This window comes from Microbacterium oxydans, assembly GCF_900095745.1.
Taxonomy (GTDB): domain Bacteria; phylum Actinomycetota; class Actinomycetes; order Actinomycetales; family Microbacteriaceae; genus Microbacterium; species Microbacterium oxydans_B.
In genome coordinates, this window is record NZ_FMIR01000015.1 from 114,782 (window position 1) to 171,158 (window position 56,377).

53 protein-coding genes and 1 pseudogene (2 of these 54 cut by a window edge) are annotated in these 56,377 nt (G+C 69.0%); 18 read left to right on the forward strand and 36 right to left on the reverse strand.

All coding sequences use genetic code 11. The features are described from left to right. Nucleotides 1–242 carry the end of a zinc-binding alcohol dehydrogenase gene (locus BQ2383_RS08630; RefSeq protein WP_091032562.1) on the forward strand. It extends 364 nt beyond the left edge of the window, so 242 of the gene's 606 nt are visible here — the last part of the coding sequence; its start codon lies beyond the left edge, outside the window; it ends in the stop codon at nt 240–242. 3 nt (nt 243–245) lie between these two features. On the opposite strand, the gene BQ2383_RS08635 is transcribed toward BQ2383_RS08630, so the two are convergent. Next, nucleotides 246–557: a hypothetical protein gene (locus BQ2383_RS08635; protein WP_091032565.1), complete on the reverse strand. Its 312-nt coding sequence runs from the start codon at nt 555–557 to the stop codon at nt 246–248. 110 nt (nt 558–667) lie between these two features. Then, on the reverse strand, nt 668–4,894 hold the full coding sequence (locus tag BQ2383_RS08640; protein WP_140403323.1) for an HtaA domain-containing protein: 4,227 nt from the start codon (nt 4,892–4,894) through the stop codon (nt 668–670). A 164-nt stretch (nt 4,895–5,058) separates the two neighbouring features. On the opposite strand from BQ2383_RS08640, the gene BQ2383_RS08645 reads away from it, so the two are divergent. From BQ2383_RS08645 to BQ2383_RS08655, 3 genes are read left to right on the forward strand one after another with little or no spacing between them, the layout of a single operon-like run. Beyond that, on the forward strand, nt 5,059–6,165 hold the full coding sequence (locus tag BQ2383_RS08645; protein ID WP_091032571.1) for a heme/hemin ABC transporter substrate-binding protein: 1,107 nt from the start codon (nt 5,059–5,061) through the stop codon (nt 6,163–6,165). Next, on the forward strand, nt 6,162–7,235 hold the full coding sequence (locus BQ2383_RS08650) for a FecCD family ABC transporter permease (protein ID WP_091032574.1): 1,074 nt from the start codon (nt 6,162–6,164) through the stop codon (nt 7,233–7,235). Before BQ2383_RS08645 ends, BQ2383_RS08650 begins: the two co-directional genes overlap by 4 nt. Beyond that, nucleotides 7,232–8,005: a heme ABC transporter ATP-binding protein gene (locus BQ2383_RS08655; protein WP_091032576.1), complete on the forward strand. Its 774-nt coding sequence runs from the start codon at nt 7,232–7,234 to the stop codon at nt 8,003–8,005. Before BQ2383_RS08650 ends, BQ2383_RS08655 begins: the two co-directional genes overlap by 4 nt. Before the next feature lie 26 nt (nt 8,006–8,031). On the opposite strand, the gene BQ2383_RS08660 is transcribed toward BQ2383_RS08655, so the two are convergent. Beyond that, nucleotides 8,032–8,481: a MarR family winged helix-turn-helix transcriptional regulator gene (locus BQ2383_RS08660; RefSeq protein ID WP_029263090.1), complete on the reverse strand. Its 450-nt coding sequence runs from the start codon at nt 8,479–8,481 to the stop codon at nt 8,032–8,034. Between the two features lie 63 nt (nt 8,482–8,544). Here BQ2383_RS08660 and BQ2383_RS08665 point away from each other — a divergent pair. Then, nucleotides 8,545–8,914 (forward strand): annotated as a pseudogene (locus tag BQ2383_RS08665) (VOC family protein). Nucleotides 8,915–8,961: 47 nt separating this feature from the next. Here the strand turns inward: BQ2383_RS08665 and BQ2383_RS08670 are convergent. Together BQ2383_RS08670 and BQ2383_RS08675 are read right to left on the reverse strand one after the other, a co-directional pair. Further along, nucleotides 8,962–9,330, reverse strand: a complete 369-nt coding sequence (locus tag BQ2383_RS08670) for a sterol carrier family protein (RefSeq protein WP_091032579.1) — start codon at nt 9,328–9,330, stop codon at nt 8,962–8,964. Between the two features lie 3 nt (nt 9,331–9,333). Continuing rightward, entirely contained in the window at nt 9,334–9,798 is a 465-nt protein-coding gene (locus BQ2383_RS08675) for a hypothetical protein (protein WP_091032581.1), read from the reverse strand. A gap of 70 nt (nt 9,799–9,868) precedes the next feature. Here BQ2383_RS08675 and BQ2383_RS08680 point away from each other — a divergent pair, with 70 nt between their 5' ends. The 5 genes from BQ2383_RS08680 to BQ2383_RS08700 all read left to right on the forward strand — a co-directional run bounded on the left by BQ2383_RS08680 (nt 9,869) and on the right by BQ2383_RS08700 (nt 14,558). Next, nucleotides 9,869–10,408 (forward strand): GNAT family N-acetyltransferase, encoded by a 540-nt coding sequence (locus BQ2383_RS08680; protein ID WP_091032584.1) that lies wholly within the window; start codon nt 9,869–9,871, stop codon nt 10,406–10,408. An 88-nt stretch (nt 10,409–10,496) separates the two neighbouring features. Further along, on the forward strand, nt 10,497–11,171 hold the full coding sequence (locus tag BQ2383_RS08685) for an NUDIX hydrolase (RefSeq protein ID WP_091032587.1): 675 nt from the start codon (nt 10,497–10,499) through the stop codon (nt 11,169–11,171). 41 nt (nt 11,172–11,212) lie between these two features. Continuing rightward, complete coding sequence (purD, locus tag BQ2383_RS08690; protein ID WP_091032590.1) at nt 11,213–12,490, forward strand: phosphoribosylamine--glycine ligase; 1,278 nt, start codon at nt 11,213–11,215, stop codon at nt 12,488–12,490. A 269-nt stretch (nt 12,491–12,759) separates the two neighbouring features. Continuing rightward, the gene (locus BQ2383_RS08695; RefSeq protein WP_091032593.1) at nt 12,760–13,239 is read left to right on the forward strand and encodes a winged helix-turn-helix transcriptional regulator; all 480 of its coding nucleotides are present in this window, start codon (nt 12,760–12,762) and stop codon (nt 13,237–13,239) included. Beyond that, the gene (locus BQ2383_RS08700; RefSeq protein WP_091032596.1) at nt 13,236–14,558 is read left to right on the forward strand and encodes an MFS transporter; all 1,323 of its coding nucleotides are present in this window, start codon (nt 13,236–13,238) and stop codon (nt 14,556–14,558) included. The genes BQ2383_RS08695 and BQ2383_RS08700 overlap by 4 nt, the downstream gene beginning before the upstream one ends. Before the next feature lie 146 nt (nt 14,559–14,704). On the opposite strand, the gene BQ2383_RS08705 is transcribed toward BQ2383_RS08700, so the two are convergent. The 6 genes from BQ2383_RS08705 to BQ2383_RS08730 form a co-directional block, all read right to left on the reverse strand. Continuing rightward, nucleotides 14,705–15,433, reverse strand: coding sequence for an amino acid ABC transporter ATP-binding protein (locus tag BQ2383_RS08705; RefSeq protein WP_091032599.1), 729 nt, complete (start codon nt 15,431–15,433; stop codon nt 14,705–14,707). Beyond that, nucleotides 15,430–16,908 carry an amino acid ABC transporter substrate-binding protein/permease gene (locus tag BQ2383_RS08710; RefSeq protein ID WP_091032601.1) on the reverse strand — a complete coding sequence of 493 codons (1,479 nt, stop codon included), beginning with the start codon at nt 16,906–16,908 and terminating at the stop codon, nt 15,430–15,432. Before BQ2383_RS08710 ends, BQ2383_RS08705 begins: the two co-directional genes overlap by 4 nt. 125 nt (nt 16,909–17,033) lie before the next feature. Continuing rightward, nucleotides 17,034–17,573 carry a GNAT family N-acetyltransferase gene (locus tag BQ2383_RS08715; RefSeq protein ID WP_091032605.1) on the reverse strand — a complete coding sequence of 180 codons (540 nt, stop codon included), beginning with the start codon at nt 17,571–17,573 and terminating at the stop codon, nt 17,034–17,036. Between the two features lie 66 nt (nt 17,574–17,639). Further along, nucleotides 17,640–19,208, reverse strand: coding sequence for an MFS transporter (locus BQ2383_RS08720; RefSeq protein ID WP_279627349.1), 1,569 nt, complete (start codon nt 19,206–19,208; stop codon nt 17,640–17,642). Continuing rightward, on the reverse strand, nt 19,205–19,816 hold the full coding sequence (locus BQ2383_RS08725) for a PadR family transcriptional regulator (protein ID WP_091032608.1): 612 nt from the start codon (nt 19,814–19,816) through the stop codon (nt 19,205–19,207). Before BQ2383_RS08725 ends, BQ2383_RS08720 begins: the two co-directional genes overlap by 4 nt. A gap of 97 nt (nt 19,817–19,913) precedes the next feature. Continuing rightward, the gene (locus BQ2383_RS08730; protein ID WP_091032611.1) at nt 19,914–20,462 is read right to left on the reverse strand and encodes a GNAT family N-acetyltransferase; all 549 of its coding nucleotides are present in this window, start codon (nt 20,460–20,462) and stop codon (nt 19,914–19,916) included. Nucleotides 20,463–20,539: 77 nt separating this feature from the next. Here BQ2383_RS08730 and BQ2383_RS08735 point away from each other — a divergent pair, with 77 nt between their 5' ends. Next, nucleotides 20,540–21,418 carry a phosphoribosylaminoimidazolesuccinocarboxamide synthase gene (locus BQ2383_RS08735; protein ID WP_091032614.1) on the forward strand — a complete coding sequence of 293 codons (879 nt, stop codon included), beginning with the start codon at nt 20,540–20,542 and terminating at the stop codon, nt 21,416–21,418. Between the two features lie 49 nt (nt 21,419–21,467). Here BQ2383_RS08735 and BQ2383_RS08740 read toward each other — a convergent pair whose 3' ends face one another. Beyond that, entirely contained in the window at nt 21,468–21,857 is a 390-nt protein-coding gene (locus BQ2383_RS08740) for a type II toxin-antitoxin system VapC family toxin (protein WP_091032617.1), read from the reverse strand. Next, on the reverse strand, nt 21,854–22,117 hold the full coding sequence (locus BQ2383_RS08745) for a type II toxin-antitoxin system VapB family antitoxin (protein WP_167381574.1): 264 nt from the start codon (nt 22,115–22,117) through the stop codon (nt 21,854–21,856). Before BQ2383_RS08745 ends, BQ2383_RS08740 begins: the two co-directional genes overlap by 4 nt. Nucleotides 22,118–22,228: 111 nt before the next feature. Here BQ2383_RS08745 and BQ2383_RS08750 point away from each other — a divergent pair, with 111 nt between their 5' ends. Continuing rightward, nucleotides 22,229–23,557, forward strand: coding sequence for a uracil-xanthine permease family protein (locus BQ2383_RS08750; RefSeq protein ID WP_091032623.1), 1,329 nt, complete (start codon nt 22,229–22,231; stop codon nt 23,555–23,557). A gap of 116 nt (nt 23,558–23,673) precedes the next feature. On the opposite strand, the gene BQ2383_RS08755 is transcribed toward BQ2383_RS08750, so the two are convergent. The 8 genes from BQ2383_RS08755 to BQ2383_RS08790 form a co-directional block, all read right to left on the reverse strand. Then, nucleotides 23,674–25,269 carry an urea amidolyase family protein gene (locus tag BQ2383_RS08755; RefSeq protein WP_091032626.1) on the reverse strand — a complete coding sequence of 532 codons (1,596 nt, stop codon included), beginning with the start codon at nt 25,267–25,269 and terminating at the stop codon, nt 23,674–23,676. A 22-nt stretch (nt 25,270–25,291) separates the two neighbouring features. Further along, nucleotides 25,292–26,059, reverse strand: coding sequence for a LamB/YcsF family protein (locus BQ2383_RS08760; protein ID WP_091032629.1), 768 nt, complete (start codon nt 26,057–26,059; stop codon nt 25,292–25,294). Between the two features lie 4 nt (nt 26,060–26,063). Then, a complete protein-coding gene (locus BQ2383_RS08765; RefSeq protein WP_244175952.1) occupies nt 26,064–26,735 on the reverse strand; it encodes a TetR/AcrR family transcriptional regulator in 672 nt (223 codons plus the stop codon). 291 nt (nt 26,736–27,026) lie between these two features. After that, entirely contained in the window at nt 27,027–28,022 is a 996-nt protein-coding gene (locus BQ2383_RS08770) for a LacI family DNA-binding transcriptional regulator (protein WP_091032631.1), read from the reverse strand. A 114-nt stretch (nt 28,023–28,136) separates the two neighbouring features. Further along, nucleotides 28,137–29,567, reverse strand: coding sequence for a GH1 family beta-glucosidase (locus tag BQ2383_RS08775; RefSeq protein ID WP_208617642.1), 1,431 nt, complete (start codon nt 29,565–29,567; stop codon nt 28,137–28,139). Between the two features lie 5 nt (nt 29,568–29,572). Continuing rightward, nucleotides 29,573–30,460, reverse strand: a complete 888-nt coding sequence (locus BQ2383_RS08780; RefSeq protein ID WP_091032633.1) for a carbohydrate ABC transporter permease — start codon at nt 30,458–30,460, stop codon at nt 29,573–29,575. Further along, a complete protein-coding gene (locus BQ2383_RS08785) occupies nt 30,457–31,548 on the reverse strand; it encodes a carbohydrate ABC transporter permease (protein WP_091032638.1) in 1,092 nt (363 codons plus the stop codon). Before BQ2383_RS08785 ends, BQ2383_RS08780 begins: the two co-directional genes overlap by 4 nt. A gap of 120 nt (nt 31,549–31,668) precedes the next feature. Beyond that, nucleotides 31,669–32,979: an ABC transporter substrate-binding protein gene (locus BQ2383_RS08790; protein ID WP_029263068.1), complete on the reverse strand. Its 1,311-nt coding sequence runs from the start codon at nt 32,977–32,979 to the stop codon at nt 31,669–31,671. A 257-nt stretch (nt 32,980–33,236) separates the two neighbouring features. On the opposite strand from BQ2383_RS08790, the gene BQ2383_RS08795 reads away from it, so the two are divergent. The 3 genes from BQ2383_RS08795 to purQ all read left to right on the forward strand — a co-directional run bounded on the left by BQ2383_RS08795 (nt 33,237) and on the right by purQ (nt 34,784). Then, complete coding sequence (locus BQ2383_RS08795; protein ID WP_029263067.1) at nt 33,237–33,770, forward strand: adenine phosphoribosyltransferase; 534 nt, start codon at nt 33,237–33,239, stop codon at nt 33,768–33,770. Nucleotides 33,771–33,831: 61 nt separating this feature from the next. After that, entirely contained in the window at nt 33,832–34,080 is a 249-nt protein-coding gene (purS, locus tag BQ2383_RS08800; protein WP_017204254.1) for a phosphoribosylformylglycinamidine synthase subunit PurS, read from the forward strand. Then, nucleotides 34,077–34,784, forward strand: coding sequence for a phosphoribosylformylglycinamidine synthase subunit PurQ (purQ, locus tag BQ2383_RS08805; RefSeq protein WP_091032641.1), 708 nt, complete (start codon nt 34,077–34,079; stop codon nt 34,782–34,784). Before purS ends, purQ begins: the two co-directional genes overlap by 4 nt. A gap of 64 nt (nt 34,785–34,848) precedes the next feature. Here purQ and BQ2383_RS08810 read toward each other — a convergent pair whose 3' ends face one another. The 7 genes from BQ2383_RS08810 to BQ2383_RS08840 all read right to left on the reverse strand — a co-directional run bounded on the left by BQ2383_RS08810 (nt 34,849) and on the right by BQ2383_RS08840 (nt 43,382). Then, complete coding sequence (locus tag BQ2383_RS08810) at nt 34,849–36,096, reverse strand: hypothetical protein (protein ID WP_244175982.1); 1,248 nt, start codon at nt 36,094–36,096, stop codon at nt 34,849–34,851. 178 nt (nt 36,097–36,274) lie between these two features. Further along, nucleotides 36,275–37,411: an ROK family transcriptional regulator gene (locus BQ2383_RS08815; protein ID WP_091032646.1), complete on the reverse strand. Its 1,137-nt coding sequence runs from the start codon at nt 37,409–37,411 to the stop codon at nt 36,275–36,277. Between the two features lie 40 nt (nt 37,412–37,451). Continuing rightward, nucleotides 37,452–38,570, reverse strand: a complete 1,119-nt coding sequence (locus BQ2383_RS08820) for an ROK family transcriptional regulator (RefSeq protein ID WP_167381575.1) — start codon at nt 38,568–38,570, stop codon at nt 37,452–37,454. 49 nt (nt 38,571–38,619) lie between these two features. Beyond that, complete coding sequence (locus BQ2383_RS08825; protein ID WP_208617643.1) at nt 38,620–40,077, reverse strand: hypothetical protein; 1,458 nt, start codon at nt 40,075–40,077, stop codon at nt 38,620–38,622. Nucleotides 40,078–40,108: 31 nt separating this feature from the next. Next, nucleotides 40,109–40,975, reverse strand: a complete 867-nt coding sequence (locus BQ2383_RS08830; RefSeq protein ID WP_208617644.1) for a carbohydrate ABC transporter permease — start codon at nt 40,973–40,975, stop codon at nt 40,109–40,111. Further along, a complete protein-coding gene (locus BQ2383_RS08835) occupies nt 40,972–41,946 on the reverse strand; it encodes a carbohydrate ABC transporter permease (RefSeq protein WP_208617645.1) in 975 nt (324 codons plus the stop codon). The genes BQ2383_RS08830 and BQ2383_RS08835 overlap by 4 nt, the downstream gene beginning before the upstream one ends. A 113-nt stretch (nt 41,947–42,059) precedes the next feature. Further along, nucleotides 42,060–43,382 carry an extracellular solute-binding protein gene (locus BQ2383_RS08840; protein ID WP_091032652.1) on the reverse strand — a complete coding sequence of 441 codons (1,323 nt, stop codon included), beginning with the start codon at nt 43,380–43,382 and terminating at the stop codon, nt 42,060–42,062. Nucleotides 43,383–43,636: 254 nt separating this feature from the next. On the opposite strand from BQ2383_RS08840, the gene BQ2383_RS08845 reads away from it, so the two are divergent. Beyond that, entirely contained in the window at nt 43,637–45,289 is a 1,653-nt protein-coding gene (locus tag BQ2383_RS08845; protein ID WP_091032655.1) for a beta-N-acetylhexosaminidase, read from the forward strand. Between the two features lie 30 nt (nt 45,290–45,319). Here BQ2383_RS08845 and BQ2383_RS08850 read toward each other — a convergent pair whose 3' ends face one another. The 8 genes from BQ2383_RS08850 to BQ2383_RS08880 form a co-directional block, all read right to left on the reverse strand. Continuing rightward, nucleotides 45,320–45,748: a DUF1761 domain-containing protein gene (locus BQ2383_RS08850; RefSeq protein WP_091032657.1), complete on the reverse strand. Its 429-nt coding sequence runs from the start codon at nt 45,746–45,748 to the stop codon at nt 45,320–45,322. A gap of 81 nt (nt 45,749–45,829) precedes the next feature. Continuing rightward, complete coding sequence (locus BQ2383_RS19345) at nt 45,830–45,982, reverse strand: hypothetical protein (protein ID WP_167381576.1); 153 nt, start codon at nt 45,980–45,982, stop codon at nt 45,830–45,832. 56 nt (nt 45,983–46,038) lie between these two features. Next, nucleotides 46,039–47,220, reverse strand: a complete 1,182-nt coding sequence (locus BQ2383_RS08855; RefSeq protein ID WP_091032660.1) for a Gfo/Idh/MocA family protein — start codon at nt 47,218–47,220, stop codon at nt 46,039–46,041. After that, complete coding sequence (locus BQ2383_RS08860; protein WP_167381577.1) at nt 47,211–48,206, reverse strand: nucleoside hydrolase; 996 nt, start codon at nt 48,204–48,206, stop codon at nt 47,211–47,213. Before BQ2383_RS08860 ends, BQ2383_RS08855 begins: the two co-directional genes overlap by 10 nt. Next, complete coding sequence (locus BQ2383_RS08865; protein WP_091032665.1) at nt 48,199–51,405, reverse strand: hypothetical protein; 3,207 nt, start codon at nt 51,403–51,405, stop codon at nt 48,199–48,201. The genes BQ2383_RS08860 and BQ2383_RS08865 overlap by 8 nt, the downstream gene beginning before the upstream one ends. A 26-nt stretch (nt 51,406–51,431) precedes the next feature. Further along, nucleotides 51,432–52,283 (reverse strand): carbohydrate ABC transporter permease, encoded by an 852-nt coding sequence (locus BQ2383_RS08870; RefSeq protein WP_091032668.1) that lies wholly within the window; start codon nt 52,281–52,283, stop codon nt 51,432–51,434. Then, nucleotides 52,276–53,214: a carbohydrate ABC transporter permease gene (locus tag BQ2383_RS08875; protein WP_091032672.1), complete on the reverse strand. Its 939-nt coding sequence runs from the start codon at nt 53,212–53,214 to the stop codon at nt 52,276–52,278. Before BQ2383_RS08875 ends, BQ2383_RS08870 begins: the two co-directional genes overlap by 8 nt. Further along, nucleotides 53,214–54,485 (reverse strand): ABC transporter substrate-binding protein, encoded by a 1,272-nt coding sequence (locus BQ2383_RS08880; protein ID WP_167381578.1) that lies wholly within the window; start codon nt 54,483–54,485, stop codon nt 53,214–53,216. The genes BQ2383_RS08875 and BQ2383_RS08880 overlap by 1 nt, the downstream gene beginning before the upstream one ends. A 249-nt stretch (nt 54,486–54,734) precedes the next feature. On the opposite strand from BQ2383_RS08880, the gene BQ2383_RS08885 reads away from it, so the two are divergent. Both BQ2383_RS08885 and BQ2383_RS08890 read left to right on the forward strand, forming a co-directional pair. Then, on the forward strand, nt 54,735–55,910 hold the full coding sequence (locus BQ2383_RS08885; RefSeq protein ID WP_091032677.1) for an ROK family transcriptional regulator: 1,176 nt from the start codon (nt 54,735–54,737) through the stop codon (nt 55,908–55,910). A gap of 80 nt (nt 55,911–55,990) precedes the next feature. Continuing rightward, nucleotides 55,991–56,377 carry the beginning of a glycoside hydrolase family 13 protein gene (locus tag BQ2383_RS08890; RefSeq protein WP_091032679.1) on the forward strand. The gene runs 1,275 nt beyond the window's last position, so 387 of the gene's 1,662 nt are visible here — the first part of the coding sequence; it begins with the start codon at nt 55,991–55,993; the stop codon falls past the right edge of the window.

A 56,377-nucleotide genomic window follows, 5' to 3' on the forward strand; every position in this document is an offset into this window, starting at 1 on the left:
GCTCGATGAAGAGCCACACCGGGGGCGATGCCTACCGCGCCTATGCGAGTGCGATCGCGGAGTTCGAGCGCGAGGTCGGCCGTCGCGCGCACTCGTTCGAGCTGAACGTGCAGGTTCTGCCGCTGTCGCAGCGCGGCATCTGGTGGATCGGAGACCTCTCGGTCGCCGTGACCGACGGTCTGCGCCGCGACGTCGTGGCGTTCGACACCGCCATCCGCCCGGTGATCGCCGAGCTGGCGTAGGGGTCAGTCCTCGACGACGGTCTCGCGGTCGACCTGCACGACGCGGTCGTGACGGCGGGCGATGCGCTCCATGACGAGGCCTGCGATTCCGCCCAGGGCGAGGCCGATCGGCGCGGTCCACAGCAGCAGGAACCCGAAGACCTGACCAGGCGGGTAGACGACATCGAGGGCCTGCGACTCGTCGAAGCTGCCGGTCCAGGTGAGGATGCCGGCGGCGATGATGCCGAGCACGACGCCGATGCCCATGAGCACGCCGTACCGCGGCACACGGCGCACGGTCGCTTCGACGGTCTGGTGGGAGTCGGTGGGGGCCATAACTCCATTGTCCCACCGTCGGCGGATGGCGGGAACCGGGTCGGCGGACGGCAGAGAACGGCCCTCCCCGCGTCCGCCGCGGGGAGGGCCGTTCCGTCTTCTGCCTCGACTCAGACCTCGGTCGTCGTCTCGGCCGTCTCGTCCTTGCGGTTGCGCCGGGCGATCAGCACACCGCCGGTCGCGGCGAGCGCCACGACCACCAGGCCGCCGACGATCCACGGCCATACCGGGGCGCCGTCTTCGTCTGCCGGCTCGGTCACCGCGGTGACGGCGGTGGTGGCTTCGGAGTCGACCTCGGCCTCTTCCTCCACCGCGACGCCGCACTCGGCGTCGACTGGGATGACCGCCGTCACCGGGTCGAGCGCCTCGCCGGCGGCGTAGGTGCCGAACGCGGCAGCCCCCGCCTCGGTCAGAGTGGCCGGGAGGGCGTCGAGCGAGAGCTTGCCGTCGACGACCGCAGCATCACCGAGAGCGAACTCTGCGAGGCGGACGGCCTTCTGGTCGACGCTCTCGCCACCCTGCGTGGTGCCGCTCACGTCGAAGACGAGGTAGCCCTTGTCTCCGGCGAGTTCGAGCCGCGCGTTCGCGAGCGTCGTGTTCAGCGCACCGTCGTGGCCCGTGAACGTGATGCTGCCGCCATAGGTGATGACTCCGGTGAGGGTCTCGTCATCGAAGGATCCGGCGCCGTTCTCCCACACGTAGTCCGGGTAACGGTACTCGACGTCGGTCAGCGTCCAGCCACCCTTCGCGATGCCCTCGATGTACGTGCGGAACGACTCCTTGTAGCCCCACTGCAGCGAGGCCCCGTCGACCGTGCACGCACCGATCACGGTCTTCGCGCGGGTGAGCGTGAACGCCAGACCGCGGTCGACCGAGCCCTGCAGGGTGAGCGTGTGCGCACCGTCTTCGAGGCTGGCGGGCAGCGTGCCCGACCAGGTCGCGAGGCCCGCGGCATCCGCGGTCACCGTGTCGAGAAGCACGGGGGTCGAATACACGACCACCTTGATGCCCTCTTCGTTCGGCTGGAAACCGGATGCGGTGATGGTGGCCGACTGCCCGGACTCGAGCGCAGCGAGGTTCTCCGCGTCGACGTCGATGCCGTCCGATGCCGGCGGTGCCGCGGGCAGGGTCGTCTTCGCCTTCACGGCGGCCGCAGCCACGGTGCCCGTGTTCCCGGCAGGCGCTGCCGCGACCGAGCCGATCGTGAACGTGACCGGGTTCAGGTCGGTCGAGTAGCCCGACAGCACCCGGTCACGACCGGCCGCCGTCAGCGACGCCGGAGCGGCGGTGTACGTGACGGCACCGTTTGCCGAGACGCGCGCGGCCCGCGAGAGGTCGAGCGTCGCGAACGGCACCTGGGCACCGCCACTCGTCACGAAGAGCGTCGCCGCTCCCGCCGAGGTGATGCGGATCTGCGGGTTCGACACGGTCACGTCGAGCACCCCGTGGTGTCCCGTGAAGCGCACCGATCCGCGGTAGACGACGCTGCCGAGCCCGGTCTTCACGTCGAAGTCTCCCCCGACGGTCTGCCCGAACTGGAACTGGCTACCCGAGCGCGTCGCGCCGTCGGAGACCGAGATCGCGCCCTGCGCGATGCCGCCCGTGATGTAGCTCGCGAACTTCGACGAGATCGCCCAGCGGAGCGATCCGCCAGGAACGCTCGCCGGCGGAGTCGTCGGCGTCGTCGGCGGCTTCGGGTCGGTGGGCTTCTCGCCGAACAGCGTGCGCCACTGGGCGTCCGTGATCGTCACGTCACCTCGCACGTAGATCGTGTCGGCGGTCGGCATCGTGTGCTGCTTCCACACGATCACCTCGTACGACTTCGTGCGATCGAGGTTCTTCGCCGCCGTCGTGAGATCGACCGCGAACGAGCCGAACGTGATCTTCGTCACGTACTGCATCGCGAGGAAGCCACCGCCAGCCGTCACATCCGCCTCGGTGCCCTTCTCGATCAGAGCGGCGTACGCGCCGGAGATGTCACCGAGCTTCGAGGCCGCGGCCGTCACGGTCAGACCGTCCTTCGCCGTTGCCGTCTTGACGGTCGCGCCGAGGGCGGGGCCCTCCGGGAAGATCGCGTTCCACTGCTCATCGCTGACCGGCACGGTCGCACGGGCGTAGATGGTGCCGGCATCCGGCATCGTGTGCTGCTTCCAGACGATGACCTCGTAGGACTTCGTGCGGTCGAGGGTGTCGGCGGCCGCCGTCAGGTCGACGCTGAACGCGCCGCCGGTGATCTTCTGCACGTACTGCATCGCGAGGAAGCCACCGCCGGCCGTGACATCCGCCTCGGTGCCCTTCTCGATCACCGCGGCGTACGCCCCGGTGATCGCGCCCAGCTTCGATGCCTCCGCCGTGACGGTCAGACCGTCCTTCGCCGTCGCCGCCTTCACCGTGGCGGTGAGGCCCGCAGTGTCGCCGTAGTTGAGGGCGACGCTCTGCTCCTGGTCGGCGTTGACCACGCCACCCGCTGCGTACGTGTAGATGCCGTACGCACCCGGGGTCGCTGCCGCGTCCTTCAGAGTCAGGGTCGCCTCGAAGGTCCCGTCGGCGGCGATGTCCACCCACTGCGAACGGATCGCCCCCTGGTACTGCGCGGGAACCTGATTCAGGACACCCTCGGAGAGCGCCCAGACCTGCGCTCCGACCGAGCGGGTCGACGACGCGGCGCCGGTGGACGGCTGCCACGTCGAGGCGAAGTTGCCGAACACCACGTACGTGCCCTGCGGCAGATCCTTCGGGATCGGAACACCGCGCCCGCCGACGTTGGCCGCCGGGTCGTAACCGGACCCCTTCACGACGACCTTGTCGCCGGCCTTGAGGGCAGAGGCGCCGGCCGGCGTCGTGCCGTCGGCCAGGAACACCTCGATCGCCGGAGTGAGCGGCGCGGGCTGCAGGCTCTCCCACTGCGCGTCGGTGATGGCGATTGTTGCGCGGGCGTAAATCGTGCTCGCGTCGGGGTTCGAGTGCTGCTTCCAGACGATGACCTCGTAGGACGTCGTGCGGTCCAGCGTGTCGGCGGCCGCCGTCAGGTCGACGGTTAACGCGCCACCGGTGATCGAGCGCACGTACTGCATCGCGAGGAACCCGCCGCTGCCGGTCACGTTCGCCTCGGTGCCCGTCTCGATCACCGCGGCGTACGCCCCGGTGATCGCGCCCAGCTTCGAGCCGGATGCGGTGACGGTCAGCCCGTCCTTCGCGGTCGCGGTCTTCACAGACGCGGAGGCGAGAGCGGTCTCGGAGTAGGTCAGGGCGACGCTCTGCTCCTGGTCGGCGTTGGATACTCCGCCGGCGCCGTAGGTGTAGACGCCGTAGGAGCCCGGGGTCGCTGCCGCATCCTTCAGCGTCAGGGTTGCCTGGAACGTGCCGTCATCCGCGATGTCGACCCACTGTGAGCGGATCGCACCCTGATACTGCGAAGGAACCTGGTTCAGGACACCCTCGGAGAGCGCCCAGACCTGTGCTCCGACCGAGCGGGTCGACGACGCGGCACCGGTGGACGGCTGCCACGTCGAGGCGAAGTTGCCGAACACCACGTAGGTGCCCTGCGGCAGGTCCTTCGGGATCGGAACACCGCGCCCGCCGACGTTGGCCGCCGGGTCGTAACCCGAGCCCTTCACGACGATCTTGTCGCCGGCCTTGAGAGCAGTGCCGGTCGCCGGGGTCGTGCCGTCAGCCAGGAACACGTCGATCGCCGGGGAGAACGGCGTCTCACCCGGGTCGGTACCGGGGTCCGTGCCCGGGTCCGTCCCGGGGTCGGTGCCCGGGTCCGTTCCGGGGTCGGTTCCGGGATCGGTTCCAGGATCGGTGCCCGGGTCAGTGCCCGGGTCGGTTCCGGGGTCCGTCCCCGGGTCGGTGCCGGGGTCGGTGGGCACGGGACCGAACACGGCGTCCCACTGCCCCGCGGAGATCGCGACGTCGCCGCGTCCGTAGATCGTCGTCTCGTTCGGGTTCGAGTGCTTCTGCCACACGAGCACCTCGTAGGACTTCGTCCGATCGAGCGAGCCGGCAGGAGCGTCGAGCGTGAACGTGCTCGCCCCTCCGGCGACGGTCGGCATCACGAACGCCGCGTATCCGCCACCGCCGCTGAGGCCGGATTCCGTGCCCTTGACGATGAGGGCCGCGTAGGCGCCTTCGACCTCGGGCAGGCCGCTCGCCTGCACTTGCACGCTCACGCCGGACGTGGCCGCGGAGGCGACCGTCGCCGTGACCGTGGCACCGGCGGCATGCGCGGGCGGAACGATCACCGCACCGGCGGCGACGAGGAGGAAGGACACGAAAGCAGCGAGCAGCACGCGTATGCGGGTGCTCCCTGAGGATGCTGTGGCTGTGGCGTTCACGTTTCTCCACGGCTCCGGGCACGCAGAAGAGCACGCGCGCCGCCGGTGCCGCAATGCAGTCGGGCGAAGGGTCGGATGTTGGTTAGGCTTGGCTAAGCAAGCCGCCATTCCTGAGCGTAGAGGTGCGAATCAGCGCGCGTCAAGTTTTAGGATAGCCTTGCCTAATGCGTCGCGTCTTTGCCGTCTTCCTCGTCGCCGCTCTCGCCACAGGTCTCACTGCGTGCGCCGAGCCGGGAGCGAACGCCGCACCACCCACGGCCGCAGAAGACACCTGCCCGCAGGCGTCCGCTCCCCTCGCCTCGCTCGATCTGATCGACGACGTGCGCGGGCATGAGGGCCCTTCCACCGCGTGCCTCTCCAGCCGCGCGATCGAGGCCGTCGACGACGACACCGCGCCGAAGCTCCCGGTCACGGTGACCGACAGCGAGGGCCGCGAGATCGAGATCACCGACGTCGACCGCATCCTCCCGATCGACATCTCGGGCACGATCGCGTCGACCGTGTTCGCCCTCGGACTCGGCGATCAGGTCGTCGGCCGCGACGCATCCACCGTCTTCGCCGGAACGGAAGACCTCCCGGTCGTCACCAAGACCGGACACACGCTCAACGCCGAGGCGATCCTCGAGCTCGCGCCGACCGTCGTCCTCACCGACACCACGATCGGTCCGAAAGAGGTCCGTCAGCAGCTGCGCGACGCCGGCATCGCGGTCGTGGTGATCTCCAGCGATCGGCGACTCGACACCACCGACGAGCTGGTCACCGAGATCGCCACAGCCCTCGGGGTGCCCAGCCGGGGCGAGGCGCTCATCGCGCGGCTCGACGCCTCGGTCGACGAGACACTCGCCGAGATCGCCGAGGTCGTGCCCGCCGACGAGTCCGATCGCGCACGCATGCTCTTCCTCTACGTGCGCGGTAGCGCCAACGTCTACTACATCTTCGGCGAGGACTCCGGCGCCGACTCCCTCATCGACGCGGTCGGCGGGGTCGACGTCGCGGCCGAGATCGGCTGGGAGGGCATGAAGCCGATGACCGCCGAGGCCCTCGTCGCCGCGCAGCCCGATGTGCTGGTGATGATGACCGATGGACTCGAGTCGGTCGGGGGCATCGACGGCTTGATCGAGCGGATCCCGGCCGTCGCCGAGACACCAGCCGGAGCGCACCGTCGGGTGATCGACATGGCCGACAGCGAGATCCTCAGCTTCGGCCCGCGCACCGCCGATGTGATCGGCGCCCTGGCCCGCGCCCTGTACGCCCCCGAGCCCGCGAAGTGACCGGCGAGGTCGTCACTCCGACGCCGACCAGGCACCGGAGACTCCGGTTCGCCCTGGTGACGGTGGGCCTGGTCGTCGCACTCGCGATCACCTGCGTCGTCTCGATCACGAGCGGGCAGTACGACCTGTCCCCCACCGCGCTGGTCGGTGTGCTGCTGCGCGGCGTCGGGATCGACACCGCCTGGGCGCCCGCGGCGTCCACCGACTACGGCGTGATCTTCAACCTGCGGATGCCGCGCATCGTGCTCGGCCTCCTCGTCGGCGCGGCCCTCGCCGTCTCGGGCGTGCTCATGCAGGCGATCTTCGGCAACCCACTCGCGGATGCCGGCGTCGTCGGCGTCTCGTCGGGTGCGGCGCTCGGAGCGGCAGCGAGCATCACGTTCGGACTCGCGACCTTCGGGATGTGGACCACGCCCGCATTCGCGTTCGCCGGCGGCCTGATCGCCGTGTTCTCGGTGTACTTCATCAGCCGATCCGGCGGCCGCACCGAGGTCGTGACGCTGCTGCTCACGGGCATCGCGATCAACGCCATCGCCGGCGCGGGCTTGGCCTTCCTCACGTTCCTCGGCACGACGTCGACGCGCGAGCAGATCGTGTTCTGGCAGCTCGGGTCGCTGAACGGCGCCCTGTGGTCGAACATCCAGCTGGTCGCGCCGCTCGTCCTGATCGGCGTCGTGGTCGCCCTGATCGTGGCCCCCAGCCTCGACCTCTTCGCCCTCGGCGAGCGCACCGCGCGACACCTCGGCGTCAATGTCGAGCTGCTGCGGATCGTGGTCATCGTGACGGTCGCGCTGCTGGTGTGCGCGGCGGTCGCTTTCGCCGGGATCATCGGCTTCGCCGGACTCATCGTGCCGCACCTGATGCGCATGCTGATCGGCCCGGCGCACCTGCCGCTGGTGATCGCCTCGGCGCTCGGCGGCGCACTGCTCATCGCCGTCGCCGACCTCGTCGCGCGCACCGCCGTTCCGCTCGCCGACCTGCCGATCGGCATGATCACCTCGCTCGTGGGCGGCCCGTTCTTCCTGTGGCTGCTCGTGCGCACGCGCCGCCGTTCGGGAGGCTGGGCATGACCGTGCGGCTCCGCGGCGCGGGGCTCACGGTGCGCGTCGGTGAGGGGCGGACGATCCTCGACGACGCCTCCATCGAGATCCACGGCGGCGAGATCCACGCCCTGGTCGGTCCGAACGGGGCGGGCAAGTCCACCCTGTTCGGGGTGCTCGCCGGCGATGTGACCGCGCAGGCGGGAACGGTCGAGATCGACGATCAGCCGATCGCGCAGGTGAAGCCGCGCCTCCTCGCCCGGGAGCGCGCCGTGCTGCTGCAGGAGAACTCGGTCACCTTCCCCTTCAGCGCCGAGCAGGTGGTGCGCATGGGTCGGACGCCCTGGGCGCGCACGCCGGCGGCGGACGATGATGACGAGCTGGTGGCTGCGGCCATGGCGCAGACCGAGGTGACGGCGCTCAAGGCCCGCGCGGTGCCCTCGCTCTCCGGCGGCGAGCGCGCCCGCGTCGCGCTCGCCCGCGTGATCGCCCAGAGCACCGGCATCCTGCTGCTCGACGAGCCGACCGCCGCACTCGACCTCAAGCATCATGAAGACGTCATGCGGCTGATCCGTGGGCGGGCGGATGCCGGCATCGCCGTGGCGATCGTGCTGCACGACCTCAATGCCGCACTCGCCCACGCCGACCGTGTCACGCTGCTCTCCGACGGCCGGGTCGCGGCGACGGGCACGGCGGCCGAGGTGCTGACGGCCGCGCGGATCGAGCAGGTCTACGGCCAGGCGGTCGACGTGTTCCCTCATCCCGCGACCGGGGTTCCGCTGGTGGTCGCTCAGCGCTGAGTCGCGTCCCGGCCACGCGCGCCGGACTACTCCTCGTCGCGCAGGGAGCGGATCATGCCCCGCAGGATCTTCCGCGCGCCCGCCTGCTCGGCCTCGGTCATGCCCGACAGCATCCGGACCTCGACCGAACGGACGGCGGCCGTCGCCTTCGCGAGACTCTGCCGGCCACGGTCGGTGAGGCGGGCGGGGAGGGCCTTCCCGACCGGCGGCTCGGCGGGCCTGGTCACGAAGCCGTCCCGCTCGAGGGCCTGGAGCAGCACGTTCATCGACTGGCGGGTGACGAACGCGCCGCGCGCGAGCTCGGAGTTCGAGAGGCCGGGGCGCTGGGAGAGCAGCTCGAGGCAGGAGTAGTGCGTGATGGTCATGCCGAGCGGGCGCAGCACCTCCTCCATCGAGGTGCGGAGAGCGCTGGACGCCTCCTTCAGCAGGTAGCCCAGCGACGTGTCGAGCTCGATGCCGGCGCGATCTTGACTCATGTCAGTAGTCTGACATACGCTTACTCATGTCAGAAAACTGACATAAAACGAAGGACTCTCCTCATGCCCGTCACCGGCCCCGATTTCCTCTCCCTCCAGGCGCGCGACCTCGCCGCCTCGCAGGCGTTCTATGAGAGCTACCTCGGACTCGTCCGCTCGCCGGCGGCCCCCCCCGCACGCCGTCGTGTTCCAGACGACGCCGATCGCGTTCGCGCTCCGGGACATCGCGCCCGGCACCGACCTGACCGACGTCGCGCAACCGGGAATCGGTGCCGCGATCTGGCTGCACGCCACCGACGTCCAGGCGATCCACGATCGACTCGTCGCCGACGGCCACACCATCGTGGCCGACCCGATCGACGGCCCCTTCGGTCGCACCTTCACCTTCTCCGACCCCGACGGCTACCGGATCACCCTCCACGACCGGGCATGACCCTACCCCTCCGGGGCGGGGATGGTCGCCTCTGCGCTGAGGTCGCGCTACGGACGAACCGGGAGCACGTCGCTGAGATCCGCGCGCGTGCCGGACGCGTGGATGCGGCCGCCGGCCGCGGCATCCGCCCACGCCTCCGCGCCCGTGGCCACCGCGATCCAGGTCGCGGCATCCATCTCGACGACGTTCGGCGGTGTGCCGCGCGTGTGGCGAGGGCCCTGGATCACCTGCACCGCGCCGAACGGAGGCACTCGGACCTCGACGCTGTTGCCCGGCGCCTTCTCGTCGAGCAGCTGCAGCAGGTAGCGCACGGCGGTGGCGAGGTCGGTCCGCTGCGGCTTCGTGCCGGCGGCATCCGCATCGCGAACGGCATCCAGTGCCGAACGTCCGTCGATGATGTCGATCTTCCTGGCCATCGCTCAGCTCTCCCCCACGACGAGGACCGACCAGGCCCCGACCGCGTCCCGACCCAGCCCGTTGGCCGTGACCTCGGTCGCGGCATCCAAGCCCATATCGATCCGCTGCGGCTCGCCGTCGCAGACCAGATCGTCGGTGCGGATCGTCTGCGACGTCACGGAGCCGCCGGCATCCGATCCGCTCAGGGCGATGTCGGCACTCATCGTCTCGGGGCCGAAGCACGCGAACAGCACCGAGACGATCGCCGTCGGCTCATCGAACGCGGCCGTGACCCCGCCTTCGCCGACGACATCCGAGAGCGGCGACGCCAATCCGGCGAGCGTCGCGAGAGACCCGGCGACCTCACGGGAGTCCTGCGTCGCCATCCAATCCTGCACGGCGTCGGGGTCGACCTCAGGCGTCGCGGAACACCCGGTGAGCACCGCCATCAGCACCGCGCCCAGCGCGAATCCCCGCCATCGCCTCATCCCGCGAGCCTACCTTCGGCGCGCGTCCGCATCGGAGACGCGGTCCCCACGAAACGGGGATCATGGAGGCATGAGCATCGCCCTTCGCCCCTGGACGCCCGCCGACGCGGAAGCTCTGCAACGGGCGTGGCAGACGGCACCCGACCTCGCCACCCAGTTCGGATCCGCCGAGCTCACCTCGCCCGCGGCGGCGCGCGCCTACATCGACGAATCGCTGCTGTTCGAGGAGCGGGCGAGGAACTGGGCGATCGTGGAAGACGGCGTCGCCATCGGCAACGTGGCAGCGACCGCGATCGAGCTCCGCCACGAGACGGCCTGGATCTCGTACTGGCTCGCACCCGCCGCCCGCGGCCGCGGGTATGCGAACGGCGCTGTGCTCGCGGTGTCCGACTGGGCGTTCCGGCACGGGCTTCATCGACTCGAACTCGGCCACCGCGTGAACAACCCCGCCTCGTGCCGCGTGGCGACGGCATCCGGCTTCCGGGCGGAGGGGGTCGAACGCGAGAAGCTCCGGTACGGCGCCGAGCGGTTCGACGTCGAACTGCACGCGCGACTGCGCAGCGACCCCGCCCCCGCTTCGTCGTTGTCGCTGCCGTTGTCGATGGCGTGACCCACACCTTTCGGCGGCGTCGCTCGCCGCGCTCGGCGGGCCGGGAAACGCGGGCCACGAACGCCCGACGCGTCCTAAGCTCGGACGCATGAGCATGCATCCGCAGGGCGCCCGCGCCGAGCTGCTCGCCGCTGTCGCCGACCACTCGTGGGGCGTACGGATCCCGCCGCTCGCCGACCCGCACAACGCGCACGACGCCGCGGTGCTCATCCTGTTCGGGGTGCTGGACCGCGTCCCCGCCCCGACGGCCGATGCCGCTGTCGCCCGCGACCTCGACGTGCTGCTGCAGCGGCGAGCGCCCACCCTCTCGTCCCATCCCGGACAGGTCTCCTTCCCCGGCGGCCGAGTGGAGCCCGATGACGCCGATCTGGTCGCCACCGCGCTGCGCGAGGCCGAGGAGGAAACCGGGCTCGATCCGGCCGGCGTCGAGATCCTGGCCACGCTGCCCGTGATCCCTCTCGCCGCGAGCAACCACCTCGTCACACCGGTGCTCGCCTGGTGGCAGTCGCCGTCGAGGGTCGTGGCCGTCGACCACGCCGAGACGGTCGAGGTGTTCCGAGTGCCCGTCGCGCAGCTGCTCGACCCCGCGACCCGGTTCACCTCGACGCTCACGCGGATGGGCCGCACCTTCCGCGGACCGGCGTTCGACGTCGACGGGACGATCGTGTGGGGTTTCACCGCGATGGTGCTCGACGCCCTCTTCGACGCCACCGGCTGGACGGTGCCCTGGGACGCCACGGTGGAGCGGACCGTCGAGGTCTGAGGCGGTCTGCGTCGTCGGTTCCCCCTCGGTAGTCTGGACGGGTGAAGATTCTCGTCCTCGGTTCCGGTGCCCGTGAGCACGCGATCATCCTCGCCCTGCGGGCCGAGCAGACGGAGCACGAGATCTTCGTCGCTCCCGGCAACGCCGGCATCGCGCAGGACGCGACCCCCGTCTCGGTCGATCCTCTCGACGGCGGAGCGGTCACCGCATTCGCCCACGAGCACGCGATCGACCTCGTCGTCGTCGGCCCGGAGGCCCCGCTCGTCGCCGGAGTCGCCGACGCCCTGCGCGTCCGCGGCATCCCGGTGTTCGGACCGGGCAAGGCCGCCGCCCAGCTCGAGGGCTCGAAGTCGTTCGCCAAGCGGGTGATGGATGCCGCCGGCGTGCCGACCGGACGCGCTGTCCGTGCCGCCAGCACCACCGAGGTCGAGGCCGCGTTCGACGATCTCGGCGCCCCGTACGTGGTCAAGGCCGATGGCCTCGCGGCCGGCAAGGGCGTCATCGTCACGTCCGACCGCGCCGAGGCTCTCGCCCACGCCCAGCAGTACCTCCCCGCGGGCCCGGTGCTCATCGAGGAGTTCCTCTCCGGCCCCGAGGTCTCCCTGTTCTTCCTGAGCGACGGCGACACCGTGCGGGCGCTCAGCCCCGCGCAGGACTTCAAGCGCGCGCTCGACGGCGACGCCGGACCCAACACCGGCGGCATGGGCGCATATTCGCCACTGCCGTGGCTCGCCGAGCAGTTCGGCAGCGAGCAGGCCTTCGTCGAAGAGGTCACGCGCGACGTGGCTCTCCCCGTGGTGCGGCAGCTCGACGCCGAGGGCACGCCATTCATCGGGCTCCTCTACGCGGGGCTGATCCTGACCCCGGCGGGTGTGCGCGTGATCGAGTTCAACGCGCGCTTCGGCGACCCCGAGACGCAGATCGTGCTGCCCCGCCTGGTCACCCCGCTGTCGCAGCTGCTGTTCGCCGCGGCATCCGGCACCCTCGAAGACCAGCCGGAGCCCGAGTTCAGCGACGACGTCGCGATCACGGTCGTGTTGGCCAGCGAGGGCTACCCCGAGTCGCCGCAGACCGGACGCCCGATCGAGGGCCTCGCGGATGCCGCGGCTGTCGAGGGCGTCCGCCTCGTGCACGCCGCGACCGCGAGCCCGGATGCTCCCGGCGGATCGCTCATCGCCACGGGCGGCCGTGTGCTGAACGTGGTGGCCGTGGCCTCCGACTTCCGCACCGCGCGCGACCGTGCGTATGACGCGATCGCCCGCATCCGCCTCGACGGCTCGCACTACCGCACCGACATCGCCGCGCGCGTCGCGGACTAGCTTCCGCGCGCCCGCCTCCCGCCTCTGCGCGCGAGTGCACGGCTTCGCGACCCTGCGACCTCGCCGAGTGCACGGCTTCGCGACGAGTGCACGGCTTCGCGACGCAAACACCCCGTGCACTCGGCAGCATCCCGTGCACTCGGCACCGGCCAGCGCGGCCAGCGCGGCCAGCGCGGCGAGCGCGCGATTTCGGCCGAGTCCCAGCGCGAATCCTGCCAACGTGCGGGCCCCTGGTTGACGCGGCGAGCTTTCTTCAAGAAAGTAGGCGGATGCCGCTTCGCTCCGACTGGTCGTCCTCGACCTGCCCGATCGCCCGCTCCGCCGACGTGCTCGCCGACCCGTGGGTGCTCCTCATCCTGCGCGAGCTCTTCTCGGGTCGCACCCGCTTCGACCAGCTGCGCGATGCCACCGGCGCGGCCGACTCGGTGCTCTCCCGGCGACTGACCTCGATGGGCGAGGCCGACCTCGTCGTGCGCGAAGACCCCGACGACGCTCGCAGCGGCTACCGACTGACGGATGCCGGTCGCGAGACGCTCCCGATCCTGCACGCCTACGCGCGGTTCGCCCGCATCACCGACCCCGATGGCGCCTGGGGTCTGACGGTCAGCTGCGGCCGGTGCGGCGACGTCTCGGAGTCGGTCGACTGGTGTGCGACCTGCGCGGCGCCGCTCGACGCCGACAGCACCCGCTGGGCACGACGCAGCATGGGCGGGGAGCCCTTCGCGCTTCTCGCCGGGCACGCGGCATGACCTCCGAATCGGTCGACGAGCCGACCGCCGAGCCCCTCGAGTCCCGGCAGCGCCGCTTCCACCCCGCGTGGACGGTGGCGCTCGTCGCCCTCATCGCCCTCATCGGTGCCGCGGGTTTCCGCGCCGCCCCCGGCGTGCTCATGGTGCCGCTCGAAGAGGAGTTCGGCTGGAGCACCGCCGAACTCTCGCTCGCGGTCTCGATCAACCTCCTGCTCTACGGCCTCATCGCCCCGTTCGCCGCCGCGCTCATGCAGCGCTTCGGCATCCGCGCGGTCACTGTCGTCGCACTCTTCGTGATCGGCGCGGGAGCGGCACTGAGTGTGTTCGTCGCCACTCCCGGCCAGCTCATCCTGACCTGGGGTGTGCTGATCGGCCTCGGCACCGGATCGATGGCGCTGGTGTTCGCCGCCACGATCACCGACACGTGGTTCGCGACCCGCCGCGGCCTGGTCTCGGGCGTGCTCACGGCCGGCAGCGCGACCGGACAGCTCATCTTCCTGCCCGTCATCGCGGTCGCCGCGGAAGACATCGGATGGCGCGGGGCCTCGCTCATCATCGCGGGCGGCGCTCTCGCGGTCATGCCCCTCGTCTGGATCTTCCTGCGCAACCGCCCGAGCGACCTCGGCGTCCCCCGCTACGGCGAAGCCGCGCCCACCGTGGCGGCGACACCGGTTCTCCGCGGAACGGCCTGGGGAGCCGCGAAGCTCGCGCTGACCACGCTGCGAGAGGCCGCGCGCACGAAGACGTTCTGGGCGCTGGCGATCGGGTTCGCGATCTGCGGGGCGACGACCAACGGACTCATCGGCACGCACTTCATCCCCAGTGCGCACGACCACGGGATGGCGACCACGACGGCCGCCGGCCTGCTCGCGGTCGTCGGCATCTTCGACATCGTCGGCACCGTGTTCTCCGGGTGGCTGACCGACCGTGTGAACCCCCGCATCCTGCTCGCGGCGTACTACGCACTGCGCGGGGTGAGCCTGCTGTTCCTCCCGAGCCTGCTCTCGGCCGAAGTGCAGCCGAGCATCATCGTGTTCATCGTCATCTACGGCCTCGACTGGGTCGCCACGGTGCCGCCGACGATCGCGCTATGCCGCGAGGTCTTCGGCGACAAGGGACCGCTCGTGTTCGGCTGGGTGTTCGCGGCGCACCAGATCGGCGCGGGTATCGCGTCCGTGCTCGCCGGGGTCGTCCGCGACCACACGGGCCAGTACACGTTCGCGTGGTTCGCGGCAGCGGGTCTCTGCGCGGTCGCGGCTCTGGTCAGCGCGACCATCCGCCGGCACCCTGCCCCCGCACCTGCCCCCGTTCGCGAGTAGCCGCGCGTTCCGCCACGTCGAGTGCACGGGATGCTGCCGACTGCACGGCTTGTTCACGTGTACAAGCCGTGCACTCGGCGCGAACCCGTGCACTCGGCGTCAGCGAGCGGGCGCGGGCGAGCGGCGCGAGCGCGCGAGCGCCGGGGTCAGAGCACCTTCGAGAGGAAGTCCTTCAGACGCTCGTTCTTGGGGGCGCCGAACAGCTCGGCGGGCGGGGCCTCCTCGACCACCACGCCGCCGTCCATGAAGACCGTGCGGCCGGAGACCTCGCGGGCGAAGCCCATCTCGTGCGTCACCAGCACCATCGTCATGCCGCCTTCGGCCAGGTCGCGGATGACCTGCAGCACCTCGCCCACCATCTCGGGGTCGAGGGCGCTCGTCGCCTCGTCGAACAGCATGATCTCGGGGTCCATCGCGAGCGCACGGGCGATCGCCACACGCTGCTTCTGACCACCGGAGAGGGATGCCGGCTTCGCATCCGCCTTCTCCGACAGGCCGACGCGCTCGAGGAGAGCCAGCGCCCGCTCGCGCGCCTGAGCCTTCGTCATCTTGCCGCACTCGACCGGCGCGAGGGTGATGTTCTCGAGCACCGTCATGTGCGGGAACAGGTTGAAGTGCTGGAACACCATGCCGATGCGCTGACGCACCTCGTCGAGCTTCACGCTCTTGTCGGTCAGGTCGACGCCGTCGATGATGACATGCCCCGACGTCGGCTCCTCGAGCTTGTTGAGGCAGCGCAGCAGGGTGGACTTCCCGGAGCCCGAAGGACCGATGACGGCGACGACCTCGCCGTCCTCCACCGCCAGGTTGATGCCCTTGAGCACCTCGTTGTCGCCGAACGACTTGTGCAGGTCCTGCACCACGATCTTGCTCATGCGTTGAACGTCCTCTCCAGGCGGTTCGCGAGCAGCGTCAACAGCGTGATCACGATGAAGTAGATGATGGCGACGATCGTCAGCACCTGCGCCGACAGGTACGTCGAGGCGATGATCTGGCGGGACACGAACGTCAGCTCCGCGAGGCCGATGACGCTGATCAGCGACGTGTCCTTGAGGGTGATGATGCCCTGGTTCACGAACGACGGGATCATGATGCGGAACGCCTGCGGGAGCACGACCTTCTGCATCGTCTTCCAGTGGCTGAGGCCCAACGAACGCGAAGCCTCGTTCTGACCGGGATCGACCGCCTGGATGCCGCCACGGATGATCTCCGTCATGTACGCGCCCGTGTTGAGCGAGAGCGTGATCGCACCGGCGACGAACGGGTTGAACGTGAGGTCGGGGATCAGCTGCGGGATCGCGAAGAACACGAAGAACGCCTGGATGAGGATCGGGGTGCCGCGGAAGATGTAGACGTAGGCGGTGGCGATCCAGCGGAACGGTGCGATCTTCGAGACCCGGCCGAAGCCGAAGATGAGGCCCAGGATGAAGGCGGCCACGATCGCGACGATCGTCGCGAGGATCGTGAGCCACAGACCCTCCATGAGCGCCGGCCAGTACTGCACCGCGACGGAGATGATGTCGGTCGGCTGGGCGGATTCCTCACCGCCGGAGAGGTAGGTGTCGACGATCTTGTCGTATTCGCCCGAGGCCTTGAGATTCGCGAGACCCTCGTTGAACATCTCGATCAGCTCGGGGTTCTGCCCCTTGTTGACCGCGAAGCCGTACTCGCCACCCAGCTCAGGTTGGCCGATCAGACGGAAGCCGGAACCCTGCTGGATACCGTAGGCCAGCACCGGGAAGTCCTCGAAATAGCCGACCGCCTGGCCGGCCTTCACGGCATCCACCATGTCGGTCGTGTCCTGGTAGGGGGTGACCTTGAAGCCGTACTCGTCCTTGTTCTCGTCGGCGAAAGTCTGCCCCTGCGTGCCGGTCTTGACGGCAACGGCCTTGCCGTCGAGGTCGTCGAGGGACTGGATGTCGCTCGCCTCGAGTACGCCGAGCTGGATGCCGCTGGTGAAGTAGGGCTCGCTGAAGTCGAACGTCTTCTCGCGCGCCTCGGTGATCGACATGCCGGCCATGACGGCGTCGACCTGGTTGGATTGCAGCGCTTGGACGGCGGCGTCGAATCCGAGCTGGCGGATCTCGACCTCGAAGCCCTGGTCTTTCGCGATCGCACGGAGCAGATCCATGTCGATGCCGACGAGGTCACCGTCCGCGTTCGTGAACTCGAACGGCGCGAACGTCGTGTCGGTGCCGATGACGTACTTCTCGCCGTCGTCCGCGGCAGTGGCAGGGGCGGCTCCGGCCAGGAGGGCTCCGACGGCGACGAAGGCGACCAGCGCTGCTGCGCCGACGGTGCGGACGGACCGGCGCAGGCGGCCCGTCGCGGCGGATGGATTTCGGATCACGACGTGTGCTCCTCGGGTCGACAGCAGCGACCGGACGATCGCCGAGCATCCACCTTAGTCGCCGCCCCGCCGCGCGCCCGCCTCGACGGGTCTGCCAGGAACCGCGCAGAAGGGCGGATCCGGGCTCAGGCCGGCGACAACTCGATCCAGTACTTCCGCACGCGGGGCTGCCCCGGCTCGGGAGCCGCGACCACGTCTTCCAGCTCGCCGCCGGCCCCTTCGATCGTGCGGATGGAGCCGATGTTGTCATCGTCGCAGGTGAGCATCACGCGGTCGTATCCCTCGGACTTCGCGAACCGGAGCACGAGACGGAGGGCCTCGCGCACGATTCCCTCCCGACGCCGGGACGGGATCGTCGCGTAGCCGATGTGGCCGCCGAAGCGACGCAGCCAGTCGTTGAGCTCACGGCGGAACGCGATGAACCCCACGACGCGGTCGCCCTCGGTGATCCAGAAGAAGTCGCACGCCACGTGCCCCTCGGGCAACACCGCGCCCGGAGTGGCGTACAGCTCCGCCTTCGCGACGAACGCCTCGCACGCGGCCTGGTCGGGCGTGATTCCCTGCTCGTAACCGCCACCGTCGATGTGCCCGCCGTCGAACTCGGCCACGGCAGCGGCCCAGGAGTCGAAGAGGTCGATGGTCGGTCGAGCGAGAGCGATCGTCATCGCCCGATGACACCAGAAAGGCACCGTATCCGCAAACCGACGGACACGGCACCCTCCCGAACTCGACTACTCGGGACGCGCGGCTGCGGGAGCCGCGGCATCCGCCTTGTCGTAGCGACCGAGGAACAGCGAGGCGACGAGCGCGATCACCATGACGCAGGCCGGCAGCAGGATCGCCTGCGACATCCCGGCGGCAAAGCCGTCGGCCACCTGCGGCGGCAGTGTTCCCCCAGTCGAGCCCGCCGGCGCATCGGCGAGACCGGGCAGGTTCGCCTCGAGGCGAGACTGCATGAACGCGGCGATGGATGCCGAGCCGATGACCGATCCGATCGTCCTGGTGGTGTTGTAGATGCCGGCACCGGCACCCGCCTGGCGCGGCGGCAGCTTGCGCGTCGCGGTGGTGGCGAGCGGCCCCCACATGCCCGCGTTGCCGATGCCCATCAGCGCGGACGGCAGCAGGAACATGAGGATCGGGGTGTCCATGTTGATCAGGGCCGAGTACCAGACGAGTGCGCCGGCGACGCAGAGCAGGCCGGGGATCAGGATGATGCGCGGATCCACCCGGTCGAGGAGCTTGCCCGCCGCCGGAGCGAGGGCGCCCGACAGCACCGCCATCGGGATCAGCAGCAGCGCCGCCTCCGTGGGGGTGAGCCCGCGGGCGGACTGCAGGAAGAACATCATCGGCAGCGACATGCTCGTCACCGTGAAGCCGACCGCGGCGATGGCGACGTTCGCTCCCGAGAAGTTGCGGTCGCGGAACAGCTCGAGCGGGACCAGCGGTTCGCTGCGGGTCTTGGCCTGCTGCACGATGAACAGCCCGAGGATGACGAGGCCGACGATGATCAGGCTCCACACCGAGATGGGACCCCAGATCACGCCCCAGTCGTACTTCTCGCCCTCCTGCAGCCCGAACACGATGAGGAAGAGCGCCACGGCGCTCAGCACGACGCCGACGATGTCGAAGCGGTGCGGGTGGGTGGCCAGCTTCGGCACCAGACGCCAGGCGAGCACGAACGCGACGATGCCGACGGGGATGTTGACGAAGAAGATCCACTCCCAACCGAAGCCGTCGACGAGCAGTCCGCCGACGAGCGGACCGACGAGCGTCGCGACACCGGCCGTCGCACCCCAGAGGCCCATGGCGGCGCCGCGGCGCTCGGGCGGGAAGGTGCGGGTGATCACGGCCATGGTCTGCGGTGTCATGAACGCGGCGCCCAACCCCTGCACGGCGCGCGCGACGATCAGGCCCTCGAGCGAGTTCGAGAGCCCGCACCACAGCGAGGCGAGGGTGAAGATCGCGAGGCCGATCAGATAGATGTTCTTCGGCCCGAAGCGGTCGCCGAGGCGTCCGGTGATCAGCAGCGGCACCGCGTAGGCGAGCAGATACGCGCTCGTGACCCACACCACGTTGTCGAGGTTGTTGGTGTTCGGGTCGAGTGCGGCCTTGATGGCCGGGTTCGCGACCGAGACGATCGTGGTGTCGACCAGGATCATGAAGAATCCGATGACCAGCGCCCAGAGCGCCGGCCAGGGGCTCGTCGGCTTGTGACCGACGGAGTAGGTGCCGGTCGACGGACCGGAGCTCGAGGGCGCGGACACCGGCGGGCGGTCTCCGTCGCGAGGGGAATCGGTCATTGCTGTGCAGCCTTTCGCTGAGCGCGGTAGCGGTCTGAGTTCGGGAAAGCCGTGGGTCCCCACGGCAGGTCTTCGGCTTCGAGGCGGGCGATCAGCGAGTCGGCCCAGCGCAGCTCAGCCTCGAGCAGCACCTCCTGCCGCTCGTACTCCACGAGCACCTGCTCGGGCACGCCATCGCGTCTCGCGTCGATCAGTCCATCGCGATACGCGACGTGCTCGTCGTCGAGGGAGACGCGACGCGACCGCAGACACTGGAGCACATCTCCGCGTTCGAGGTTGTGCGCCTCGGCGAGCGCGATCCGGAACTCGGCGGGACGATCGATCGTCGACAGCTCGCGTCGCAGCCAGGCGATGAGGGTCTCCCGGCCGGCGTCGGTCAATGAGTATGTTGTGCGCTCGGGGCGATTCCCCTCGCGGTCACTGCCGACCTCGTCGATGAGCCCCGCCCGCTGGAGCCGGCCGACCGTGTGATAGAGCGTGCCGTTCGTGAGGGTCAGCAGCCGATCGTCGCGGCGCACCCGCATCAGTCGCACCATCTCGTAGGGGTGCATGTCGCCCTCGCGCAGCAGGGAGAGGATCATCGCCCCCATCGGGGTCAGTCGTTGCATGGCCCCTCCCGGGTGTCGCGCTCAAATAGTCCATGTGGACTATACGCCCTTCTCAAGATGCCGAACAGATGGCTTCGGCGGCGGAGACCTTTACCGGCTACAGAGATGCCGCGGCGAGCTGCGCTTCCGTGAGCGGACGATCCGCGTAGACGAGTCGCCACACGGATGGATCGGGGTTTCCCGCATCCGGAGCCCTGTGCACGAGTGCGAGGCCCACCTTCTCGGCGACTCGCGCCGAAGCCCGGTTGTGCTCGACGAGATAGGCGATCACCGGGCGGTCGGGATCGGCCAATCGAGCCTGTTCGAGCGCGGCGAACGCGAGCTCCGTGGCGTACCCCTTGCCGTGGTGATCGGCAGACAGCCGGTACCCGAGATTCCAGACCTCGCCGCTGAGCAGCGTGCACCCGCCGTAACCGATCAGCTCGTCCGTATCGCGCGCTCGGACCGACCACGGCCCGAGCCCCTCCGACTCCCGACTTCTCTCCCAGCGCGCCATCATCGAAGCCGTCTCCTCCGGGTCGATGTGCCGCAGTGTGGGGTGGTGGGTCCAGACCCGTGGATCGGTCGAGATAGCGAACAGCGTGTCGAGATCGGCGGCGGTCGGGAGCGACAGGCGCAGGCGCGGCGTGAGGATGTCGGCGGTCATGCGACCAGGCTAGGTTGCACCACCGACGCCTCGGACCCACGGCATGCGGTGGCCGTGCGAACCGGGATAATGGGCGGGTGAGCACTCCTTCAGAAGGCACGGCACAGAGCATCTCCGGCTGGCGGCACATCTACTCGGGCAAGGTCCGCGACCTGTACGCCTCCGAGGATCCAGCGGACACGCGCATCCTCGTCGTCGCCTCCGACCGCGTGAGCGCCTTCGACTTCGTGCTCTCCCCCGGCATCACGGACAAGGGGGCCCTGCTGACGCGACTGAGCCGCTGGTGGTTCGCGCAGCTCTCCGACTTCCCCAACCACATCGCCGAGGGCGAGCTGCCCGAGGAAGTCGCCGACCGCGCCATGCTCGCGCAGTCGCTCGAGATGCTGCCGATCGAGTGCGTCGTGCGCGGCTACATCACCGGTTCCGGCTGGGCCGAGTACCAGGAGAGCGGCACGGTGTGCGGCATTCCGCTGCCCGCCGGCCTGCAGAACGGCGACAGGTTGCCCGAGCCCCTGTTCACCCCGGCCTACAAGGCGCCGATGGGCGAGCACGACGAGAACATCACGTTCGAGCGCACCGTCGAACTGGTCGGAGCGGAGCGCGCGGCCGAGCTGCGCGACACCTCGCTCGCGATCTATGCCCGTGCCGCCGAGATCGCCGAGGAGAAGGGCCTGATCCTCGCCGACACCAAGTTCGAGTTCGGGACGGATGCCGACGGCACCCTGCGCCTGGCCGACGAGGTGCTCACGAGCGACTCGTCGCGCTACTGGGACGCCGAGGCCTGGCGCACCGGCACCACCCCGAGCGCGCGCATGGCGAGCTTCGACAAGCAGATCGTGCGCGACTGGATGGCCGCGAACTGGGATAAGCAGGGCGAGCCGCCGGCCCTCCCCGCCGATGTCGTCGAGCGCACCGCCGACCGCTACCGCGAGCTGATCGAACGCCTCGGCGCCTGACCCCCGATCTCCCGCGGGCCCGTCGCGGACCTGACCGGACCGGACCGGCCTACTCGACGAGCCGCACGTCGGTGTGGACGAAGTCGTCTCCCTTGAACAGCAGCGGCTCGTCGCGGGTGATCGCGAGCGCATAGGAGAAGCAGTCGCCGTAGTTCAGGCGAGCGCGGCTCCCTGACCCTCGGCCGTAGCGGGCGTATGCCCTGCCCGCCAGGCGCGCCTGCACCTCATCGACGGGAACGACCTCTGATCGCGTCACCTCCAGAAGCTCGTCGAGCGCAAGCGCCTTCGCTTCGCCGCCCTTGCTGCGGAGGACGATCGTGCACTCCGCGAGCGTGGCCGCGGACAAGGCGAAGGGCCGCGACTCCAACAGGTCGCTCATCTCGTCGGCTTCCGGCTCAGCCATCAGCACCGCGACCAACGCCGAGGAGTCGACGATCATCGCGGCATCCCCGTCTCGTCGTAGAGCTCGTCCATGATCTCCTCGGTCGTGCGCCCGGTGGAGGGAAGCTGCTGCGCCCGGCGGATCACCTCTCGGATACGGCGACGACGCTCCTCTTCTTTGGCCGACTGCTGCTGCTCCAACTCGGCGAGACGCCGCCGCACCGCATCCTCGACGGCACTCGTCTGACTCTGACCGGTCAACGCCGCGAGCCGACGCACGAGCTCATGCGTGGTCTCGTTCTTGATGTTGAGGCCCATGTCTACCATTCTACCTTCGCGTCTACCCTGGTAGAAGCGTTCAGGAAAAACTCAGGAATCGATAGTGTTGCTCCGGCACTCCTGCCATCCCCCGAACCTTGAGGAGCCCGCATGGCCCTGTGGAAGCTGCACGGAAACGGCCGCACGGTCGAGCCCGGCGCCGTCGTCCGTCCCGACGAGCGCCTGAACTGGCCCGCCACGATCGCGATCGGACTCCAGCACGTCGTCGCGATGTTCGGCGCGACGTTCCTGGTGCCGATCATCACCGGCTTCCCGGTCGCCACGACCCTGCTGTTCAGCGGTGTCGGCACCATCCTGTTCCTGCTGGTCACGCGCAACAAGCTGCCCAGCTATCTCGGTTCGTCGTTCGCGTTCATCGCGCCGGTCACGGCAGCCACCGCCTCGGCGAACATGGGCACCGCCCTGGCCGGCATCGTCGCCGTCGGCGTGCTGCTCGCGATCATCGGCGTGGTGGTGCACACGGTCGGCGTCAAGTGGGTCGACCGCTTCCTGCCGCCGGTGCTCGCCGGAACGATCGTCGCCCTCATCGGGTTCAACCTCGCCGGCGCCGCGCACGACAACTACGCCGATGCTCCCGTGACCGCGACGTTCACGCTCGCCATCACGATCCTCTTCGCGGTCGTGTTCCGCGGATTCCTCGGACGCATCTCGATCTTCCTCGGCGTCATCGCGGGCTACATCTTCGCGGCGTTCCGTGGCGAGCTCGACTTCTCGGCCGTGGAGAAGGCCGATTGGGTCGGTCTCCCCACCTTCACCTTCCCGAACTTTACCGAGCCCGGCACCCTCACCGCCCTCGCCATGTTCCTCCCGGTCGTGCTCGTGCTGATCGCCGAGAACGTCGGACACGTGCGCGGCGTCGCGACCATGACCGGCGATGCGAGCGTGAACCAGCAGACCGGCAAGGCACTGATCGCCGACGGCGTCTCGACCACCCTCGCCGGCTTCTTCGGCGGTTCGGGCACCACGACCTACGGCGAGAACATCGGCGTGATGGCCTCCACCCGCGTGTACTCCACGGCCGCCTACTGGGTCGCCGGCATCGCCGCGATCCTGCTCAGCCTCTCGCCCAAGTTCGGCGAGGTCATCAACTCGGTGCCCGCCGGAGTGCTCGGCGGCGTGACCACGGCGCTGTACGGCCTCATCGGCGTCATCGGCATCAAGATCTGGGTCGACAACCGCGTCGACTTCTCGCGCCCGGTCAACCAGTACACCGCAGCCGTGGCCCTGATCATGGCCGTCGGCGGATTCATGATCAAGGACGAGGCGTCCGGCTTCGAACTCGGCGGCATCGTCATCGCCACGGTCGCGGCGATCCTGATCTACCACCTGGGCAACCTGATCGCCCGTCTGCGCAAGACCGGCGCCGACGACCCGAAGCCGCTCGAGGCGGTCGGCCCGCTCGGCGGCGACCCCGCCTAGCGGGACGCGCATCGCGTTCACAACTCCTCAGAACCCGGCCCGAACACCTCCCTACGGCCGTACCACTCCGGATCGATACAGTTTCTGCGGAGTTGTGAACCGATCGGCGGCGGAACTCAGCTGTCGGAGCGCACCTGCACGGCGAATCGAAGGCGCACGCCCGGCGGCAGTTGACCTGCGAGGTCGAGGCTGCGGTCGGTGAGGGCGCCGATGACCGGGTACCCGCCGGTGAGCGGGTGGTCGGGGAGGAAGAGCACCGGCTGCCCGTCGGGTGGCACCTGGATCGCACCGGTGACCGCTCCCTCGCTGGGCAGCTCGCCGTCGACGGAACGCTCCAGCGGGGCATCGCCCTGAAGACGGATGCCGACCCGGTCGGAGCGCGGTGTGACCGTCCACTCCTGGGCCGTGAGCACCTCGAGGGCATCCGCCGTGAACCAGTCGTCGCGCGGACCGAGCGTGATCTCGAGCTCGACGACATCGCCGGAGGCCGGGAGGTCGCGCGGCACGGCGCCAGGCTCGACGGGGTGCGGAGCGGCCTCGCCGATCGGGAGGACGGCCCCGGCCGCGAGCGGCTCCGGACCGAGTCCCGCAAGGGTGTCGGACGCACGGCTTCCCAGCGCGAGCGCGACATCGACTCCGCCGCGGACCCCGATGACGTACCGCAGACCGCGATCCGGATGGCCGAGTGTCAGCTCGTCGCCGTCGAACGTGGCGAAGGGCTCGCCGTGGAGGATCGGACGAGCGAATCCCTCAGCTCCGATCAGGGCGAGCGCGCCGATCGCCCCCGTGACCGCCGCGACACCCGCCCCGTGGAACCGGAGCACCGCTCCCCCGACGCTCTCGAGCACCGCGGCCACGTCCGCGTTCCCCACGGCACGGTTCGCATCCCGCATCGCGCGTCGGTCGGCGGCTCCGGATGCCGAGACCCCGAGCGCCGCGAACCCCGGGCGCCCGGCATCCTGCACCAGCAGCTGCAGCGAGGGCCGGACGACCTCGACCGCGGATGCCGTGCCGAAACCCGGACCATCCGTATCCGCATCCGCGCGTTGCCGCATGACGCGCCGTGCGTGCGTGCGATGGTCTCCGTTTCGGTCCAGCCGCGCACCCGCCCGCACCCGCTCGAAGCGCACCGCGGTGCCGGGAGCGAGGAGGGCCGGCGGATCACGGTCGATGTCCCACATCACGGCATCCGTGCGACCGATCAGCTGCCAGCCACCGGGACTCTCGCGCGGGTAGACGCCGGTGAACGGTCCGGCGAGTGCGACCGAGCCGGCGGGCACGCGTGTACGCGGAGACGAGCGGCGCGGCACGTCGAAGAGCGGATCGCTGCTCACGACGTATCCGAACCCCGGGGCGAACCCCGAGAACGCGACCCGCCAGTCCGCGGCGAGGTGCCGGTTCACGAGCTCCTCCACCGAGACGCCGAGCGCGGATGCCGCTTCGTCGAGGTCTTCACCGTCGTACCGCACGGGGATCGTGACCTCCCCGGTGCGGGGCGGGCGCGTGGCGTCGACCTCCGTCGCCGCCAGCGTGTGCGCGAGCTCGGTGGCCGAAACGCGCAGCGGGTCGAACCGCACGAGCACCGTGCGGGCTCCGGGGACGCGCTCGACGACGCCGGGCAGCCCCTCCCATGCGAGGTTCAGGCGCATCGCCTCGTCGAGGTCGGCCGCCTCGACGAGCAGAGCGCGATCGGATGCCGTGAGGATGCGCATCAGCCGACCTGCGCCGGTCGCCTCATCGGGAGCCCGCGAACGGTGCGATCGTGATGCCCGCGTCCTGCAGCATCCGCTTGGTCTCGGCTGCCATCGCCACTGATCCGGGGCTGTCGCCGTGCACGCAGATCGACTGCGCCACCACGGGCACGTCGGTTCCGTCGATCGCCCGGATCACACCGTCGGCAGCGAGGCGCACCATGCGCTCCGCCACCGCGGCCGGGTCATGCAGCACGGCACCTGCCTCGGTGCGCGACACGAGCTGCCCGTCGGGCTGATAGGCCCGATCGGCGAAGGCCTCGGCGGCGACGGCGAGCCCGGCCCGCTCGGCGACGTCGAGCACGACGCCCCCGGAGAGTCCCAGCAGCACGAGGCTCGGGTCGATCGCGCAGATCGCCGCCACCACATCCTTCGACTGCCGCTCATCGCGCGCGATGGTGTTGTAGAGCGCCCCATGCGGCTTGACGTAGGAGACCGTGCCGCCCACCGCGGCGGCGAGTCCCATCAGCGCTCCCAGCTGGTATTCGACATGCGCCTGGAGCGTGGCCGAGTCGACGTCAAGGCGGGTGCGGCCGAAGTTCTCGTAGTCGCGATAGGCGGGATGCGCCCCGATCACGACGCCGCCCTGGACGGCGGCGGCGAGCGTCTCACGGATGCCCTCGGGGCTGCCGGCGTGGAACCCGCACGACACGTTCGCGCTCGTGACGAGGCGCAGCATGCTCGCGTCATCGCTGACGATCCGGTCGGCGACGTTCTCGCCGAGGTCCGAGTTCAGGTCGATCGACGTCATGCGATCACGCCTGCTGCTCCGGCCCCAGGGCTGCCGTCGCACGCGGGCGCGGTTCGCCATCGCGGAGCGGAACCGGTGGAGCGATGGGCGTCGTCGGCGCGGGGAGCCCGTAACGGAGGTGCACCCAGCGCCGGGCGTCTTCGAGCGGATAGGTGTCGCCGAAGACGGCGAACTTCACGAAGACGCCCTCGAGGGTGCTGCGGAGCATGACCTCTTCGAGGGCCGGATCCTCGGCGCCGCGCGCGCGGAACAGCTGCCGCACGGCATCCTCCGCCGCGGTGGCGCGCACTTCGTGCCGAGCCTCCGATTCGGCGAACAGTCGGTGCGTGGCGGGCTGCTGCTGCATCGCCAGCACCGCCCGCTGCAGGGGGATCGCGTAGGCGGTGGCCGTGAGGGCTCCGTCGATCACGGCGGCGAGCATCTCGTCAGGGGTGCCCTCCACTCGCGCGAAGCCGAGCACGGTCTCGAACCATCGGTCGATGACGGCGGCGACGAGCTGTTCCTTGCCGCCGAAGTGGTAGTTCACGAGGCCCTGGGCGACGCCCGCCCGCTTCGTGATCGCGGCGATGCTCGCGCCCGCGACTCCCCGTTCGCTGAAGACCTCGATGGCGGCCTCCAGGATGGTCTCCCTGGCGCGTTGCCTGGCCTGCCGATTCTGCTCGTCGGAGCGTGCCACGCGGCATCCACCTCCTGAGTTCAGCCGGCCGGACTTTTCCGATGCTCCCCCTGCCGTATAGATTAATCACTGAACATCCATTCAACCTATGACTGGATTCGAACTTCGGCTGACTCGCTCAGCCGGGCACGACTGGGGAGATCCGAGGCGCCGCGCCGCGGCATCCGCCCTTCGCTGGGCGATTCGCCGCCGATCTCCGAAGTCGTGCAGCCCAGACGCACGGGTGCGTCCCTGGCCAGGAGGGGGCGTCAGGGGCGCGCCCGTGTTCCTTCCGGCCCGGCCGAGACACGCTCAGGCCGAGGCGCGGACCACGAGCTCGGTCGGCAGGATGGTGGTCTGCGGCGGGTCCTGCCCCGCGAGACGCGACAGCAGCACCCGGGCCATGGTCTCACCCTGCGCATACATCGGCTGGCGCATCGTCGTGAGCTGCGGATCGGTCGTGATCGCCACGGACGAGTCGTCGAACCCGACCAGGGCGATGTCCTCGGGAACCCGCACACCGGCGGCGCGCAGCACCGTCAGCGCACCGCGCGCCATCAGGTCGCTGGCGACGAAGATCGCGTCCGGTCGACCTGTTTCGAGGATGCGCCGCACGGCATCCGCTCCGCTGGCCTCGCTGTAGTCGCCCTGCTCCTCGGCGAACGGCGTCAGCCCGGCCTCGGCGAGGGCGGCCCGGAAACCCTGGATGCGGTCGCCGGAGGAGACCATGGTCAGCGGGCCCGAGATCGTCGCGATCCGCGTGCGCCCGATGTCGATCAGTCGACGGGTCGCGGTGCGGGCGCCCGCGACGTTGTCGACGTCGACGACGTAGTCGCCCTCGAGCCGGCGTACGGGCCGACCGCCGTAGACCACCGGCACGGCATCCGCGACCCGGTCGATGAACGCGTCGCTGGTGTGATGCGACACGATCAACGCCCCGTCGACGCCGCCGTTGCGCACGAAGCCCGTCATCTTGTCGCCCGGGTCGTCACTCGCGATGAGGAGGTTGAGCAGGTAGTCGGATCCGCCGAGGGCTCCTGTGATGCCGGCGACGATCGCGGCGAAGAACGGGTCGCCGAAGAAGCGGTTCGTGTCTTCCGGCACGATCAGAGCGATCGCGTGCGTCTGCCGCGAGGCGAGGGAGCGGGCCGCACGGTTGGGCACGTAGTTCAGCTCGTCGATCGCGGCGCGCACGGCGGCGAGCGCCTCCGGGCTCACCGCCGTCGACCCGTTCACGACCCGCGACACGGTCGACCGGGAGACACCGGCGGCCGAGGCCACCTCTTCGATGGTCGCTCGGGGCGACATCAACGTACGCACTCTTCCATCGCCCTATTCTCACCGACGTTCGCGCTTCGAATCGCGCAATGGTCCCATCCGGTCCGTGGAGAGGACCATTCGCGCGATTCGACAGCCCTGCGGCTACAGCGACCGGGCCGCGATGATGCGCGCGTACTCCCGACCGGAGTCCTTGAGGCTCCGCTCCTGGGTGTCGTAATCGACGCGCACGATGCCGAAGCGCTTGTCGTAACCCCAGGCCCATTCGTAGTTGTCGAACATCGACCAGTAGAAGTAGCCCCGCACGTCGACACCCGACTCCGCGGCATCGAGCACCGCACCGAGGTGCAGGCGCAGGAACTCCGTGCGGTCGGCGTCGTGCACGCGCGTCTCGCCGTCTTCGACCACCACGACGTCGTCGTAGGCGGCGCCGTTCTCGGTCATGTACAGCACGGTGCCCGCGGGCTCGGCGTACTCGCTCCAGACCCGCTGCAGCACCCGGGTGAGCCCCTCGGGTTGCACCTCCCAGTTCTGTGCCGTGCGCGGCAGCCCGCGCTCGACCGAGTGGATGCCGTCGCTCGACGGGTAGGGGCTGCGGCCGGCGCGCTCGGTGGCGGGCCCTCCGGACACCGGCGCCTCGGCGGGAGCCGTGCCCGACAGGAAGTCGCCGTGGTAGTAGTTCACGCCCTGCGTGTCGATGTGCTGGGAGATGGTCTCGAGGTCGCCGTCGTGGACCGCGGCCTCGAACTGGGCGACGGCGTCGGCATCCACCGCGCGGATGTCCTCGACGATGTCGGCGGGGTAGCTGCCGCGGTAGATCGGGTCGAGGAACCAGCGGTTGAACTGCCCGTCCACGCGGCGGGCGGCGTCGACGTCGGCGGGGTTCTGCGGGTCGGCGGGGTCGGCGACCGTGTGGTTCAGGGTGATGCCGAGGTTGAGCGAGGCGTCGCGTCCGCGCAGCTCCCGCACGGTCTTGCCGTGCGCGAGCAGCAGGTGATGCGAGGCGAGCAGCCCCTCGGCGACGCTGGTGTGTCCCGGAGCATGCTCCCCTCCGGTGTAGGAGAGGAAGGACGAGCACCAGGGCTCATTGAGCGTCGTCCACACGTTGACCCGATCGCCGAGCGCGTCGTGCATGGTGCCGGCGTACTCGAGGAACCGGTCGACCGTGTCGCGGTTCGTCCAGCCACCGGCATCCTGCAGCGCCTGCGGCATATCCCAGTGGTACAGGGTCAGCCAGGGCAGGATGCCGGCGCCGAGCAGCTCGTCGACGAGGCGCTCGTAGAAGTCGACGCCCGCGGGGTTCACGGCGCCGCCGTCCGGCCGCACCCGCGACCATGAGGTGGAGAAGCGGTACGTCTGCAGCCCGAGCTCGGTCATCAGCGCGACGTCGTCGCGGTACCGGTGATAGTGATCGCAGGCCACGTCGCCGTTGTCGCCGCCGATCACGGCGCCGGGCACGCGGGCGAACGCGTCCCAGATCGACGCCGTGCGTCCATCCTCGAACGCCGCCCCTTCGATCTGGTACGCCGCGGTCGCAGCGCCGAAGAGGAAGTTCTCGGGGAAGGAGCGGGTCATAGGGGTCATCCTTTCACCGCGCCCGCCATGATGCCACTGACCAGCTGCCGACCCGCGACCACGAAGAGCACGAGCAGCGGAAGGGTCGCGAGCACCGCACCGGCGAGCACGATCGAGTAGTCGATGTAGTAGCCCGACTGCAGCTGGCTGAGCGCCGTCTGCAGGGTCGGGTTCTGCGGGGAGAGCACGATCAGCGGCCACAGGTAGTCGGTCCACGCCGTCATGAAGGTGAAGAGTCCGAGGATGGCCATGGCCGGTCGGGCCGCGGGGAGCCCGACGGTCAGGAACGTGCGGAACTGGTTCGCGCCGTCCATGCGGGCGGCTTCGATCAGCTCGTCCGGGATGACGTCGACGAGGTACTGCCGCATGAAGAACACCCCGAACGCGGTGACGAGGGTCGGCACGATGACGGCGCCGATCGAGCCGGTCCACCCGAGCTCCCGCATGAGCATGAACAGCGGGATGATGCCCAGCTGCGTCGGGATCGCCATGGTCGCGATCACGAAGATCATCATTCCGTCGCGACCCTTGAACTTCAGCTTCGCGAAGGCGTAGCCGGCGAGGGTGGAGAACGTGACGACCGAGATCGTGATGATGCCCGAGATCAGGAACGAGTTGCCCAGCGCGAGCCAGAACGGGATCGCATCGAAGACCTTGGCCGCGTTGGCCAGGAAGTTGCCGCCGGGGATCAGCGGGAGGGTCTCGCCGCGGGTGGCGTTCGTGCCGCTGGCCACCACCACCGACCACCACAGCGGGTAGACGCTGCCGATGATGAACGCGGCGAGGAGCCCGTAGGTCAGGAATCCGGGGCGGCTGCCGATGCCGGCGTTGCCCCCGACGGCACGACGCCGGCGGATCTTCTCGGGGACGCTCAGCGCCTGGGTGGCGGTCATCGCGCGTTCTCCTCGGTGGTGGTGGCGATCGTCGTGGACGCGGCAGCCGTGGCGGCGGCCGCGGCAGCTGTGCGTGTGCGCCGGCGCTCGGCGCGGTTCTTCGGGCCGTCGCCGGTGGAGATGCGCCGGGAGATGAGGAAGTTGATCACTCCGATGCCGACGATCAGCAGGAACAGCAGGATGGCGACGGCGGAGGCCTCGCCGAGGTCGCGGCGGAAGAACGCCAGCTCCCAGAGGAAGAGCACCGTGGTCTGGAACTGCCGGTCACTGCCGCCGATGCCGCCGGCCGTCGAGACGTCGAACAGGCGGGGCTCGGCGAAGATCTGCAGCCCGCCGATCGTCGCGGTGATGATCACGAAGATCAGGGTCGGACGGATCGTGGGGATCGTGATCGAGAAGAAGCGGCGGGCGGCCCCTGCGCCGTCGAGGGCGGCCGACTCGTACAGGTCGCGCGGCACCGCCTGCATGGCGGCGAGGAGGATCAGGGCGTTGTACCCGGTCCAGCGGAAGTTCACCATCACGGCGATCGCGATGTGCGACAGGGCGGTGTTGTGCTTCCATTCCTGGTCGGCGATGCCGATGAGGTTGAGCAGGTTGTTGGCCAGGCCGTCGGCCTCGTTGAAGATGCTCGAGAAGATGATGGCGACCGCGACAGGGGTGACCACGAACGGGATCAGCACGCTCATCCGCCAGAAGGTCGGGGCGCGGAGCCCCCGGTCGAGGAGGTAGGCGATCACGAGCGCGACCGCCAGTTGCGGGATCGCGGAGAGCAGGAAGATGCTCAGGGTGTTGCCGATCGAGTTCCAGAACATGGCATCGCCGAGGATCTCGACGAAGTTGCCCACGCCGACGAAGTCGCCCTCGCCCTTGAGCAGGTCCCACTCGTGCACGGCCACCCACACGGTGTAGAGCAGCGGGAACAGGCCGACCAGCCCGAACAGCAGGAAGAACGGCGAGATGTAGAAGTACGGGGAGGCGTTCTGGTCGAACCGCGAGACGCGGTGGCGCCAGGGGCGCTTCGACGGCGCGGCCGGTGCCGAACCGGATGCCGTGCGCTGCTGCTCCGCAGGCGGGGCGGTGAGAGTCATGTGCGTTTCCTTGTCCACGAACCGGGGCTCTGAGCCCGTCGAACGGTCCGACCGGGCGGTGCTCCGACAGGCTCAGCGACCCGGCGCGGGCCGCTGAGCCTGTCGAATCGGAAGGATGGGTCAGTCGACGAGCTCGTTCAGGAGCTTGATCGCCTGGTCCCAGGAACCCTGCGTGTCGGTCTCGCCGCGGTCGAGGCTGCTGAGAGCCGGGCCGAAGACGTTCTCCTGGATCACCGAGTCATCGGCACCCTTGAACTGGGCGACGACACCCTTGGCACGCTCGGCGAGGATCGCCCCGGTCGGAGCGTCGTTGAAGAACTCGTTCGGCGTCGCGTCGGCGGCCAGGGTCTCCTGCGCCTTGATCGTCGAGGGGAAGTTGCCCGCGGCGGCGGACTGCTTCACCTGCTGCTCCGGCTGCGTCAGCCAGTCGGCGAGCTCAGCGGCCGCCTCCTTGTGCTGCGAGGACTCCGGGATCGACAGGAAGGCGCCGCCCCAGTTGGCTGCGCCGCCGGGGAACACGTCGGCGAAGTCCCAGCCGGTGGAGGCGTCGCCGCCGCCGGCCTCGACCTGACCCTGCACGACGCCGAGCATCCAGCCCGGGCACACGAAGGTCGCGAAGGTTCCGTCGACGAACGACTTGCCGCCGTTCCAGTCCCAGGCCGTCTGCGCAGCGGACTGGCCGCCCTCGGTCGCCGCACCCAGCAGCTCGAAGCGCTCCTTGAGCTCGGCGTTGTCCTCGACGTTCAGCTTGCCGTCGGTCGTGTAGTAGCCCTCATCGAGCTGGTTGACCATGGCGTTCCAGACGAAGCCGGAGTGGTCGTACCAGGCCTTGCCGGTCTTGGCCGTGTAGTCGGCACCGACCTTGAAGTAGTTCTCCCAGTCGCCGTTGAGCAACTCGGCGACGGACTCGCGGTCGCTCGGCAGGCCGGCGGCTTCGAATGCGGCACCGTTGTAGCAGATGCCGCTCGGGCCGATGTCGGTGCCGTAGCCGATGACGCGGCCTTCGGCATCCGTCGCCTGGCCGTACTTCCAGTCGACCCAGTCGGCCTTGCGGTCTTCGATGCCGTAGTCGCGCAGGTCGACGAAGGTGTCGGAGACGTCCATGATGGCGCCGAGCCAGCCCTCTTCGATCGCGACGACGTCGCTGAGGCCGGAGCCGGCGGCGATCTTGGTGAAGGCGTCGGTGCGGGCGTTGCCGCCGGTGTCGATGTTGGTCGCCTCGATCTTGACGTTCGGGTGCGCCTTCTCGTACTCCTTGTAGAGGTCGTCGTAGCCGAAGGTGCCGAACGTGGTGACGGTCAGCGTGACATCCTCGTCGGCACTGCCTTCGGGGGCGCCGTCGGCATTGCCGGCGCAACCGGCGAGGGCGAGGGCGGAGACGGATGCCACGGCGGCAATCGCGAGGATCCGGTGGCGGGCACGTGTGTTCACGGTTCACTCCTTTGTGGTGGGGGTCGTGCGGTCTTGCTGCTTTCGGGACGTCGTGGGAGCGCTCCCACGAACTGAGCAGTCACTCTATGGGAGCGCTCCCACGGTGTCAAGCCGTGCCGGTTGCGACGATCGTCCGAGGTTGGTGACGATCGGCCGAGGGGGTGACGATCCACCGGAGGGATGCCGCGGAAACCTCGGCTGATCGTCGCCCGGTCGGCGAATCGTCCAGATCAGGTCGAGCGGCGTACCCTTGTCCGGTGCCCGAAGCCGCCCTGTCTCCTGCCCTCGTCCGCGCCGAAACCCTGATCCGCAACGTGCCGGACTATCCGCAGCCGGGGATCATCTTCCGCGACATCACGCCGCTCCTCGCCGACGCCGAGGCGCTGCGGGTCACGACCGAGGCGATCATCGAGCCCTTCGCCGGCCAGTTCGACGTGATCGCCGGCATCGAGGCGCGCGGCTTCATCCTCGCCAGCGCCGCCGCGATCGCCGCGGGTGTTGGCCTCATCCCGATCCGCAAGGCGGGCAAGCTGCCCCGCCCCGCGGCATCCGTCGACTACGCCCTCGAGTACGGCACCGCCACGATCGAGATGCACGACGACCTGCCCGCCGGCTCCCGGGTGCTGCTCATCGACGATGTGCTCGCCACGGGTGGCACGCTCGCCGCCGGACGCGAACTCGTCGAGCGTCTCGGCAGCCACGTCGTCGGCATCTCGGTGCTGTTCGAGATCGACGGCCTCGGCGGTCGCGAGGCCGTCGGTGACCTGCACACCGTCTTCCACTCCGCGTAGGCAGCTCCCCTCGGGACGGTAGACTGGGTGCGCCCCTCCGCCCGCGACTCTTGGAGCCGTCATGCCCACCATCGTCGTCGACGTCATGCCCAAGCCCGAACTGCTCGACCCGCAGGGTAAGGCCGTCTCCGGCGCCTTCGCCCGTCTCGGCGTCGAGGGCTTCACCGACGTCCGCATCGGCAAGCGCTTCGAGCTCACCGTCGAGGGCGAGGTCACCGACGAGGTCCTCGCCGAGGCCCGTCGGATCGCCGACGAGGTGCTCTCCAACTCCGTGATCGAAGACGTCGTCGGCATCGAGGTCGCGGAGTGACCACGCGCATCGGCGTCATCACCTTCCCCGGCTCGCTCGACGACCGCGACGCGCAGCGCGCCGTGCGCATCGCCGGCGCCGAGCCCGTCGCCCTGTGGCACGGCTCGCACGACCTCGAGGGCGTCGACGCGCTCGTCCTCCCCGGCGGCTTCAGCTACGGCGACTACCTGCGCGCCGGCGCGATCGCGGCGCTCTCGCCGATCATGTCCGAGGTGAAGGATGCCGCCGCCAAGGGCATGCCCGTGCTCGGCATCTGCAACGGCTTCCAGATGCTCGTCGAGGCGCACCTGCTGCCCGGCGGACTGATCCGCAACAACCACCAGCACTTCGTGCGCCGCGACCAGCGCCTCACGGTCGAGAACTCCGACACCGCCTGGACGAACGCGTTCCGCAACGGCCAGGAGATCGTGATCCCGCTGAAGAACGCCGACGGCGGCTACATCGCCGACGAGCAGACCCTCGACCGCATCGAGGGCGAAGGTCTCGTGGCGTTCCGCTACGCCGGCGTGAACCCGAACGGGTCGCTCCGCGACATCGCCGGTGTCACGAACGAAGCGGGCAACGTGGTCGGCCTCATGCCGCACCCCGAGCACGCCACCGAGGCGGGCTTCGGCCCCGACACCGCAGCCGCCATGCGCAGCGGCATCGACGGACTCGACTTCTTCACGAGCGCCATCGCCGCCGTCGCCCGCGTCGCCGCGTAACCCGACCCACCCCCTTCGGTTCGAACCAGCCCCTTGCGTCTGCACGCACGGGGGCGGCTCGTACTCAAGAGGCCGCGTCGACCGGCAGCACGAACGGGTTGTCCTCCGCCGACGCGAGCAGATACCACGCCGTCGCGCCGGTGTGCAGGCTCGCGTAGTAGAGATCGCCGAAGCCCGAGTCGAGGCCGTCGTTCGAGGTCGCGACGATCCCCTTGCCGTCGCCGTTCGGGGCATCGCGCTGGGCCAGACGGATGCTGTGCAGCAGCGTCTCCGCCGTCTCGGCATCACCCGCACCGTCGCGCAGCCGGAGAGCCAGCGCCAGGTGTCCGCTGCCCTCGAACCACGCCTTTGACACGTCGACCTCGCTGATCGACGGTCCGGTGTAGGGGCCGTCGGTTGCGATCAGGTTCTCCAGGGTCCAATCCAGTGCCGCCCCGTAACGCGGGTCGCCGGTGGCAAGCGAGCTCCACGTCTGCGCGTCGAGGGGGATGGGCCGGGTGTTGATCGTCGAGCCGTCGAGGCCGGTACCGGTGTTCACGTGGCCGTCGGCGCTCTGCATCGCCGCGACGAAACTCGCGGCGACGGCCGCCCGATCTGCCCACACCGCATCACCGGTGAGCTGCGCCAGCTGGGTGAAGAACCCGGCCACGTCGCTGTTGTGCTCCGTGGACTTCCAGGTCAGTGACGTGCCATCCTCGAGCTGGCCGCCGGTGTAGCCGTGCGGCGCCCGGGCCATGTCGGCCGTGTTGTCCTGGATCCACTGACCGACGCGCAGCGCCCCCTCGAGGTACCGCGGGTCTCCGGTCGTGTGCGCGAGTCGAGTGAGGGCCATCCCGACCCAGGCCTGGTTGCCCGTGAAGGCGCCAGGGCCCGTGATCTCCACCCGCCCCTGGCGGATGCCGTGCGGCTCGTACGACGCGCGGGTGCGCCCATCACCGATCGGGTCGTTCTCCTGCACGAAGAGGAGGGCATCGCCGATCGTCCGCGCGCGTCGGATGTCGTCCGGCAGACCGCGGGCGGTGTACGCCATGACCACCAAGGCGTCGTCGTAGACGAACGACGGCGTGAAGTCCCAGCTCGGCGTGGTGAAGAATCCCCCCTCGTAGCTGCGCGGCAGGCAGCGGCCCTCGCCGTCGCAGAACTGATCGACGCGGGCATCGAGAAACTCGTAGGCCAGCGTGACCGAGCGCGAAGGATCCGGGATGCCCTCCCCGGACGTGGAACCGTCAGCGGCGGCGAAGGCACCCGAGACGGCGGGCACGGCGGCCGCGAACACCGCGGCGACGAGTGCGGCGGTGAGCACCGACGGCATCCTTCGGCGCGACGAACCGGACATCGGAACCCCTCTGGCAGGACCACGGTCCGCGTGCGGTCCGTGGGCGGCCGGACGGCCACGTTAGGAACATTCGCACAGCGAGGGCCCCCGCAGAAGTGGCGAAGGTCTAGTTTCTCCGCCCGTCCTCGCGCCTCACGCGCGTGCGAGGCTCGGCTCAGCGGATGCCGAGTTCCTCGGCGATCACGAGAGCAGTACCGCCGAGCAGCACGATGTCGTCGCCGCGCACGGCCACGCGGATGTCGAGGGCGTCGGTGACGATCGCCAGCGTCTGCTCCTCGATCGTCGTCTTGGCCTCTTCGAGGAACACGCCGCCCACGATGTCTTCCGGGCCGGACAGCACGACCTGCTCGAGCCCGAGAGCCGTGACGACCGGGGTCAGCACCCGCCCCAGGGCCCGCCCCGCCGCACCGAGGACCTCGGTCGCGGAGGCGCCGGGTTCGGCCAGCAGCTGCCGGATGTACGGGACGGCAGCGACCACTTCCAGGCATCCGCGGCGACCGCACCGGCACCGCGCGCCGTCTTCGTCGATGAGGACGTGACCGATCTCTCCGGCGGTGAACCGATGACCGGTGACGAGCGTGCCCTGGACGACCACGCCGCTGCCGATGCCCTGTCCGATCCGCACGAGGACGAGGTCGTCGACGGCGGGTTGACCATAGGTCCGGGCGGCGAGGGCGGCGGCGTTGGCATCGTTGGCGATGTGCACCGGCACGGGGACCACCGCGGCGATCGCCGAGCCGACGTCGAGGTCGTGCCAGTCGAACGCGACCGCCTCCCGCACCACTCCCTCGGCGTTGACGACGCCGGGCGACCCGACGCCCACGCCGAGCACGCGGACGGTGGAGCGTTTCACGAGGGCCGAGGCCAGCGCGCACACCTTCTCGAGGAGTGCGGGTCCGGTCGCCCCGTCCATCGGCACGCTCATCGAGTGCACCACCTCGCCGTCGAGGCTCATGATGGCGCCGGTGAGCTCGGCGTACGCCGAGAGGTCGAGGGTCACCACGTGATAGGCGTGCGGGTTCAGCGCGATGGACGTGCTCGGCTTGCCGACGCGCCCTCCCGAGCTCGGCTCGTGCTCGAGCACGAGCCCCTCGGCGATGAGGTCATCGACGATCCGGGAGACGCTCACCCTGGTCAGTCCGGTGACCCTGGCGAGGTCGGCACGGCTCATCGCTGCTCCGTGGAACAGCGTCCGCAGGATCAGCGAGCGGTTCACCTGACGGGTGTGCTCCGGAAGCGCCTTCTCCGTGCCGCGGCTCGCCACGATCGCATCCGCTTTCCTCGACCCCATCAGGCACGCCCCCGCTCATGACGGCATCCGACCCCCGTGGTCACGAGATGCCCAGCTCCGCCGAGAGTACCGCGACGGCCGCCCCCTGCAGGCCGAGCAGCCCGCCGTCGGAGCCGATGTCGACACCGATCGGCCGCGTGGTGGCGGGGAGGGTACGAGCGGTGAGGCATCGCTGCACCGCGGCGGCGAAGTCGTCGTCGAGGACGTCTTCGGGACCGGCGAGCACCACGCGTGTGGCACCGAGCACGGCGATGATGGGCGCGACGGCCGCGGCAATGGCGTCGGCGGCGTCCTGCACCACACTCTCCCGCGACTCCCCCTCGTCCATCCGCCGACGAAGCTCGGGGATCGCGACGATCGATTCCAGGCATCCGTGCCGGCCGCACGCGCAGGCCTTCTCCCGGTGCGGGGCCACGACCACGTGCCCGATCTCCCCCGCGGCGAAGTCCTCACCGACGATCAGCTTCTCGCCGACGATCAGCCCGGCACCGACACCCCGCTGGATGGTGAGGATCAGGATGCTCCGACCGTCGTTCTCGCGGAACGTGTGCACGGCGAGCGCCATGCCGTTCGCGTCGTTGACGATGTGCACGGGCACCCCGAAGCGTTCGTGCAGAGCGCCCCGCACGTCGGCGTCGAACCAGCCGAGGTGCGGCGCATACCGGACCACGCCATCCCGGTCCACGAGGCCGGGACTGCTCACGCCGATGCCGAGCACGGGTGCCGGTGCCTCGCCGATCAGCTCCTCCACCATCGCGATGACCCGGGCGATCGTGGCTGCGGCGTCGCGTCGATCGACTTCACCGTCGAATCGCGTCAGCGTCGAGGCCTGTCCGCGCAGGTTCATCACCGCTCCCCGGAACGCCTGCTCATCCGACAGGTCGAGGCTGATGATCGACCGCGAGTCGTCGTCGATGGCCACCAGGGTCGCGGGCTTGCCCACGCGCACAGCGGCGGAATGCCCCGCTTCCACGAGGATGCCCTGCTCGATGAGCTCGCCGACGATCGCCGACACCGTCACCTTGTTCAGTGCGAACAGGCGAGCGATGTCGGCCCGGCTGCGCGGTCCTTCGTGGAACAGCGCCTGCAGCAGCATCGCGCGATTGCGGACGCGGCCGTGCTCGGGGAGGGCCTTGGTCGTGATGCGGAGTTCTGCCACGGCTCCATCCTCCCTCGTCCGGATTCCGGCCGAGATGTTCGGGGCGTCCTCAGCCACGCGCACGTCGTCGCCGGGGCAGCAGCACGGCACCGATCGCGGTCGCGACGGCCGCTGCGGCGATGAGGCCCACCGGGGCCGCGGATCCGCTCTCGGCGAGGGCTTCACCGCCGCCCTCGGCATCCGCCGGCGCGCCGGTCGGCGCCCCGGTGCCGGGGCTGGTCGGCGGCTCCGCGTCGACGGCCAGGCGGAACGGGTTGTAGCCGGTGACGGCGAGCAGATACCAGGAGGTCGCGCCGGTGTGCAGACTCGCGTAGTAGAGGTCGCCGAAACCGGTGTCGAGTCCATCGCTCGATGACGCGACGATGCCTCTACCGTCGCCGTTCACCGCTTGGCGCTGCGCGAGCTCGACGCTGGAGAGGATCTTCTGCACGTACCCGGCATCGCCTTCGCCGCCCCGAGCGCGCAGCGCGAGAGCGAGCTGACCGCTGCCCTCGAACCACACCTTCGAGACGTCGGCGCTGCTGAAGGCCGGCCCTTCGTAGGGGCCGTCGACCGCGTGCAGGTTGTCCACCGTCCAGGTCAACGATGACGAGTACCGGTCGTCGAGCGTCGCGAGATAGCTCCAGGCCTGCGGGTCCTCGGGCGTGGGGTAGTAGTTCGTCGTGACACCGTCGGGGTTCGTGCCCGTCCAGAGGTGCCCGTCGTCGTCCGCCTGCATCGCGGCGATGAACCCCTCGGCGATCGCGGCCCGGTCCGCCCATACGGTGTCGCCGGTGAGGGTCGCGAGCTGGGTGAAGAACGCGGTCACATCGATGTTGTGCTCGGTGGATTTGAACGTGAAGGACGTGCCCGCGGCATCCTGCCCGCCCGTGTAGCCGAACGGCGCCCGGACGGTGTCAGCGGTGTTCGTCTCGATCCAGTCGCCGAGGCGCACGGCACCATCGAGGTACTTCTGTTCCCCGGTGATGTCGAAGAGGCGGGCGAGCGCCATCCCCACCCACGCCTGGTTGCCGGTGTACGAGGCCGGGGACCCGATCTCCACCGCGCCGTCCCGGAGGCTTCCCGGCTGATACGAGGCGCGGGTCCGTCCGTCGCTGTAGTCGGGGTCGTTCGCCTGGACGAAGAGCATCGCATCGCCGATCGAGCGCGCGCGGCGGATGTCGTCGGGCAGCCCCCGCGCGGCATACGCCATCACGGTCAGGGCGTCGTCGTAGAGGAACGACGACGTGAACTCCCAGGTCGGCGTCGAGAAGAATCCGCCCCGGTAGCTGCGCGGCAGGCACATCCCGTCGGCGCTGCAGTACTCGTCGACCCGCCCGTCGAGGAACTCGTAGGCCGCCGCGGCGGACGCGGCATAGTCGGTGCTCCCGTCGGGGCTCACGAACCAGTCGTCCTCGGCCGTCGCGGCAGCGGCCGAGGCTGCGGGAGCGATGCTCACCGCGATCGCAGCGGCCACGACGGCCGAGACGAGCACACGTCGCAGGGGTGTTCCCGATGATCTCTTCATGACGTCTCTCTCTCCGATGAGGTGCACGGTGTCAGCCCTTGACCGCGCCGGCCGACATGCCGGTCACGAGGTTCCGCTGGATGATCATGAAGAACACCACGACCGGCAGCGCGAACAGGGTGGCCGCGGCCATCTGCCCGCCGTAGTCGGTGCCCATCTCGCCACCCACCGAGACCGTGAAGGAGTTCAGCCAGACCGGCAGCGTGTAGTTCGCCTGGTCCTTCATGAACGTGAAGGCCACGATGTAGTCGTTCCAGGCGGCGATGAACGCGAACACGCTGCTCGAGATGATGCCGGGCATCACGAGCGGGAACAGGACCTTCGTCAGCACCTGCCAGGTCGATGCGCCGTCGATGCGCGCGGCCTCGTCGAGTTCGATCGGGATGGCGAGGAAGAACCCGCGCATGACCCAGATCGAGAAGGGCAGGACGCCCGCGACATAGGCGAAGATGAGGCCCCAATAGGTTCCGAGCAGCCCCATCGAGTTGAAGATGAGGAACTGCGGAATGAGCAGCGCGGTGGCGGGCAGCATCTGGATGATCAGGATGAGCACCAGGATCGGACGCCGTCCACGGAACCGGAAGCGCGAGAGGGCCGCGGCGGCGAACAGTCCGAGCACGATCGAGAAGATGACCGCGCCGGCGACGACGATCACCGAGTTCTGCAGATAGACGAGGAATTGGCCCTTGCCGATCGCCGTGAAGAAGTTGTCGAGCGTCGGCGACTCCGGAAGGAAGTGCGGGGTGCTGCTGAGCATCTCGGATCGCGGCTTGAACGCCGTGTTGACCATCCAGTAGACGGGGAACGCCCACACGATGCAGAAGACGATCGCGATGGTGCTGCTGATCCAGGGCCGGCGCCGACGGCGGCGCGTCCGGGTGGTGGTGGTGAGGGTCACAGGTCTTCTCCCGAACGCACGAGGTTGCGGATGTAGAGGGCGCTGAGCGCCACGAGGATGAGCGTCGACGCGACCGCGATGGCCGATCCCGCCCCGATCTGCAGGTTGCCCGAGAAGGCGGTGGTGTAGGTGAAGACACCCAGGGTGGATGTCGCCCCGTCCGGGCCTCCCTCGGAGATGAGCCAGATCTGGTTGAACACGTTGAAGTCCCAGATGATCGAGAGCATCGTCACCAGCAGCATCGTCGGTGCGATCGAGGGGAGCACGACGACCCGGTAGATGTTCCACTCGGAGGCTCCGTCCAGACGCGCGGCCTCTTTGAGTTCGGGCGGCACCTGCGTCTCGGCGGCGTAGAGAGTGAGGGCGATGAACGGCACGGCCTGCCAGACGACGAGGAGCCAAATGCACACCCAGGCCAGCGTGGGGTCGGACGCCCAGTCGACGCTCGTCATGTCTCCGAAGAGACCGGTCTGCGTCAGCATCCAGTTGATGACGCCGTACTGCGGCTGGAACAGCCAGGACCAGACGATCGAGGAGGCCACGTTCGGCATCGCCCAGGCGAGGATCAGGACGACCGTCGTGAGGTAGCGCAGCGACGAGGGCAGCCGCGTCATCAGGTGGGACATTCCCGCACCGATGACGACGCTGCCGCCGACCAGGGCGGCCGTGAAGAGGACCGTCCGCAGGAGCGACCACCAGAACTCCTGATCGGCGAGCACGGCGGCGTACTGGTCGAGTCCGACGAACGAGAAGGCGCCGGTGAAGAGCGTGCGCTGGTTGTAGTCGGTGAAGGATGTGAAGACCAGGAACCCGATCGGGAGCAGGGTGACGAACAGGATCATCAGGCCCGCGGGCGTCAGCAGCCAGAACGGAGCGGTCGATCGGCGCAGGCCCTTCTGCCCGTTCTGCCGGGGCGCGCGCGGCGGAGTGGTCGTGGGGGTCGGGGGTGAGGCAACAGCGGTGTCGACCAAGGACTCGCCTTTCGTGGTGTCGGGACGGCGACATCGCCGGGAGCGCGGTCGTCGTCGGACGCAGGGGAGGTGCCGTGCGATCGGTCATGCACGATCGCACGGCACCGGCCGCGCTACTTCGTGTTGAGCGCCTTGTCGGCGGCGGCGTCGAAGTCGGCGGCGGCCTTCTCGACGGACTTCGATCCGGAGGCGATCGACGAGAACAGGCCGTTGACGTCCTTGTTGCTCTCGATCGTCGTCCAGTTCGCGTTCGCCGGAGTCGCCTTCGAGTTGAGCGCGGCGGTGAAGAAGCTGACCTTCACGTCGTCCAGCGATTCCTGGGCGAACTCGATCCCCTCGGTGCTGTTGGGGATCCAACCGTCGACGCCGAACACGTAGTCCTGCTGGATCTCGGGGCTCGCGGCGATCTTGACCCAGTTGAGCGCGAGATCGCTGTTCTTCGACTTCACCGGGATCGCCCAGTCCGAGCCACCCAGCATCACCGGCTGCGTCTCGCCCGAGATGCCCGGGAAGGGGAACGAGCCGAGGTCGTCTTCGAGTTCCGGGTCGATCTTGAGGATGGCGCTGGTGTTGGTGTTGAGGATCGCCGAGGTCTTGCCGTCGGCGAAGATCTGGCTCTGGTTCGGCTCGATCGTGTCGAGCGTCGAGGAGGCCTTCGACGAGTACGCGTTCTGGAAGGTCTGGAAGGCCTCGAGCCCTTCGAGGGACTGATCGGTGCTGAACCCGGAGGTCCACTCGCCCCCCTTCTCGCTGGCGATGTCGCCGCCCGCGTCCCACACGAACTGCAGCCCCGCGTACCAGTACTGACCCGGAAGGTAGAACGCCGAGAAGTCGGGGGTCTGCGCGTTGGCAGCCTTGACCTTGTCGAGCGCCGCCGTGAACTCCTCGTACGTGGTCGGCGCCTCGGTCACACCGGCCGCGGCCCACATGGTCTTGTTGTAGATGACGGCACGGGCGCCCGCGAAGCCGGGAACGCCGTAGAGGCTGCCGCTGATCGTCGCGGGGTCGACGAGTCCGTCGAGCCACGTCTGCCCCTGAGCGAGGTCGTCCTTGTAGGGCGTGAGGTCGAGCAGACCGCCGTTGGCGCCGTAGCTGGCGACCTGGGTGTTGCCCACGTCGAGCACATCCGGAGGGGTGTCGGTCGCGAGTGCGGTCGTGATCTTCGTGGTGATCCCGTCCCAGGTCTGCACCTGGAGGTTCACCTCGGCCCCGGTCTCCTCGGTGAACTTCGCGTTGATCGCATCGAGAGTCTCGGGCGTGTAGTCGCCGTCCATGACCCAGACGGTGAGCTTCTGTCCCTTGCCGTCGACATCGGGGACCTTGCCGTCGGTGGGTGCGGCGCCTTGACCGGCACCGGCGGAACCGGAACATGCGCTCAGCGCGAGAGCGGTCACGACGCCGAGTGCGCCGATCGCTGCCAACTTCTTGATTGCCACAGAACTCTCCTTGGTGAATGGGAACCGCAATTGTCACGTCGATGTGCTTGGCGGGTGAAAGTTAGTACACATCTGTTTCATATCCCTTGTCAATCATTTCCTTGCGAGATGTGGAACTGTTATATTTCTGCGCGATGACGGTGTTGTTTCCAAATCGACCGCGATTAGGGTTCTGCAATTAGGTCACTTTATTTACTAACTATTAGGCCATGAAACCAACGAATTCAGGATCTCCTCTCATGCATTCAGACCACATGCCCTCGCCGACTCTCCTTCCCCGAGCTCAGAGCCGGAATTCGACCGAAGGGGAGTTCGAACTCACGCCCCTCACGACGGTCTCGACGCACGCCGCGCTCCTGCAGCCGGCCCTGCGTCTCCAGGAGCAGTTGCGTGCCGCGACCGGCCTCGTCCTCCCTCTCACGGTCGACGACAGCACCGAGGAACGACCGCGCGAGCTGGACTCAGGAATCCGGTTCGACCTCGACACCGCGCTCGAACCGGAGGGCTTCGATCTGCAGATCACGACGGCGGGCGTGCGCCTCTCGGCCGCCGACGCCCGCGGCGGGCACTGGGCGGTGCAGGCGCTGCTGCAGCTGTTCCCGCCGGCGATCCATCGACACTCCCCTGTGCGCGGCACGCGGTGGGCGGCGCCGGCGACGCACGTGCGCGACGCCCCGAAGTTCGCCTGGCGCGGCGCCATGCTCGACGTCGTCCGGCACTTCACTCCGGCCCGGGAGGTGCGGCGCTTCATCGACCTGCTCGCCATGCACCGTCTCAACACGCTGCACCTGCACCTGACCGACGACCAGGGCTGGCGCATCGCGATCGACCGCTACCCGCTGCTCACGGAGATCGGCGGGTGGCGTCCGGAGAGCCAGGTCGGTGCCGTGCACGGCTCACCCGGCGACGGTCGACCCCACGGCGGCTTCTACACGCAGGATGACATCCGCGAGATCGTCTCCTACGCGGCGGATCGCGGCGTCACCGTCATCCCCGAGATCGAGCTGCCGGGGCACGCACAGGCGGCGGTGGCCGCCTATCCGCATCTCGGAGTCGGACAGAACGCACCGGATGCGCCGTGGACGAAGTGGGGCATCAACCCCGTCATCTTCAACGCGGAGGAGACGACGATCGACTTCCTCACCGGCGTGCTCGACGAGGTCATCGACCTGTTCCCCTCGGAGTACGTCTGCATCGGCGGCGACGAGTGTCCGAAGGTGCAGTGGCGCGAGGACCCTCGCACGCAGGAGCGGATGCGGGAGCTCGGCCTGCACGACGAGGAGCAGCTGCAGAGCTGGTTCATCGGGCGGATCGCCGACCACCTGCGCTCTCGGGGCAAGAAGCTGCTGGGCTGGGACGAGATCCTCGAGGGCGGACTGGTCCCCGGGGCGAGCGTGCTCTCCTGGCGGGGGCGGGTCGGTGCGCTGGCCGCGGCCCGCTCCGGGCACGACGTCGTCGCCTGCCCCGAGGACACGGTCTACCTGGACTACCGCGAATCAGCGCTGCCGACGGAGCCGATCCCGGTAGGCACGGTGACGACGCTCGAGACCGTGTACTCGTTCGATCCCGTTCCCGCCGAACTCGATGCCGCAGAAGCCCGCCACGTCATCGGCGGTCAGGCGAACCTGTGGACCGAGCACATCGACTCGGCGCGCGGCCTCGACTACCGGGCCTTCCCGCGGCTCTGCGCTCTCGCCGAGGCGCTGTGGACCGACGGCGAACGCGACTTCGCCGAGTTCCAGCCCCGGCTGGTCGAACACCTCGCCCGCCTGGAAGCCGCGGGTGTGGAGTACCGCCCGCTCGACGGTCCGCGGCCGTGGCAGCAGCGACCCGGCATCACCGGGCGCCCGTCGTCGGTCGAGGAGTCCGCCGCCCACCTCGCGGCCATCACGGCGAACATCGGCTGACCTCCGCGGAGGCTGCCGGCACTCGACGACCTAGCCGAGTGCCGGCGGCCAGACGCCGATGATCACGGCCATCACCACGACCGTGACCAGCTCGTGGGCGATGTTCAGCGTGGTCAGCCTCGTCGAGCGGCCCTCGAACGCATCGTGGGTGATGAAACGCGCGGCCGTGAAGCCGGCCCACAGCGTGACCGCCGTGACGATGGTGCCCCAGAAGAACGCGCCGCCGTAGAAATGCCAGGCGATGGCGGATGCCCCGGCGAGCACCCACGCCGTGATGAAGCTGACGATGACCGTGGTGATGATGGGCCACATCGCCGTGGCCGGGGGACTGTCCATGTCGACGTTCGCCAGCTTCGACCAGCGGGTGCCGAACACCTTCGGGGCGTACCAGATCGAGCCGACGATCATGCTCGACGCGGTGGCCAGCAGCACCGCCCAATAGTTGATCTCGGGAACCATGACAGCCTCCACTCATCGGATGCCGTCAGGCTACTCCTGCGGTGCGGCAGCGCGGGGAGGAGGTCGACTCCACTTCCCGCGTCACGACTGTGCGAGCATCTCCTCCACCTGCGACCGCGTCGGGATCGAGGCGACCGCTCCCCGTCGCCCGACGACCTCGACCCGATGCGCGGGCACGGCGATGACCTCGTCGCCCCGGCCGAGCATGAGCCCGGCGGCTCCCCTCGTGACCACGCTCGCTCACGCCACGAAGCGTCGAGTTCGCCCCGCCGTCGATCACGATGCTGTGCTCATCGACGCGCCTCGCGGGCGCTCACCTGTCCGCCGTCGAAGTACGCCTTCACCTGCGGATCGAGCTCCGGAACCCGCTGCGGCATCGCCCCCGCGCGCAACGACGCGGTTGCCGCGATGCCCGCGGCGACGCTGTCCCTGGCCTCGGAGGGAGACGTCTCGAGCTGGCGCTCTCCACGGAGGAACCCCAGGAACTCCTCGACGATCGCGACATCCGCCCCACCGTGGGTGCCCTCGCCGAGAGGGATCTCGTAGTCCCTGTCCCCGGCGCCGTTGTATTCGGATCGCCTGTTCCACAACCGCACCACGCCGCCGTCGGAGTCGCCGAGGTTCTCCAGGCGTCCCTCCGTGCCGATCACCGTGTAGTTGCGCCAGTAGTCGGGCGAGAACGCGCACTGCTCGTAGCTGGCGAGTACCCCGTTGCCGAGACGCATCGTCATGATCGACACGTCCTCGATGTCGATCACCGGGTTGAGCTCGGTCTGCGCGAGCGGCGGCCAGTTGTCGAGGCTCGCGAGGGTGCCCATCATCCGGTCGGAGTTGTCGCGCCGATCCTCGACGTCGCCGTAGACCATGAGGTCGCCCATCGCGACCACGTCACGGCTCGGGGCTCCCGCCAGCCAGTGGATCACGTCGATGTCGTGCGCGCCCTTCTGCAGCAGCAGCCCGGTCGTCTTCGCTCGCTCGGCGTGCCAGTCCTTGAAGTAGAAGTCACCGCCGTGGCCGACGAAGTGCCGGCACCACACGGTCTTCACCTCGCCGATCGTCCCCTCGTCGATCAGCCGCTTCAACAGTCGCACCATCGGCATGTGGCGCATGTTGTGACCGACGGCGAGGCGAGTGCGCGTGCGGAAGGCGGTCTCGAGGATGCGATCGGCATCGTCGAGCCGCGTCGCGATCGGCTTCTCGAGATACACGGCGATGCCGGCCTGGAGAAGGTCGACGGCGACCTCGGCGTGCGTATGGTCGGGCGTCAGCACGAAGACGGCATCGAGGTCGAGGTCGATGAGTGCACGATGGTCTTCGACGACCAGGACGTCGGGTCCGAACAGCGAGCCCGCGCGTTCCCGGCCTCGCGCAGCAGGGTCGGCGACCGCCACGATCTCCGCTCCGAACCGGGGAAGGAAGGTGGCCAATTCCGCGCGGGATCCTGCGCCCGCGACCGCGATCCTCAGCGCCATGCGTCGAGCTCCGTTTCCTGTCGGATGGCACCCCAGGCACCCGCGAGGGGCGGGCGTCCCAAGTGGTCGTCGATGAGTCCGGAAAGATCCTCCGGACCGACGACGGTGACCGCATACCGGTGGCGTCCGCTCGCAGAGGGGGCCCACAGGGTGCCCGCCGCCTCGTCGAGCGACACGGTGCCGAGTCCGCTCCAGGCGACGCGTCCGTCGAGCTCACCGGCGGCGAGCATCACCGCGAGCAGGTCCCAGCTCGGGCGTCCGATCCCCTTGCCGCTGTGCAGGGAGTACGCGATCGCCACCGGGCTGTCGTCACCCTGGGTGGCCGAGAGGGTGCGACCGGTGATGACGTCGGCCGCGGTCTCCCATCCCACGAAGTCCACCGGGCTCGGCCACTCCGCGAGGAACCGTGCGGTGTGTCCCGGTTCGTGCGCGAAGTTGGTCTCCGCGAGCGGCTCCGCACCGAGGTCGGGCCGGGCGCGCGTGCCGAAGACACCGCCCATCACGACGGCGCGTGCGACCTTCGCGGCCACGAGCTCGCGTCCGCTCAGAGCGCTGAGAGCGTCGGCGGGGGTGTCCAGCAGCGCGACCAGGTTTCCGAAGTAGCCGATCGAGACGACCGTCACCGTGCCGTCATCGGCTCCGGCGAGGGCTTCCCTGAGCACCGCGACCGCGTCCGGCATCACGTCCGGTGTCGCGGCATGCGGATGCATCCTGCTGATCGCCCGCGCGTAGTCTTCCGGCCCGATCTCGTCGGTGATCGGATGCCGGATCCCGACGGGGATCTCGGCCCTGCCGTAGTAGTCGTTCAGCACGCGGGCGGCACTGTGGCTCCAGTGGCCGGAGGTGTTGATGCCGATGCCGAGGATCTCGACGAGCCCGCGGTCGGCGAGGGCGTGCGCGACCGCGATCGCCCCGGCATCGTCCACGTCGTCGCAGAGATCGGTCTCGATCAGGATCGGTGTCGGCCGATATCCGCGGTCAGTCATTGCGTGAGATGAGGATGTCATCGACAGAGAGCGCCCCTCCGTTGTGCAGGCCCCAGATGAGGCGGTAGTCGGTGTGGTTGCCGGTCGTGAACGTGACGGATCTCTTCTGCACGGTCCCGACCGGATCGGTCCAGCTCGTCACACCCCGGTCGCTCGGCGCTCCTGTCGCCTGCGATCGCGCGAGGAAGTAGAAGTGACCGCCGCTCCCGGGAAGCGCGCCGGTCTTGGTGACGAACTCCACGGTGTACGAGGTATCCGGGCTGAGCGCGATCGTCGCGGGATTCGAGTAGAGGAACTCGTACCAGTCGGTCGTTGCAGGCGCCGCCCCGTAGGCGGAGTGGCTGCCCGAGACGACCTGCGACGGGGTGCTGGTGATGGTGCCGTACGATCCGCCGAACCCTCCCGTGAAGTGGCTGGTGGCGAAGGACCCCGTCTCGAAGCCGAAGACGACTCCACCGGTGACCAGCGGGTTGCTCCGGGTGAGGAGCACCGTGTCACCCTTCGCCATCGTGAAGGTTGCCGTGGTCGTGGACAGACCGAGGAGCGTTTCGCTCCCCGTGTCGTAGAGCGGGCCCGCGGTCGGCAGAGTGACGGTCTTCGTCCCCGCGGTCTTCGCATGCAGGCTGATCCAGGCGGCGTTGGCCTCGAGGTTGTCGTCGCCTCCGGTGTACACGTGCACCCCCGCGTCGCTGTACAGCTTGCGCAGCACCGGAGACGGGATCGGCGGAGTGCTGGCGAGCACCGAGGTCCACCCGGTCAGCGTCTTCCTCGCGATCACGGGCCGCGGTGTGCTCTCGGCCGAGCGGGCGAGCGTGGTGAATCCGCTCCCGCTCGGGAGGAACAGCGGTTCGAGGGCGATCTCGCCTCCGAAGGTCTCCGTGACGCCGGGGAACGCGGCCGAGTCCAGGTGGTAGCTCATCGGCGCGAGCCCCGCGTTCTTGACCTTCGTGATCGTGATGTCGTCGACGGTGATCGCGCCCCCGTCGTGGATGCCCCAGATCAGGTAGTAGTCGCTGTAGTTCTTGAGCGTGAACTCGAACTCCTTCGTGTAGACCGATCCGGGAGCATCGCTCCACTGATTCGAACCGACATCCTGCGGCACGCCGCCGGTGCCGGTGCGGGCGACGAAATAGAAGTATGCGCCGGCACCCGGGGCAGTGATCGTGCGGCCACGGAACTTCACCCGATAGGTCGCGTTGGCTTCGAGCGGGATCGACGCGGCCTTCGTGTAGAGGTACTCGTGCCAGTCGGTGCTGGCCGGTGCGCTGCCTTTGACTGATCGCGTCCCGCCGATCACCTCGCCCGCCGTCGCGATGATCGTCCCTGTCGCACCGCCCGCCCCGGCCGAGTACCCCGTGCCCGCGAAGCTGCCGGACTCGAAGTCCTCGCTGTCCAGCGGTGTGCTCGGGTCGGGTGGTGACGCCGCAGGAGCGTTGACCTGCGTGAGGCTGAACCCGGTGAGCGCCTCGACGTCGGCCTTCGAGAGGCCGGAGTCTCCCGCGTACCCGGGTGCCCAGCCCCAGACGAGCGTGCGGCCACCGGACTTGAGCGCGGTGATCGCTACCCGCTGGGCGGCGTTCAGGCGGAAGGCGTCGGGGAACACGTAGACCTTGTAGTGCGTGGGGACCAGCCCGTCGACCAGGTCGTCGATCGTGAAGCGGTCGAAGGGCGCTCCCGCGCGGCTCAGCTCGCCGATGCCCTGGCGGCTGCCGAGAGACGGCCCTTCGTAGAGCTTGGCCGTCGTGTCGGTCTCGCCGCCGAGCACGAGCTCGGCGGTCGGCACGCTGATCACGGCGACCTCCGAGGACCGGGCGCGCGAGACGTTCATCGAGTAGTCGCCCCAGTGCTTGAGCTTCGCGAACTCCGCACCGAATGCAGGATCGGCGTACCAGAGTCCCGAGGAGTGATCCATGTACCACATGCCCGTAGCGTGGGTCACAGCCTGACCGAAAGCCCGACGGATGATGCCGAGGGATTCGGCCATGGTGGTCGCGTAGATGAACAGGATGGGGCTCGTCGCGAGGTGCGTGCGGTCGTCTGCCTCGTCGATGAAGAGCTTGCCATGCAGCGCGAGGCTCTCGGTATAGGTGCGGTAGGCGCCGTCGTCACCGGGAGCACGCCGATAGTAGGAGTGCGGCGAGGTGACCAGATCGACGGAGTCGAGCCGGTGCAGTGCGGCCACGGCGCGGTGGTGCTGCTCCTGCGGCATGTACCCCTGGTCCGGGGTGTAGCCGTAGAGGACGGACGTGAGAAGCGTGCCGTCGCTCTCGTCCTTGACGATCGAGGCGAAGTGATCGATAGCCTCCACGACGACACGGTGATGACTCTCGTAGTAGTCCAGCACGCGGCGCGACGCGGCCGGATCGCGGAACAGCCCGTTCGCCGTCTCCCGCCGCTCCCCTGTGCCCGGGATCGCCACGGTGTCAAAGGTGACGGCCGGGTCGCCCCACGCGGCACGGAGCTGCGCGACGCTGTTCGCGTACTTCGCCTTGAGATGCCCTATCCAAGCGGTGCGCATGGCCTCGCTCGTGTCGGGCAGGTACTCCGCGTTGTAGCAGAGCCACTCGCCGTAGAGTCCGCCGGCGAGCGTGATGCCCATGGTCCGGTCGCCTTGCGGTCCGTCCAGGATGTGCCGCACCATCGTGCGGAGCTTGGCACCCGCCTCCGTGCGCCAGGTCGCAGAGGCGAAGGAGGCGTCGCGGGGGATGTCGGCCGTTCCGGGGTCGATCGCATAGTCGACCAGGTCGTCGGGGTGGGCGTCGAGCCACCAGTCAGGCGCCCACAGGTGCACCCGCGGCATGGCATAGCCGCTCGGCACATGATCCTCGAACGTCTGCATCACGCGGTCGATCACTGTGAAGTTCTGCGTGCCGGCGCCGGTCCAGCCGAGGTCGAGGTAGGTGTCCTTCTCGATGAACGAGTAGAACTCCACCCCGGCGTCGGTGAACGTCTGCCCATCGGCGACCGACACCTCCTGCTCGAACAGATACATCGGGAACCGCGGGGCGTCGTCGACGAAGAGGCAGGGAGCGCCGCGATGGGTCCCCACCCGGAACGTCGACCGCCCCGCCGTCGTCGTGAGCGGATGCACCGACGCGGCCCCGGTGCCCGCGAAGGCGGATGCCGGTCGGGCGTTGCCGTCCACGAGGGCGATCAGCATGGGTGCGGCCATGACGCCGAGGAACGTACGTCTCTTCATCGAGCTGTCCTTTCGGAAGGTCGGTCTCAGCCTTTGAGACCGGAGAAGGCGATGCCCTCGATGACGCGACGCTGCATCACGAGGAACAGGATCATGATCGGCAGCATCGCCATGAGCGCCGCGGCGAGCATCGACGGGTACTCGGAGCCGTGCTCTCCCGTGAACGATGCGAGCCCGACGGCGAGCGGCATCATGTCCTGGCTGTTCACGATGACGAGCGGCCAGAGCAGGGAGGACCAGGACGCGAGGGCGGTGAGGATCGCGAGGGCGCTCAGTCCCGGCTTCGCCAGCGGGAGCATGACCTGCCAGAACACCTGGCCGGGGTTCGCACCGTCGAGCCGTGCCGCCTCTTCGAGCTCCTTGGGCAGTCCGAGGAAGAACTGCCGCATCATGAAGATCCCGAAGGCGTTTACCAATCCGGGGACGACGATGCCCGCGAAGGAGTTGAGCCAGCCGAAGCTCTGCACGGTCTGGTACTGCGGAATGAGCAGAAGCGTTCCCGGCACCATCAGCATGGAGAGCACGATCGCGAACAGCGGACCCTTGGCGAAGAACCGCATCCGCGCGAACGCGTATCCCCCGAGCGCGCAGAGGATGAGCGTCGCGACCGTGGTCAGAACGGTGATGATGACGGTGTTCAGCATCTGGCGGAGGAAGGGGACCTGAGCGAAGACACCCACGTAGTTGTCGAGGTTCCACTGCGTCGGCCAGAGCGTGGGCGGCACCGAGGTGATCTGCCCGTTCGTCATGAAGGTCGCCAGCACCTGATAGATGAACGGCGAGACCATGACCACGCCGCCGATCAGGAGCACGGCATGTGCACCGAGCTGCCGACCGGAACGCCGACCCCGCCGGCTCTGCGCGAGACGGTCACTCATAGTGCACCCACTTCTTCTGAAGACGGAACTGGATGGCGGTGAGGATCGCGATCATCACGATGATCACGACGCCGATCGCGGTCGCGTACCCCTTGTCGTTCTGCAGGAAGCCCTCGTTGTAGAAGAAGTACACGAGGGTCTGCGATCGGGCGGCGTTGGGACCGGTGCCCAGCATCACGAAGATCAGATCGAAGACCTGGAAGCCGCCGATCAAGGTCAGCACGCTGATGAAGAAGATCGTCGGGGTGAGCAGCGGAAGCGTGATGCTGCGGAACTGCCGCGCGGGACTCGCCCCGTCGATCGACGCCGCCTCATACAGGTCCGGCGGGATGCTGGAGAGGCCCGCGCTGAACACGATGATGTTGAAGCCGAGCGAGAGCCAGATGCCGACGATGGCGACCGCGACGAGGGAGAGCCCCGGCGTCGAGAGCCAGTACGGCCCCTGGATTCCGAAGAGTCCGAGGAAGGCGTTGATCAGACCGAAGTCCCCGCTGTAGAGCATCCGCCAGACGATGGCGACCGCGACCGGCATCGTGACCACCGGCAGGAAGTACAGCGTGCGGTAGAGACCTTTGAACCGCAGACCCGGCCGGTTGATGAGCGCTGCGAGGTACACGGCGATCGGCACGTTGAGCATCACGATCGCGGTGTAGATGGCGGTGTTGCCGAGCGCGAGCGCGAAGTCCGGATCGTTGAACAGGCGGACGTAGTTGTCGATTCCCGCCCAGCTCACGTCTCCGAAGAAGCCCCAGGTGGTGAAGCTGTAGTAGAACGTGCGCAGCAGCGGCCAGATGAAGAAGACGGCCAGGGGCACGAGGATCGGCACGAGGAAGATCCACGGCCAGACTCCGTCGTACTTCTGCGAGCGCCGCACGGGGCGGGTGGCGGCCGGAGCCACCACCCGCCCGCGACTCGCTGTGGTGGTGGTCATCACTTCTTCTCGGCGGCGAGCACCTCGTTCATCGCGGCGGCCAGTTGCTTGCAGGCCTCCTCGACGGTGAGCTCGCCGCTCCACGCCTTGGTGAGGTACTCGTTCTCGAGCGTGTTCCATGCCGCGGTGTTCAGCGACACGGGGTACGGAGCCGCGTGCGCGGCCTGGTCGCTGAACAGCGAGAGGTCCCACTGCGGGAAGGCGTCGGTGAAGCTCGAGGCGACGCCGTTGAAGGCGGGGATGCCGAGGCCCGCGGCTCCGTAGAGCTCCTGGGCCTCCTTCGAGGCGAGGAAGGCCTGGAAGGTCTGCGCGGCCTCTTTGTTCTCCGAGTAGGCCGACACGGCGTCGGCGCCGCCCTGGATCGTGGTGACGAGGTCGGACTCTCCGGTCGGCAGCGGAGCGACCGCCACAGTATCGGCGATCTCGCTGTCCTTCAGAGAATTCGCGTTCCACGGGCCGGACCACATCATGGCCAGCTTGCCCGAGGTGAAGTACTGCGGGATGGGCGTGTCGGTGATCTGCGCGACGGACGGGGAGACTCCCGCCTGAGCGAGGTCGACCCAGAGCTTGACGCCCGCGATCGTGCCGGGGTCGTCGTAGCCCGAGGTGGTGCCGTCTTCGGAGATGACCTCACCGCCGGACTGGTAGATGGTGTTGTAGGAGGTCTCCTGACCGGTCCATGGGGCGGCGGCAGCGCCGAACACGCCTTCGGAGCCGAGCGCGGTGCTGATGGCCGTCGCCGCGGCGACGAAATCCTCCTGCGTCCACCCGTCGGCCGGGTAGGCGACGCCCGCCTGATCGAAGAGCGCGGTGTTGTACCAGACGCCCATCGTGGCGTAGCCGGTCGGCGCGGCGTACAGCTCGCCGTCGAAGGTGTAGCTCTGGATCGACGCGTCCGGGAAGTTCGCGGGGTCCATCCCGTCTGCGGTGTCGACGGGAGCGAGTGCGCCGTTGGTGGCGTACAGGCCGGCGTTGGGCTCGTTGATCCAGAAGACGTCCGGCAGGGTCTTGCTCGAGGCCTGGGTCTGCAGCTTGGTCCAGTACTGGTCCCAGGGGAGGGCCTGGATGTTGACCGTGATCTCGGGATGCTCTTCGTTGAAGGCGGCGATCACGTCCTTGTACGGCTCGAGGGCGTTGGCGTCCCAGATCACGTAGTCGATGCTCGCTTCACCGCCGTCGGCGGGTCCTGCGCCGGATGCGCATGCGGTGAGGCTGAGGGAGAGAACGGCGACGGCGGCGACGGCGCTCGCGGTCTTTCGCTGACGATTCATTGTCTGCTTGGTCCTTTGCTCGGGTGCGAGGGTGTGGAGCATCGTGCACGAGCGGTGATGGCCTCGGCACTCCTGGATGACGACTTCCATATAATAATCCAAGTTGGCATTAAAATTAGAGGATGCGAAAGAACCCTGTCAAGAGCTGGATTCGACCCGGGTCGCGCCGATCCGATCCTGCGGCTCACAGCGCGCTACGATGACTAACCAAACTTGACGTGAGAATCCGCTCCTCGAGTACGGGAGACCATGACGACGACACCACGCTCCGGCGACCGCTCACTGCTGAGGCGCATGAACACCCATGCGGCACTCCTCGGCGTCCGCGACGGACAGCACACGGTGACCGGCCTCGCCGACCAGCTGGGCATCTCGCGCACGGCAGCCGAAGACGTGGTGCGCGACCTCGTCGAGCTCGGCTGGGTGACCCCCGCCGACGCCCCGGCCAGTGCGCGCCCCGGGCGCCCCGCACGCAGCTACCGCTTCGCCGCTGAAGCGGGCCACGTCGTCGGACTCGACATCGGCGTGCACAAGATCCTCGGCATCGTCGCCGACCTGGAAGGCCAGCCGCGCGCCTCGCACAAAGTGTCGATCGACGAGGATGCGAGCGCCGCCGACCGGCTCGCACTCGCCACGACCGTCGTGGAGGCCTGCCTCGCCGAAGCGGGTCTCGATATGGAGGCGGTCTGGTGCGCCGGCGTGGGCTCGCCCGGCGTCATCGACGCGTCGGGCACCGTCACCCGGTACGGAGGCAACGGCCTCCCCGGCTGGCTCGGCCTCGACCTGGCCGACACGCTCTCGACGCGCTGGGGCGTGCCCGTGCGGGTCGAGAGCGACAACAACCTCGGCACGATCGCCGAGCACTGGCGTGGCAGCGCGCAGGACGCGCGCGACGTCGTCTACGTCCTCTCCGGCAACCGCACCAGTGCCGGGATCCTCATCGGCGGCTCCCTCTACCGCGGTCACAGCGGAGGCTCGGGCCTGGTCGGTGCCCTACCCCAGCTCGGGTGGGCAGAAGCGCCTCGACACGTCGACTCGCTCGCCGGCACCGGGGTCGAGCCGACCCGGGAAGCCATGTTCCTCGCCGCGCGCGACGGCATCCCGCACGCGCTCGCCGCGCTGGACGGATTCGCCGCCAGCATCGCGACCGGGGTCGTGGCGATGTCACTGGCCGTCGACCCGGAGCTGATCGTGCTCGGCGGCGGCATCTCTCGCGGCGGCGAGATCATCCTCGACGCGATCCGCTCGCACATCGACGAGCTCCAGCCGCACGCCCCGCGGGTCGTGCTCTCCACCCTGGGCGACGAGTCGGTGGCGATGGGCGCCGTCCGGATCGCGCTCGACGCCATCGACGCCCAACTCCTCACCTCGGTGCAGGCCGGGGCCCGCTTCCCCTCTCCATCGCGCGGCATCCTGGCGCTCTGAGCCGCGACGGCACGCTCCGGATCGAACCGATTCGATGCCCGCTCTGGCAAGACTGTAAGCGTTTGCAGTAGCCTGTTCGCATGGCACAGCTTGAGCAGATCGCAGCCCCCGGTTCCGAGTGGTGGCGCAGCGCCGTCATCTACCAGATCTACCCCCGATCCTTCGCGGACGCGTCCGGCGACGGCATCGGCGACCTCCCGGGCATCACCAGCCGCCTCGACTCGCTGCAGGAACTCGGCGTCGACGCGATCTGGCTCAGCCCCTTCATGACCAGCCCGCAGCGCGACGCCGGCTACGACGTGGCGGACTACCGCGACGTGGACCCGCTGTTCGGTACGCTCGCCGACTTCGACGAGATGCTGACCCAGGCCCACGACCGCGGCATCCGCGTGATCGTCGACCTGGTCCCGAACCACTCGTCCGACCAGCACGTGTGGTTCCAGGAAGCCCTCAAGGCGGCACCGGGC

What these genes read in the sequence shown, in the direction of transcription:
- BQ2383_RS08635 (WP_091032565.1), bottom strand. Translation starts at nt 557, where the DNA reads ATGGCCCCCACCGACTCCCACCAGACCGTCGAAGCGACCGTGCGCCGT.
- BQ2383_RS08645 (WP_091032571.1), top strand. Translation starts at nt 5,059, where the DNA reads ATGCGTCGCGTCTTTGCCGTCTTCCTCGTCGCCGCTCTCGCCACAGGT.
- BQ2383_RS08655 (WP_091032576.1), top strand. Translation starts at nt 7,232, where the DNA reads ATGACCGTGCGGCTCCGCGGCGCGGGGCTCACGGTGCGCGTCGGTGAG.
- BQ2383_RS08660 (WP_029263090.1), bottom strand. Translation starts at nt 8,481, where the DNA reads ATGAGTCAAGATCGCGCCGGCATCGAGCTCGACACGTCGCTGGGCTAC.
- BQ2383_RS08670 (WP_091032579.1), bottom strand. Translation starts at nt 9,330, where the DNA reads ATGGCCAGGAAGATCGACATCATCGACGGACGTTCGGCACTGGATGCC.
- BQ2383_RS08675 (WP_091032581.1), bottom strand. Translation starts at nt 9,798, where the DNA reads ATGAGGCGATGGCGGGGATTCGCGCTGGGCGCGGTGCTGATGGCGGTG.
- BQ2383_RS08680 (WP_091032584.1), top strand. Translation starts at nt 9,869, where the DNA reads ATGAGCATCGCCCTTCGCCCCTGGACGCCCGCCGACGCGGAAGCTCTG.
- BQ2383_RS08685 (WP_091032587.1), top strand. Translation starts at nt 10,497, where the DNA reads ATGAGCATGCATCCGCAGGGCGCCCGCGCCGAGCTGCTCGCCGCTGTC.
- BQ2383_RS08695 (WP_091032593.1), top strand. Translation starts at nt 12,760, where the DNA reads ATGCCGCTTCGCTCCGACTGGTCGTCCTCGACCTGCCCGATCGCCCGC.
- BQ2383_RS08700 (WP_091032596.1), top strand. Translation starts at nt 13,236, where the DNA reads ATGACCTCCGAATCGGTCGACGAGCCGACCGCCGAGCCCCTCGAGTCC.
- BQ2383_RS08705 (WP_091032599.1), bottom strand. Translation starts at nt 15,433, where the DNA reads ATGAGCAAGATCGTGGTGCAGGACCTGCACAAGTCGTTCGGCGACAAC.
- BQ2383_RS08715 (WP_091032605.1), bottom strand. Translation starts at nt 17,573, where the DNA reads ATGACGATCGCTCTCGCTCGACCGACCATCGACCTCTTCGACTCCTGG.
- BQ2383_RS08720 (WP_279627349.1), bottom strand. Translation starts at nt 19,208, where the DNA reads ATGACCGATTCCCCTCGCGACGGAGACCGCCCGCCGGTGTCCGCGCCC.
- BQ2383_RS08725 (WP_091032608.1), bottom strand. Translation starts at nt 19,816, where the DNA reads ATGCAACGACTGACCCCGATGGGGGCGATGATCCTCTCCCTGCTGCGC.
- BQ2383_RS08730 (WP_091032611.1), bottom strand. Translation starts at nt 20,462, where the DNA reads ATGACCGCCGACATCCTCACGCCGCGCCTGCGCCTGTCGCTCCCGACC.
- BQ2383_RS08740 (WP_091032617.1), bottom strand. Translation starts at nt 21,857, where the DNA reads ATGATCGTCGACTCCTCGGCGTTGGTCGCGGTGCTGATGGCTGAGCCG.
- BQ2383_RS08745 (WP_167381574.1), bottom strand. Translation starts at nt 22,117, where the DNA reads ATGGGCCTCAACATCAAGAACGAGACCACGCATGAGCTCGTGCGTCGG.
- BQ2383_RS08750 (WP_091032623.1), top strand. Translation starts at nt 22,229, where the DNA reads ATGGCCCTGTGGAAGCTGCACGGAAACGGCCGCACGGTCGAGCCCGGC.
- BQ2383_RS08755 (WP_091032626.1), bottom strand. Translation starts at nt 25,269, where the DNA reads ATGCGCATCCTCACGGCATCCGATCGCGCTCTGCTCGTCGAGGCGGCC.
- BQ2383_RS08760 (WP_091032629.1), bottom strand. Translation starts at nt 26,059, where the DNA reads ATGACGTCGATCGACCTGAACTCGGACCTCGGCGAGAACGTCGCCGAC.
- BQ2383_RS08770 (WP_091032631.1), bottom strand. Translation starts at nt 28,022, where the DNA reads ATGTCGCCCCGAGCGACCATCGAAGAGGTGGCCTCGGCCGCCGGTGTC.
- BQ2383_RS08775 (WP_208617642.1), bottom strand. Translation starts at nt 29,567, where the DNA reads ATGACCCGCTCCTTCCCCGAGAACTTCCTCTTCGGCGCTGCGACCGCG.
- BQ2383_RS08780 (WP_091032633.1), bottom strand. Translation starts at nt 30,460, where the DNA reads ATGACCGCCACCCAGGCGCTGAGCGTCCCCGAGAAGATCCGCCGGCGT.
- BQ2383_RS08785 (WP_091032638.1), bottom strand. Translation starts at nt 31,548, where the DNA reads ATGACTCTCACCGCCCCGCCTGCGGAGCAGCAGCGCACGGCATCCGGT.
- purS (WP_017204254.1), top strand. Translation starts at nt 33,832, where the DNA reads ATGCCCACCATCGTCGTCGACGTCATGCCCAAGCCCGAACTGCTCGAC.
- BQ2383_RS08810 (WP_244175982.1), bottom strand. Translation starts at nt 36,096, where the DNA reads ATGCCGTCGGTGCTCACCGCCGCACTCGTCGCCGCGGTGTTCGCGGCC.
- BQ2383_RS08815 (WP_091032646.1), bottom strand. Translation starts at nt 37,411, where the DNA reads ATGGGGTCGAGGAAAGCGGATGCGATCGTGGCGAGCCGCGGCACGGAG.
- BQ2383_RS08825 (WP_208617643.1), bottom strand. Translation starts at nt 40,077, where the DNA reads ATGAAGAGATCATCGGGAACACCCCTGCGACGTGTGCTCGTCTCGGCC.
- BQ2383_RS08845 (WP_091032655.1), top strand. Translation starts at nt 43,637, where the DNA reads ATGCCCTCGCCGACTCTCCTTCCCCGAGCTCAGAGCCGGAATTCGACC.
- BQ2383_RS08850 (WP_091032657.1), bottom strand. Translation starts at nt 45,748, where the DNA reads ATGGTTCCCGAGATCAACTATTGGGCGGTGCTGCTGGCCACCGCGTCG.
- BQ2383_RS08855 (WP_091032660.1), bottom strand. Translation starts at nt 47,220, where the DNA reads ATGGCGCTGAGGATCGCGGTCGCGGGCGCAGGATCCCGCGCGGAATTG.
- BQ2383_RS08860 (WP_167381577.1), bottom strand. Translation starts at nt 48,206, where the DNA reads ATGACTGACCGCGGATATCGGCCGACACCGATCCTGATCGAGACCGAT.
- BQ2383_RS08865 (WP_091032665.1), bottom strand. Translation starts at nt 51,405, where the DNA reads ATGAAGAGACGTACGTTCCTCGGCGTCATGGCCGCACCCATGCTGATC.
- BQ2383_RS08870 (WP_091032668.1), bottom strand. Translation starts at nt 52,283, where the DNA reads ATGAGTGACCGTCTCGCGCAGAGCCGGCGGGGTCGGCGTTCCGGTCGG.
- BQ2383_RS08875 (WP_091032672.1), bottom strand. Translation starts at nt 53,214, where the DNA reads ATGACCACCACCACAGCGAGTCGCGGGCGGGTGGTGGCTCCGGCCGCC.
- BQ2383_RS08880 (WP_167381578.1), bottom strand. Translation starts at nt 54,485, where the DNA reads ATGAATCGTCAGCGAAAGACCGCGAGCGCCGTCGCCGCCGTCGCCGTT.
- BQ2383_RS08885 (WP_091032677.1), top strand. Translation starts at nt 54,735, where the DNA reads ATGACGACGACACCACGCTCCGGCGACCGCTCACTGCTGAGGCGCATG.